General features: G+C 39.9%; 51 protein-coding genes and 1 pseudogene (1 of these 52 running past the window's edge). 23 read left to right on the top strand and 29 right to left on the bottom strand.

Annotated features, from left to right (window positions below; all coding sequences use genetic code 11):
* Nucleotides 1–180 carry the start of a translation initiation factor IF-3 gene (infC, locus tag H6G41_RS25245; RefSeq protein ID WP_190749765.1) on the bottom strand. 354 nt of this gene lie to the left of the window's left edge, so the window shows 180 of its 534 coding nt (coding positions 1–180); its start codon is at nt 178–180; its stop codon lies beyond the left edge, outside the window.
* A gap of 677 nt (nt 181–857) precedes the next feature.
* Here infC and H6G41_RS25240 point away from each other — a divergent pair.
* Entirely contained in the window at nt 858–1,808 is a 951-nt protein-coding gene (locus H6G41_RS25240) for an alpha/beta fold hydrolase (RefSeq protein ID WP_190749763.1), read from the top strand.
* Nucleotides 1,809–1,847: 39 nt separating this feature from the next.
* Here the strand turns inward: H6G41_RS25240 and H6G41_RS25235 are convergent, their stop codons facing one another.
* Nucleotides 1,848–2,234, bottom strand: coding sequence for a BON domain-containing protein (locus H6G41_RS25235; RefSeq protein WP_190749761.1), 387 nt, complete (start codon nt 2,232–2,234; stop codon nt 1,848–1,850).
* A 276-nt stretch (nt 2,235–2,510) separates the two neighbouring features.
* Here H6G41_RS25235 and ilvN point away from each other — a divergent pair, with 276 nt between their 5' ends.
* On the top strand, nt 2,511–3,032 hold the full coding sequence (gene ilvN / locus H6G41_RS25230; RefSeq protein ID WP_096645640.1) for an acetolactate synthase small subunit: 522 nt from the start codon (nt 2,511–2,513) through the stop codon (nt 3,030–3,032).
* A gap of 355 nt (nt 3,033–3,387) precedes the next feature.
* Here the strand turns inward: ilvN and H6G41_RS25225 are convergent, their stop codons facing one another.
* From H6G41_RS25225 to H6G41_RS25215, 3 genes are all read right to left on the bottom strand, one after another.
* Nucleotides 3,388–5,637 (bottom strand): pentapeptide repeat-containing protein, encoded by a 2,250-nt coding sequence (locus tag H6G41_RS25225; protein ID WP_190749759.1) that lies wholly within the window; start codon nt 5,635–5,637, stop codon nt 3,388–3,390.
* Nucleotides 5,638–5,648: 11 nt separating this feature from the next.
* Entirely contained in the window at nt 5,649–6,656 is a 1,008-nt protein-coding gene (locus tag H6G41_RS25220) for a zinc-dependent alcohol dehydrogenase family protein (RefSeq protein ID WP_190749757.1), read from the bottom strand.
* A 146-nt stretch (nt 6,657–6,802) separates the two neighbouring features.
* Nucleotides 6,803–7,384, bottom strand: a complete 582-nt coding sequence (locus H6G41_RS25215; protein ID WP_190749755.1) for a hypothetical protein — start codon at nt 7,382–7,384, stop codon at nt 6,803–6,805.
* 838 nt (nt 7,385–8,222) lie between these two features.
* Here H6G41_RS25215 and H6G41_RS36050 point away from each other — a divergent pair.
* Nucleotides 8,223–9,086 (top strand): WGxxGxxG-CTERM domain-containing protein, encoded by an 864-nt coding sequence (locus H6G41_RS36050; RefSeq protein WP_190749753.1) that lies wholly within the window; start codon nt 8,223–8,225, stop codon nt 9,084–9,086.
* A 164-nt stretch (nt 9,087–9,250) separates the two neighbouring features.
* Here the strand turns inward: H6G41_RS36050 and H6G41_RS25205 are convergent, their stop codons facing one another.
* The 4 genes from H6G41_RS25205 to H6G41_RS25190 form a co-directional block, all read right to left on the bottom strand.
* On the bottom strand, nt 9,251–10,597 hold the full coding sequence (locus tag H6G41_RS25205; RefSeq protein WP_190749750.1) for a pentapeptide repeat-containing protein: 1,347 nt from the start codon (nt 10,595–10,597) through the stop codon (nt 9,251–9,253).
* A 464-nt stretch (nt 10,598–11,061) separates the two neighbouring features.
* Nucleotides 11,062–12,531, bottom strand: a complete 1,470-nt coding sequence (locus H6G41_RS25200) for a pentapeptide repeat-containing protein (RefSeq protein ID WP_190749749.1) — start codon at nt 12,529–12,531, stop codon at nt 11,062–11,064.
* Nucleotides 12,532–12,561: 30 nt separating this feature from the next.
* Entirely contained in the window at nt 12,562–12,702 is a 141-nt protein-coding gene (locus tag H6G41_RS25195; RefSeq protein ID WP_190749748.1) for a hypothetical protein, read from the bottom strand.
* Between the two features lie 151 nt (nt 12,703–12,853).
* A complete protein-coding gene (locus H6G41_RS25190) occupies nt 12,854–13,600 on the bottom strand; it encodes a pentapeptide repeat-containing protein (protein WP_242038041.1) in 747 nt (248 codons plus the stop codon).
* Nucleotides 13,601–13,853: 253 nt separating this feature from the next.
* Here H6G41_RS25190 and H6G41_RS25185 point away from each other — a divergent pair, with 253 nt between their 5' ends.
* The 9 genes from H6G41_RS25185 to H6G41_RS25145 all read left to right on the top strand — a co-directional run bounded on the left by H6G41_RS25185 (nt 13,854) and on the right by H6G41_RS25145 (nt 22,567).
* Nucleotides 13,854–15,041: an FAD-dependent oxidoreductase gene (locus tag H6G41_RS25185; protein ID WP_190749746.1), complete on the top strand. Its 1,188-nt coding sequence runs from the start codon at nt 13,854–13,856 to the stop codon at nt 15,039–15,041.
* A 62-nt stretch (nt 15,042–15,103) separates the two neighbouring features.
* Nucleotides 15,104–15,766 carry a TVP38/TMEM64 family protein gene (locus H6G41_RS25180; protein ID WP_190749745.1) on the top strand — a complete coding sequence of 221 codons (663 nt, stop codon included), beginning with the start codon at nt 15,104–15,106 and terminating at the stop codon, nt 15,764–15,766.
* Between the two features lie 7 nt (nt 15,767–15,773).
* The gene (locus H6G41_RS25175) at nt 15,774–16,757 is read left to right on the top strand and encodes a glycosyltransferase family 2 protein (protein WP_190749743.1); all 984 of its coding nucleotides are present in this window, start codon (nt 15,774–15,776) and stop codon (nt 16,755–16,757) included.
* A gap of 147 nt (nt 16,758–16,904) precedes the next feature.
* Nucleotides 16,905–18,149, top strand: coding sequence for an ABC transporter substrate-binding protein (locus H6G41_RS25170; RefSeq protein WP_190749742.1), 1,245 nt, complete (start codon nt 16,905–16,907; stop codon nt 18,147–18,149).
* 108 nt (nt 18,150–18,257) lie between these two features.
* Nucleotides 18,258–19,208 carry a branched-chain amino acid ABC transporter permease gene (locus tag H6G41_RS25165; RefSeq protein WP_096645652.1) on the top strand — a complete coding sequence of 317 codons (951 nt, stop codon included), beginning with the start codon at nt 18,258–18,260 and terminating at the stop codon, nt 19,206–19,208.
* A 7-nt stretch (nt 19,209–19,215) separates the two neighbouring features.
* Nucleotides 19,216–19,818 (top strand): Uma2 family endonuclease, encoded by a 603-nt coding sequence (locus H6G41_RS25160; RefSeq protein ID WP_190749740.1) that lies wholly within the window; start codon nt 19,216–19,218, stop codon nt 19,816–19,818.
* 119 nt (nt 19,819–19,937) lie between these two features.
* Complete coding sequence (locus H6G41_RS25155; RefSeq protein WP_190749738.1) at nt 19,938–20,864, top strand: branched-chain amino acid ABC transporter permease; 927 nt, start codon at nt 19,938–19,940, stop codon at nt 20,862–20,864.
* Between the two features lie 155 nt (nt 20,865–21,019).
* Nucleotides 21,020–21,802: an ABC transporter ATP-binding protein gene (locus H6G41_RS25150; protein WP_190749736.1), complete on the top strand. Its 783-nt coding sequence runs from the start codon at nt 21,020–21,022 to the stop codon at nt 21,800–21,802.
* Between the two features lie 15 nt (nt 21,803–21,817).
* Nucleotides 21,818–22,567, top strand: coding sequence for an ABC transporter ATP-binding protein (locus tag H6G41_RS25145; RefSeq protein ID WP_190749733.1), 750 nt, complete (start codon nt 21,818–21,820; stop codon nt 22,565–22,567).
* An 849-nt stretch (nt 22,568–23,416) separates the two neighbouring features.
* Here H6G41_RS25145 and H6G41_RS25140 read toward each other — a convergent pair.
* A complete protein-coding gene (locus H6G41_RS25140) occupies nt 23,417–23,866 on the bottom strand; it encodes an orange carotenoid protein N-terminal domain-containing protein (RefSeq protein ID WP_190749731.1) in 450 nt (149 codons plus the stop codon).
* A 348-nt stretch (nt 23,867–24,214) separates the two neighbouring features.
* On the opposite strand from H6G41_RS25140, the gene H6G41_RS25135 reads away from it, so the two are divergent.
* Complete coding sequence (locus H6G41_RS25135; protein WP_199316297.1) at nt 24,215–24,925, top strand: ABC transporter ATP-binding protein; 711 nt, start codon at nt 24,215–24,217, stop codon at nt 24,923–24,925.
* Between the two features lie 15 nt (nt 24,926–24,940).
* Here H6G41_RS25135 and H6G41_RS25130 read toward each other — a convergent pair whose 3' ends face one another.
* Nucleotides 24,941–25,471, bottom strand: a complete 531-nt coding sequence (locus H6G41_RS25130; RefSeq protein ID WP_190749729.1) for an orange carotenoid protein N-terminal domain-containing protein — start codon at nt 25,469–25,471, stop codon at nt 24,941–24,943.
* Nucleotides 25,472–25,687: 216 nt separating this feature from the next.
* Between H6G41_RS25130 and H6G41_RS25125 the strand changes: the two genes are divergently transcribed.
* Nucleotides 25,688–26,062, top strand: a complete 375-nt coding sequence (locus H6G41_RS25125) for a hypothetical protein (RefSeq protein WP_190749727.1) — start codon at nt 25,688–25,690, stop codon at nt 26,060–26,062.
* Nucleotides 26,063–26,226: 164 nt separating this feature from the next.
* Here H6G41_RS25125 and H6G41_RS25120 read toward each other — a convergent pair whose 3' ends face one another.
* Nucleotides 26,227–26,862, bottom strand: coding sequence for an HAD-IA family hydrolase (locus H6G41_RS25120; protein ID WP_190749725.1), 636 nt, complete (start codon nt 26,860–26,862; stop codon nt 26,227–26,229).
* The gene (gene queG, locus H6G41_RS25115) at nt 26,837–27,811 is read right to left on the bottom strand and encodes a tRNA epoxyqueuosine(34) reductase QueG (RefSeq protein ID WP_190749723.1); all 975 of its coding nucleotides are present in this window, start codon (nt 27,809–27,811) and stop codon (nt 26,837–26,839) included. The genes H6G41_RS25120 and queG overlap by 26 nt, the downstream gene beginning before the upstream one ends.
* Before the next feature lie 217 nt (nt 27,812–28,028).
* Here queG and H6G41_RS25110 point away from each other — a divergent pair, with 217 nt between their 5' ends.
* Nucleotides 28,029–28,550 (top strand): orange carotenoid protein N-terminal domain-containing protein, encoded by a 522-nt coding sequence (locus H6G41_RS25110; protein WP_190749721.1) that lies wholly within the window; start codon nt 28,029–28,031, stop codon nt 28,548–28,550.
* Nucleotides 28,551–29,038: 488 nt separating this feature from the next.
* Nucleotides 29,039–29,464 (top strand): nuclear transport factor 2 family protein, encoded by a 426-nt coding sequence (locus H6G41_RS25105; protein WP_190749719.1) that lies wholly within the window; start codon nt 29,039–29,041, stop codon nt 29,462–29,464.
* Between the two features lie 43 nt (nt 29,465–29,507).
* Here H6G41_RS25105 and H6G41_RS25100 read toward each other — a convergent pair whose 3' ends face one another.
* The 4 genes from H6G41_RS25100 to H6G41_RS25085 form a co-directional block, all read right to left on the bottom strand.
* On the bottom strand, nt 29,508–29,948 hold the full coding sequence (locus tag H6G41_RS25100) for a hypothetical protein (RefSeq protein ID WP_190749773.1): 441 nt from the start codon (nt 29,946–29,948) through the stop codon (nt 29,508–29,510).
* Nucleotides 29,949–30,246: 298 nt separating this feature from the next.
* Entirely contained in the window at nt 30,247–30,672 is a 426-nt protein-coding gene (locus H6G41_RS25095; protein WP_096645078.1) for an anti-sigma regulatory factor, read from the bottom strand.
* A gap of 3 nt (nt 30,673–30,675) precedes the next feature.
* Entirely contained in the window at nt 30,676–32,349 is a 1,674-nt protein-coding gene (locus H6G41_RS25090) for a SpoIIE family protein phosphatase (protein ID WP_190749718.1), read from the bottom strand.
* 276 nt (nt 32,350–32,625) lie between these two features.
* Complete coding sequence (locus H6G41_RS25085; protein WP_190749716.1) at nt 32,626–33,345, bottom strand: response regulator transcription factor; 720 nt, start codon at nt 33,343–33,345, stop codon at nt 32,626–32,628.
* A 1,039-nt stretch (nt 33,346–34,384) separates the two neighbouring features.
* Between H6G41_RS25085 and H6G41_RS25080 the strand changes: the two genes are divergently transcribed.
* Together H6G41_RS25080 and ftsE are read left to right on the top strand one after the other, a co-directional pair.
* Nucleotides 34,385–35,140, top strand: a complete 756-nt coding sequence (locus H6G41_RS25080; RefSeq protein WP_190749714.1) for a WecB/TagA/CpsF family glycosyltransferase — start codon at nt 34,385–34,387, stop codon at nt 35,138–35,140.
* A 314-nt stretch (nt 35,141–35,454) separates the two neighbouring features.
* Nucleotides 35,455–36,195: a cell division ATP-binding protein FtsE gene (gene ftsE, locus H6G41_RS25075; protein WP_190749712.1), complete on the top strand. Its 741-nt coding sequence runs from the start codon at nt 35,455–35,457 to the stop codon at nt 36,193–36,195.
* A gap of 159 nt (nt 36,196–36,354) precedes the next feature.
* Here the strand turns inward: ftsE and H6G41_RS25070 are convergent, their stop codons facing one another.
* From H6G41_RS25070 to H6G41_RS25060, 3 genes are all read right to left on the bottom strand, one after another.
* Complete coding sequence (locus H6G41_RS25070; protein ID WP_190749710.1) at nt 36,355–37,821, bottom strand: response regulator; 1,467 nt, start codon at nt 37,819–37,821, stop codon at nt 36,355–36,357.
* 51 nt (nt 37,822–37,872) lie between these two features.
* Entirely contained in the window at nt 37,873–40,536 is a 2,664-nt protein-coding gene (locus H6G41_RS25065) for a hybrid sensor histidine kinase/response regulator (protein ID WP_190749708.1), read from the bottom strand.
* Between the two features lie 132 nt (nt 40,537–40,668).
* On the bottom strand, nt 40,669–45,006 hold the full coding sequence (locus H6G41_RS25060; protein ID WP_190749706.1) for an amino acid adenylation domain-containing protein: 4,338 nt from the start codon (nt 45,004–45,006) through the stop codon (nt 40,669–40,671).
* A 648-nt stretch (nt 45,007–45,654) separates the two neighbouring features.
* Between H6G41_RS25060 and psbA the strand changes: the two genes are divergently transcribed.
* Together psbA and H6G41_RS25050 are read left to right on the top strand one after the other, a co-directional pair.
* Entirely contained in the window at nt 45,655–46,737 is a 1,083-nt protein-coding gene (gene psbA, locus H6G41_RS25055) for a photosystem II q(b) protein (RefSeq protein ID WP_190749704.1), read from the top strand.
* 277 nt (nt 46,738–47,014) lie between these two features.
* The gene (locus tag H6G41_RS25050; RefSeq protein ID WP_190749702.1) at nt 47,015–48,406 is read left to right on the top strand and encodes a malic enzyme-like NAD(P)-binding protein; all 1,392 of its coding nucleotides are present in this window, start codon (nt 47,015–47,017) and stop codon (nt 48,404–48,406) included.
* A 39-nt stretch (nt 48,407–48,445) separates the two neighbouring features.
* On the opposite strand, the gene H6G41_RS25045 is transcribed toward H6G41_RS25050, so the two are convergent.
* A complete protein-coding gene (locus tag H6G41_RS25045) occupies nt 48,446–49,192 on the bottom strand; it encodes a creatininase family protein (protein ID WP_190749700.1) in 747 nt (248 codons plus the stop codon).
* Nucleotides 49,193–49,313: 121 nt separating this feature from the next.
* On the opposite strand from H6G41_RS25045, the gene H6G41_RS25040 reads away from it, so the two are divergent.
* Nucleotides 49,314–49,868: a hypothetical protein gene (locus H6G41_RS25040; RefSeq protein ID WP_242038040.1), complete on the top strand. Its 555-nt coding sequence runs from the start codon at nt 49,314–49,316 to the stop codon at nt 49,866–49,868.
* A gap of 18 nt (nt 49,869–49,886) precedes the next feature.
* On the opposite strand, the gene H6G41_RS25035 is transcribed toward H6G41_RS25040, so the two are convergent.
* The 6 genes from H6G41_RS25035 to H6G41_RS25010 form a co-directional block, all read right to left on the bottom strand.
* Complete coding sequence (locus H6G41_RS25035; RefSeq protein ID WP_190749698.1) at nt 49,887–50,078, bottom strand: hypothetical protein; 192 nt, start codon at nt 50,076–50,078, stop codon at nt 49,887–49,889.
* A gap of 96 nt (nt 50,079–50,174) precedes the next feature.
* A complete protein-coding gene (locus H6G41_RS25030; RefSeq protein ID WP_190749696.1) occupies nt 50,175–50,447 on the bottom strand; it encodes a cupin domain-containing protein in 273 nt (90 codons plus the stop codon).
* A gap of 18 nt (nt 50,448–50,465) precedes the next feature.
* On the bottom strand, nt 50,466–50,798 hold the full coding sequence (locus H6G41_RS25025; protein WP_190749694.1) for a Mo-dependent nitrogenase C-terminal domain-containing protein: 333 nt from the start codon (nt 50,796–50,798) through the stop codon (nt 50,466–50,468).
* A gap of 713 nt (nt 50,799–51,511) precedes the next feature.
* A complete protein-coding gene (locus H6G41_RS25020) occupies nt 51,512–51,943 on the bottom strand; it encodes an NUDIX hydrolase (protein ID WP_190749692.1) in 432 nt (143 codons plus the stop codon).
* 17 nt (nt 51,944–51,960) lie between these two features.
* Complete coding sequence (locus H6G41_RS25015; protein ID WP_190749690.1) at nt 51,961–52,413, bottom strand: DUF3531 family protein; 453 nt, start codon at nt 52,411–52,413, stop codon at nt 51,961–51,963.
* Nucleotides 52,414–52,659: 246 nt separating this feature from the next.
* Nucleotides 52,660–53,592, bottom strand: a complete 933-nt coding sequence (locus tag H6G41_RS25010; RefSeq protein WP_190749688.1) for a Sll0314/Alr1548 family TPR repeat-containing protein — start codon at nt 53,590–53,592, stop codon at nt 52,660–52,662.
* 461 nt (nt 53,593–54,053) lie between these two features.
* On the opposite strand from H6G41_RS25010, the gene H6G41_RS25005 reads away from it, so the two are divergent.
* A complete protein-coding gene (locus H6G41_RS25005) occupies nt 54,054–54,728 on the top strand; it encodes an ABC transporter ATP-binding protein (protein WP_190749686.1) in 675 nt (224 codons plus the stop codon).
* Nucleotides 54,729–54,802: 74 nt separating this feature from the next.
* A complete protein-coding gene (rsmG, locus tag H6G41_RS25000) occupies nt 54,803–55,534 on the top strand; it encodes a 16S rRNA (guanine(527)-N(7))-methyltransferase RsmG (RefSeq protein WP_190749684.1) in 732 nt (243 codons plus the stop codon).
* A gap of 155 nt (nt 55,535–55,689) precedes the next feature.
* Here rsmG and H6G41_RS24995 read toward each other — a convergent pair whose 3' ends face one another.
* Both H6G41_RS24995 and H6G41_RS24990 read right to left on the bottom strand, forming a co-directional pair.
* Nucleotides 55,690–56,928, bottom strand: coding sequence for a hypothetical protein (locus H6G41_RS24995; protein ID WP_190749682.1), 1,239 nt, complete (start codon nt 56,926–56,928; stop codon nt 55,690–55,692).
* 112 nt (nt 56,929–57,040) lie between these two features.
* A pseudogene (locus H6G41_RS24990) lies at nt 57,041–57,571 on the bottom strand (hypothetical protein); the annotation flags it as partial.
* Between the last annotated feature and the right edge of the window lie 100 nt (nt 57,572–57,671).

Here is a 57,671-nt window from a genome sequence, read left to right as displayed (position 1 = left end):
AGCTTTATCACTTAGCAGCACTAAATCCAACTCTTTTTCTTCCGCTAGCTGTAGTGCTTCGTGAGGGGGCATAATTCCCAATTGAGCACCATCAGTGTCAATGACGCGAATTTTCGGGAAGCGAATACGTTCGTTAATTTGGGGCAGATCGCGAGTTCTTTTTTTCTCAATCACAGGCATTATGATTCGTGGGAGCTCTTTGTTAAGAATTTGGCTTGGTCTTGATTGGCTGAGTTTTTGATCGGTTCGCCTCAGGATAAAGTACTAAAATAGCTGAGGACTTAAAAATTAACCTTACAGTTATAGCTTAGCTAATCCATAAGGTGGTTGAGACTTAGTCTGTATTTGTCATTCTACTCAGTCTGAGAGAATTTCTCTGAAATTGTTAATCTAAATTACACAACTTAGAGAAGCATTAAGTATTGTATCAATGGTTTAACAACTAATTGACATTTAGTTTTACAACTATATTTCCAGAATAGCAAGATTACATATAAAATACCTTGTTACCAATAAATTGTAATATTTTATACAAAAATTTACAATGATCATTGCTAATTGGTCATTGCTCATTAATTTATCTCCCTATGCCCCAATTCCCAGCTATCGTGTACACACAAGTCGAATTTTTTCTTAAATCCCAAAGAATACCCACTTAATCGCAGTGATGGTTAGAGTGGGGTAAAACTAAAGCTAAAACCTTAGTTAATCAGGTTTAAAGTGAGGTTTTGAGAATTCATGCAATTAGTATATTGATTCGGGGTAGTCGTTAGGCTGGGGTAGAACCGAGATTCTTGATGTCAAGCTTTTAATATGGAAATTAAGAGCATTTGCAAAATCAGGAACGGGAGGTAAGTGTGACAACTGGGCTAAACTGGCAACAGCGGGTTGGTAATCAAAGGGACTGGATTTGGCGAGGTTGGCAAACCCGCTATACTTATATCCGCTCTGACCAAAATCAGCAAAAGACAGTACCCTTAATTTTGTTGCATGGTTTTGGTGCTTCCATCGGGCATTGGCGACACAATTTAGAAGTATTGGCAGAACATCACACAGTATACGCTCTAGATATGTTGGGTTTTGGCGCTTCGGAAAAAGCCTCGGTGAACTACAGCGTAGAACTTTGGGTAGAACAAGTTTATGACTTTTGGAAAGCTTTTATTCGTCAACCAGTCATATTAATTGGTAATTCCAATGGTTCACTTATATCTTTAGCCGCTGCTGCTGCCCATCCTGAGATGGTGCAAGGGATAGTAATGATGAGTTTGCCCGATCCTACATTAGAGCAAGAAGCAATCCCCGCAGCACTGCGACCAATTCTAATGCCGATTATTACAACGATTAAAAAGATAGTCGCTTCTCCGATAGTACTTAAACCTGTATTTAATTTTGTGCGCCAACCTCATGTATTACGCCGTTGGGCTAGTCTTGCCTATGCTAACCCAGAGGCAATTACCGATGAACTGATAGATATTTTAGCCGGGCCGCCGCAAGATAGAGGTTCTGCTCGTGCTTTTAGTGCCTTGTTTAAAGCGGCTATGGGTGTGAACTTTAGCCCTAGTGTCAAGACTATGTTGCCCAGTTTGACAATTCCCATGCTGTTGATTTGGGGACAAAAAGACCGATTTGTGCCGCCAATACTTGCGAATCAATTTGCTCAATATAATGAGAAATTGCAAGTACTGAACTTAGAAGATGTGGGTCATTGTCCCCATGATGAAAGTCCAGAACAAGTAAACCAGGCAATTTTAAATTGGATTAATCAGTGCCTTGATGATACTCAACATCTGGCGAATTTCCCAAAATAAATGTGTCATAGTCAGGACTTAAATCCTAGTTTGCTGCGACTAGCCTATCGTCACTTGGTTAGTATCAATGCCTGTAGCCCCATTAACTGAACGAGCTACAGAGACCATTCTATTAAGAATGTCTTGGCTGGGAACTTTACCTTTAAGCACCACAGTTCCTCCTGTCTGAGCAACCCAGAGGGTATTAATATCATCCAGTTGCGAATCTTGGTCAAAAGCTAGCGCTACCCGCTTGGCTAAACCACTTTGATCGTATTCTCCATTTAAACCTAAACGTTCTGGGGGAATAGATTGAGTAGCAGTAGAAGGTGCAGTAGTCTCAGGTGCAAAGTTTGCATTAGAAGTTTGCGGTACTGCTTGGGGAGTAGGGTTTACTTCTGCGTTTTGTGGCTTTTCTAATCCAAATAGTCTTTTGAGCCAACCCATAAAATCTTTTCTCCTATAACAGGTTTATACAATCTGAGGATAAAATTCCTAGGGATTTTTCACATCTGTCAGTAAAAAGATATATATTCTCAAGGGTTTATGCTTACAGGATGATTTATGTGCAATTTTCACTCGCTCTAAAAGTTTAATCAGTGCAGTCTTGAGTTTAAAATTAGAGATCAGATTTATTTAGAAATTTAGTAGGCAGTACGTGTAGGGCGAACATTAGCTAATGTTTTGATTAGTAAAATGAAGCCTGAGCCTGTGTTGGCAAATATGAAACATACCCTTTCAGTTTTGGTAGAAGATGAGGCGGGTGTTCTGTCCCGCATTTCGAGTTTATTTGCCCGTCGCGGTTTTAATATAGAAAGCCTTGCTGTTGGCCCCGCTGAACAGGGAGGAGTTTCGCGGATCACGATGGTGGTACCTGGCGACGATCGCGTGATTGAACAGCTGACTAAGCAATTATACAAGCTGGTGAATGTTCTGAAGGTGCAGGACATTACCGAAACTCCTTGTGTTGAAAGAGAGTTAATGCTTGTCAAGGTGAATGCTACTAGCAGCAACCGCTCAGAAGTGATCGAACTATCACAAATTTTTCGGGCGCGAGTGGTAGATGTGGCGGAAGATTCTCTGACGCTGGAGGTAGTAGGCGATCCCGGTAAATTAGTGGCTATTGTGCAGGTACTACAGAAGTTTGGTCTGAGGGAAATCGCCCGCACTGGTAAAATTTCTTTGACCCGTGAGTCGGGTGTCAATACTGAATTACTCAAATCTTTGGAAGCAAAGGTGAGTTAGCAAAATTGAACATATTTGCTATGGCCGCACTGTTGTCATGATTTTGTAATACCAACGTCAAAACCATGTGTGATATTGAATTTGGTATTTGGTTACAAAATGCTTTGATTTCGGTTAGAGGTAGGGTGTCCTACCTTTAACTGATTTTTTCTTTTTTTATTTTATGGGTGGGGAAGGTTATATAGCTGTTGATTGTTGACTGTTGACTGGTTACAGGCTGGAAAGGCTTTTATTGTCAGGATTTTATCTTAGCTTGATGTCCTAATCTATCTAGCTAAGGCTATACCAATTCAAATAATTACACCCCACGGATGGGTTGGTGGAATAGGAATATGAAAGCATTTTCCGTTTCCCTTTACTTGAGGTAAATCAGCAAGTTCAATCCGGGGATGGTGCGGGAAAGAGTCCACAATACTAAGGTGATATACAATAAACCCAAGCTCCACTGATACCAGCCCAGTGTGGCGATGATGCTAGGTAGATGCTCATCTCGCATCCGAATATCGTTAAATCCCAACCGTACTAAGTTATTCAAGCTAAAATCGTAATAATTCAGCCAGTTCCAGTGGCGATCCCACAAAAGATGCATATAGCGATCACGGAATGTGGGGTTTCGGGGAATCACTGGTAAGCGTCCAATCAGCAATCGCAGCTGGCGGAAGGTTCCATCTTCTGTGAAGTAAGAAACGTCCAATAAATCGTGATAGCGGCCTTGCTGATAGAGTCGCATTAATAAGATTATTGGTATGGGGACAATAATCATTAACAGACATCCTAGTGTCAGCCAAGGTTGTTCTGCACTGCGAAAGATGGCTAATAAGCTGAAAAATTCTAAGCAAGTAAAACTAACTAATATAGATATAGTTTCGTAATATGTAGGAATAATCGCCACGGGACGCAGACGACGATAGCGATCGACTAGCCAAAATAGCAAGCCAAAAAAAGCGATCGCTACACCACCAACACCAAAGACGAGCCAAATATTTGTACCATAGCCACTCAGTAGCAGCAGTAGACTCAAAGCTAAGCAACTCCAAGCTAAAAGTAACCAGCTACCTAAGGATAAAGGTTCGCTGACAATCAGGCGATCGCGCAATTGGTTATAGGTGTCTAAATCAATGTCTGCTAAAGTCAGTAATTCACTGCTGTTACGAAATAATTTAACTTGACGCCGTTGGGCGATCGCTTCTGCTTGGTTGGCAGTAAAACCTAATCTCTTTAAACTAGCTAAAGGAGCCTTATTAATATTTGTAGACAGCAATCGGTGACTTAACTCCTTCAATCGCAATCGCTGTTTTGTATACTCCAGTTGGTTAGCATCCGCAATTTGCTGTTGCTGACGAAAATTTTGTCCTAAATTACGCAAAACGTTTTGATTCCCTTGCAAAGTCGGGACGCAAAATCTCTTACCAATATCGCCAGAATTACCTAAAATTTTCGCTTGATTCGAGTTAAAACTTAAACCAGCCACAGTTAAAAAAGCATCCTGAGCAAAATTTGCATCGCTAAAATCTGCCAGGTTGATAATGCTAGCGCCTCGTAAACTCACCGATTGATCAAACTGGGCTTCGCGAAAAATCACTGCTTGGTCAAAAGTCGCATCTGTTAATAAAAAAAATTGCTCGAAATCCGCTTTAGTAAACTGTGCTTGTCCGAAAAAATGTACCTCTGAAAAATCAGTATTTCCTAGCCATTGCACGCTATTAAATTTTGTCAACTGCTTAAAATTGACTTGGTTGAAGTTAGCATTACCTGCAAATATGCTGTGTTGAAAGTCAGCAGTTTCTTGAAATTGAGACTGCTTAAAACTACCTTTATTAAAAAAAATACTTTCTTGAAAATTGCTCAAATGTCGAAAAGTCGCACCAGTAAAGCTGACATCACGACTGAATCTAGTTTCATTCCAGTGAGTTGGCTGAACAAAAATTGCTCCTTGAGCATCTACAGATTGCAGAAAGAAGATATTAGAAAACCAAACTTCACCATTAAAACGAGTTTGTACTAATGTTAACGAACCGCGAAATACAGTAATTTCACTTGCTGCTGATTGCGTACCTAAAAGCGAGCGACAATCTTTAGAGTTAGAGAAACCCACAGCGAGCGATCGCAAACAAACCAGGCGCAAACTTTCTAGTTGTTCTTGTTCACTTGGGGTAAAAATTGGCGCTATTTCTTGGGCGTAGAGAGGAGTTCTTAAGCCTAAATCGTTACCCATAAAATCCCCTTGAATTAGAGAATAGCTGAGGTCTAAACCCAAAGGTTTTGCGCGTGGTTTTTGTAATTCTTTACGCATCAATTGATAAAAAGTATCACGGAAATTGGCGTTTTCGGGGCGTAAATCAATCACCATCTGTCGCAAATCTATTGTTAAATTCCCTTCGCGGAGTATTGGTGTCCGTAATCTTTCTTGTAATAATTCCAGGGTTAAAGGTGTGCGTTGAAGTGAAGTTTGAACTGCGGTGGCTGGTAAGGGAAATAAAAGTAGAAGAATTAATAAAACGCAAAGGAACACAGAGTACACCGCAGAGGAGCGCAGAGAAACTACTTTGCGTACCTCTGCGTATAACCTTTGCGATCCTTTGGGTTTTAAAGATAATTTACTCAAATTGTTTTTTACTATTCATTGCTAATCAGCAGAACAATTTTACCTGTGATAGACCCACTTTCAAGTAATTGATGAGCTTTTGCTGCTTCTGCTAAAGGAAATTTGTGGCTGACATGGATTTTTAGCTTACCTTCATCAATCCAAGTTGCACAATGTTGGAGAATTTCGGCGTGGTGCTGAAGTCCTTCCACCATTCCTTGCAGCATGGGTGTTAACATCAGTTCCAAACCGATGCGGAGGTTACGAATTCTCGCTGCTTTCCATACAGTATTGGCATCTGGTTCTAGGATTGTCACAATGTCGCCATATACCCGCACGGCTGGGAAGGTTTTGTGAAAGGTTTCGCCGCCAACAGTATCAAAAGCTAAGTCTACCCCATCGCCACCAGTCCAATCTAAGGCGGCTTGTACAAAGTCGGTTTGTTTGTAAAAAATTACTTTGTCAGCACCTAATTGTTTGACAAAGTTCGCCTTATCTTCAGAACTGACGGTGGTGGCGACATTAGCACCTTTGAGTTTAGCTAGTTGAATGGCTACATGGCCAACGCCACCAGCACCAGCATGAATTAAAACTTTTTCTTTCGGTTCTAATCTTCCCCGTTCATATAAAGCTTCCCAGGCGGTAATTAGTACTAAGGGTGCAGCTGCGGCTGTGGCAAAGGATACGGAAGCTGGTTTATGTGCCACAAAGCGCTCATCAACGATGGTATATTCAGCATAATTACCTTGGTAAGCGCCTAAACCGCCATAGCAAAAATACACCGCGTCTCCTGGACGAAAGCGCTGTACCCCAGCACCAACGGCTTCTACAACACCTGCACCATCACATCCGAGAATGGCAGGCATTTGTTCGGGGTAGAATGTACCGCGTTGACGTAATTTTGTATCAATAGGATTTATACCAGCTGCTACCAAGCGTACTAAAAGTTCAGTATCTCCTACAGGAACAGCAGGGTTTGTCACTTCTTGGATTTGCAGCACGTTAGGACTTCCAGCTGCTGTCATTAACACTGCTTTCATAACTTTTTCCTCATGGCTGAAGCTAGATGCACAATTATTTGCATATTTGCAACTTTAGCTCATTAAACACCATGAAGATGCTCAGGATAACAGAGAAAAAGCGATCGCCCTAATTTAACTAATTTAAAGATCTCAACCTCTAGAAACTAAGGATGCGTCTGCAATTGAATTTGCTGTGTACTTTGTAAGGGTGCTTCTGGGTTGCGGGTGAGTGTAGTAACTGTGACACCTAAAGCAGATAGCGCAACTATACAAACCCCAGCTAGCCATCTAACTTGCTGACGCAAATAGTTAAGCTCTCGGTTCATATTATCTATTTCTAACTGAGAATATGGTTTGATTTGTGAAGTTTCCACAGCAATTTCTTGAGGTAAATCTGTTGGATCTTCAAAAGCAACCTTTATTTCTAACCAGTTAGTAATTAACTGCGGACAATTTTTTTCAAACCAATGCCAGGCAATAACTCTAAACACAGGTTTAGACATTTTGGCAATTAGTTTTATTGTCCGGTTTAAAGGACGGAACTGCAATCGGCGGTTAATTAAGTTTACTGAGCCAATATCATAAAGACAATCAATAATCAGCTTAATAGTAGCTTCTTCACTATTAGCTAAATTTTTTAATAAAAGGTGAACATCTTGCATTCGTTCAGCTGCAAGACGTTGATGTGCTAAGTTCTCTGGAGATATTACAGTTTGAGGACGATTATTTCTTGGAACTATGGTCATACTGTTATCTTAAAATTCTCAAATGTTAAATGTGAGGATTTTGATCAAAAATCTTTTTTTATTAAAATGGAAATAAATTATATGGTTATTTTTTGGTAATTTTCTATCTATCATTAGATGTATTCAAGATTTTTTAGAGATTTTATCAAAAATGAATATAACTTCCTATGTCCATAAAACCCAGTATTAAAGTGTTTATTTTAGTCTGACTGATACTAAAGGAAATCCGACTTAATAACCACAGATTTTAGTAACTAAAACTGATTACTTTATAGATTATCCCCAAGTAATGTAGACAGTAATATGAACAACTGTACTGCTATCACTCCTAAATATTCAAGATGCCGAATAAAAGATATGTCCAAGGACAAAAAAATCTGGTATTGATGACAGGCTAATACTTTGGATAGAAGTGGTTTTAATCCTATGGTAGACGTTTAGATAAAAAGCAGAAGTTATTCTTAGTCAAAGTTACCTCGACGCATAGCAAACCGTCGTGGGGGTTTTTACGAGGGTAGAGAATTACTATCTCGATCAAGCCAAGCTGATGCAATCAGTTAATCGCCAAGTTCATACTCAAAACACAACTTGTTTCAGAAGATGAAGATAGTTATGAATCTAGTGATAATCTTCATGTGGTTTAAATCCCGTTGAAAACTGTTGAGGCTTTTTCTTAATCCTATATATTTCAATGTTTTCAGTCCTGTTGTCATTATTTGGCAGGGTTATTAATGTGTCGTGCCTACAAATACAGAGTTTAGTAGCAGTTTGAGTCGTTAACGGCGTGGTTGACAATCTATTAACTACAAGAATCTAGACAATATAAGGAAAAATAATCATGAGACCTTTGAATTTATCCAAATTTGTTTTGGCTGGTATCTTTGCTGTGAGTTTTGTTGCTGTACCGTTATCTATATCAGTTTCTGCTCAATCAGGCTCTTCCGGTGGTAGTGGTTCCTCTGGTGGTAGTGGTTCCTCTGGTGGCAGTACAGGAACTACGGGTACAGGTACTACAGGTACCACTGGTACTACAGGTACAGGCACTACGGGTACAGGTACTACAGGAACCACCGGCACAGGTACTACAGGTACAGGCACTACGGGTACAGGTGCAACGGGAACCACCGGCACAGGTACTACAAGTACAGGCACTACGGGTACAGGTGCAACGGGAACCACCGGCACAGGTACTACAAGTACAGGCACTACGGGTACAGGTGCAACGGGAACCACCGACACAGGTACTACAAGTACAGGCACTACGGGTACAGGTGCAACGGGAACCACCGGCACAGGTACTACAGGTACAGGCACTACGGGTACAGGTGCAACGGGAACCACCGGCACAGGTACTACAGGTACAGGCACTACCGACACAGGTACTACAGGCACAGGAACCACAGGTACAGGCACTACCGACACAGGTACTACGGGTACAGGTGCTACTGATACTACAGGCACAGGTACTACGGATACAACAGATCCTACAGGCACAGGTACCACGGGTACTACTGGCACTGATACGACTACAACTAACCCTTCGTTACGCGAAACCACTAATGTAAGAAGCGATCGCGGTATTGATTGGGGTTGGCTAGGATTGCTTGGTTTAGCGGGTTTAGCGGGTTTAGCTCGTAATCGCAAAACTCCTCGCGCTTATAAAGATCCTAATCAAGTCACAGGTTCAGGCTCAAGATATTAAGCTGTCATTAGTCATTAGTCATTTGTAAGGGTTTCAAGCCTATTTCTATCAAGTACATAGTTTGGTGCAATTACCGATTTACCCATCAAAATTAATCCCACGTCTCACCTTTAGGGTAAGCGTGGGATTAATTGGTGAATCAGCTAGGAAATTAGGCTTGCTGGTTAAGTTTCCGCTTCAAAAACCGAAACATCGGCTATATTGGGACACCAATTTTCCGGTATTGTCAGGTTTTCTGGTAAAACAGTTGTGCGATCGCCAAAAGCTAACTCTAGTTGCTGTGATTCTAAATTTTCGCATCTAGTCATGTCTGCTCCAAAAACTCTCGCTTTCTGGAGAATAGCTTGATTTAAGTTCGTACCAGTCAGAATTGTCTGTTGTAAATTAGCTTCGTAGAAATTAGCTTGTTCTAAATTAGCCTCATAGAGGTTAGCTTGTTGTAGGTTAGCTGTACTGAATAATACACCCTCTAAATTGGCACCAATCATTTTTGCACCTTGCAAGTTACTACCAATTAGGTTTGCGCCAAAAAGGTTGCTTCCTTCTAAATTTGCCCCTTCTAAGTTAGTGTCGCAAAGAATAGCTGCTTCTAAATTAGCGTTCTCAAGTATTGCGTCTTGTAAGTTGGCATCATACAAAATTGCGCCTTGCAAATCAGCTTCATACATTACAGCTTTGGATAAATTCACTTTTCGCAAAACTGCTTCTTGTAGATTCGCTTCTGTTAGTGTTGCTTTTCTCAAGTTGGCTTCGTAAAGAACTGCGCCGCAGAGATTAGCGTCTGCTAAGTTGGCGCTTGATAGATTGGCTCCGATCAAATTTACCCATTGTAAATTGGCTCCAATTAAGATGGCTCCAGCCAAATTGGCTGCCATCAAATCAGCGCCACTGATATCGATATCGCGTAAATCTAGTTTATTATTTGCCAAATCGTTAACTGTATTACGTCTGCCAATGACAGTCAAGGCTGTTTGAATATCTGTAGGGACTTTTTTCGGAAAATTATCTTCAGCTTGATCGTTAGCAGCATTCTGGCGGAGAAAAGCAGCAAGGATTTCCATAATTGTCCAATGATATTTTGGACAGTCTCTAGCAATTCTTTCTAAAACATATATAGCAGCAAAACGTGTTTCTATCTTATCGTTGCCTAGATGTTCTATAGCTTCTGAAAACCGTTTGGCAATTAATTCTTCTGGATTTGCTTGGGGAGAATTTACTTGGATATCAATGCTTTGCTTGCGCTCCATAATTCCTAAAAATATTTGTGATAATACAGTTTGGCCGATTGCTAAAGAAAGTTTTTCACTATAGTATGCATGAACGCTAAGTACTATACCCCATACCAAAAGGGAGATTACGGTGATTATTTTAATAATGATGGCGATTTTTTGAATGAGGGAAACTGCCGAAAAAATAAAAAAGGCGCTAATAATTAAAGAGACTGCAAGAAAAAATATAGCAGGAGTATATATATACCAAGCATTGAGTCTATTTATATTGAATAAAGACATATTATGAGTCTTCATTGCTGACTTCTTATGTAATTTGGCTTATCCATACTATTATTTGTTGATCCCTTTTAGTACAGTAAATACACTGACTTAATTAATCAATAAATTTATAGTTCCAGAAATCTCTATAAATTTACTTAGCAATAATAGAAATTACTGTAATTATGGGCAATCAAATCTTATAAAAACTCAGATGAGTTAGTATTTACGGTTTATTGATAAAATTACTCATAACTATCAACAATGCAATAGGCTAGGTGTGCGATCGCCTTCACGTTCAGCAGTAAATAAATTCGTAGTCAAGACCTAAATAATGCATTTTGATGCACTTAAGAGTATTAAATTGCTGACTCATTAAGTCACGCTAAATTAACGACGATCGCTAGTTGTGCGCTCGCGGTGATAATTATGAAAATTGGCGATTTTGAGCAAAAATTCCGGCGCTACAGGCGTAAATGTTGATATTAACTAGATTGACGCCAGTGGGTAGGCGCTTCCACATCATCAGGTAGGCGAGTTGTGCGATCGCCTAGAGCTGTTGTAATTTGTTGTAATTCTAAATTTTTCACCCCTGTCAAAATTGCCCCTTCTAATTTGACATCACAAAAGTTTGTCCCGAAGAGGTTAGCACCCATCAGATTTGCCCCGTGTAGATTGGCTTCATAGAGAATCGCTTGCGAAAGGTTAGCCCCTATGAGGTTAGCTTGATGCAAGTCAGCTTCAGCCAAGCTAGCTTCAGACAGGTTGGCAAAAAAGATTTCTGTTTGCTGAAGTTTCGCCGCATTTAAATTAGCACCTTGGAGATTTGCTCCATTCAAGTTAGCGCCTTGGAGATTTGCTCCAATTAATCCTGTCATCTGCAAGTTAGCTTTACCCAACTTTGCACCTTGCAAGTTAGCCAAAAATAACTTGGCGGCGGAGAGATTGGCAACTTTTAAGGTGGCTTGTTGTAAATTAGCTTTATACAAGTTAGCGCCATGCAAGTTAGCTGCACGCAGACTTGCGCTTGTCAGGTTAGCGCCCCGCATGTTGGCACCAGACAAATTAGCGCGATTTAGGTTAGCCCAAGCAAGATTAGCTCCCCTGAGGTTAGCTTTGATCAAGTTAGCTTCATAAAGAATCGAGCCAAAAAGTTTCGCTCCACTGAGATCTGCACCTGCTAAAGCAGCGCCGCGTAAATCCGCACCAGATAAGTCACAACCCCGCAAATCAAAACGTTCTAAGTTAGCGCCTTGCAAGTCGGCTTGTCTAATATCTGTATTGCGTAAATCTATTTTCTGATTTTCTTTATCTTCTAAATAGTTACGCCTACCTATAACTGTGAGAGCTACTTGGATATCTGTGCGAATCTTGGGGAACTCGTAGGGAATATTAACCTCTAATTGTGATGGGCGATAACGATCTTTTTTATGCTTATCAAAATCTATAGGTGCAACGTTTTCCTCGCGCGTTTGTTCGTACTGAGAAATAGGTGCATTTTCGCGGACAAAAGCTGTGAGAATTTCGATAATTGTCCAGTGTTCTGTTGGGAATTCCTGGGCGACTCTTTCTAGAGCATAAATAGCCCCCGTGCGGGTTTCGCTTTTGTCATGTCCAAGCTGGGCAATAGCTGTCATAAAGCGTTCGGCTATCAACTGCTCTTGAGAGAGTTTGGCATTTTGGATGGCAAGTTCAATGTTTTTTTCAGCAGCGATCGCACTTTTATGTAAAGCTTGGGCACGCTTGGCTCCATAGTAAGCATTCACCAGCAATGCTAATCCTAAAAAAATAATTGCTAATGTAGCTAATGCTTGAATTCCATATTGTATTTGTTGTTGAATTGATAATTGCCGAATATTTGACAATGCAAAGACAATTACAGTCAATAACAGCGCAAATATAACTGTTATGACTATTAACCAATTTAACAGTACGCCTGTCTTGTTAGCAGACATTGCACAAATATTCCTCACTACTCAGGATTATTACTTATATTCTGAGGTTGAATAGTATAGCATTTTGCTCACTATTTGCATATGTATCATAAGGCTGATTTTAGGAATGGGGCATTGGGCATTGGGCATTGGGCATTGGGCATTGGGCATTGGGCATTGGGCATTGGGCATTGGGCATTGGGCACTTGTACTGAGCGAAGTCGTACTCCTGCGGAGAAGCAAGCTACGCGCAGCGTCTCCCCTTGGGAGAAGAGAAGTATTGGGCATTACTCATTACTCTTTCTCATCCTCCTTGCCTTCATCTCAATTCCTCATTGCAGTATCAACCGTCACCTATCGGCTTAATGAGTATATCTACATCAGAAAATTGTGCCTCCCTCAGGTTGGCTCCATTGAGTGTGGCATCCTTGAGAATAGCTCCATCAAGTTTTGCTAAATATAAATTAGCTCGATTTAAGTTGGCTCCTGAAAGGTTTGCTCCTCTAAGATTAGCTGCACTTAAAATTGCTTCTTTGAGGTTAGCACCAGAAAGGTTTGCTCCGGAAAGATTTGCCGCAGTGAGGATTGCTCCATGCAGATTAGCACTACACAAGTCTGCTCCTGAAAGATTAGTTTGATACAGGTTTGTCATCTCTAAATTTGCCCCACAGAGGTTAGCGCCTCTAATATCTATGTGGCTTAAATCTAGTGGTTCGCTTTCTTTATCTTGTTGCGCATTTCTGTGAGCTAGTACTGATAAAGCTGCTTGGATATCAGCACGAATTGTTGATAATTGGTTATCCTGGACTTGTATTTGAGTTTCTTCCACAGCATTATTGCGGATAAAATTTGTCAGCGCTGTCATAATTTTTCGCTGTAATTTTGGATCTGCTTGCGCTATTGTGGCTAGATCTTCAAAAACAGTTAGATTAATTTCTCTGTTTTGACGTTCCAACTGTTCGATTGCTTGATGCAAACTTTGCGTATAAGAATATTGGGGAATAAGTTCTACTTGGTTCTGGTTAGGAAATAGGGCTTGATAGATTTTTTCTAAAATTAATATATTCCTAGGATTCCAAGTTTTTGCCATATTGTAAGCACTTATAATTACTTTGAACATACCCCAAGCTACTTTTAATAATTTAGATATTCTCTACTAAAAAATTAATTTACCCGCTATGTAAGTATATCACTAGGAAATGTAAGTAATCTTGATAACTCTAATTTAGCAATAATCAGTAATATATATTAGCCAGAGAAATAAATCCGATCAACAAAAATTTTTAGTAAGTGACTTATCTGCTGACAATAGATAATGTAACAGCTTAGCCTAAACTAGCCATATGCAGCCAGAGAAAAAACCAATCTGTAAAAATTTAGTACTAATTGGTGGGGGTCACAGCCATGCAATTGTGCTGAGAATGTTAGGGATGAATCCTTTACCTAGGGTGTGTGTAACTTTGATTAGCACAAATTCAGATACTCCTTATTCGGGGATGCTTCCAGGACATATTGCTGGTTTTTACAGTCATAATGAATGTCATATTGATTTACGATTATTAAGCCAATTTGCCCATGCACAGTTCTATGTTGATCGAGTGATTAATCTAGATTTGCAAAATAAAAAAGTAATTTGTGCTAATCGTCCTGCTGTAGATTTTGATGTACTGTCTGTTGATATTGGCAGTACTCCCGCAAAAATATCTGTATCAGATGCAGCAGAATATGTGGTTCCAGCTAAACCAGTGTCCGGACTGCTAAAACACTGGTATCAATTACTGAGAAATGTGGAGAAAAATCCGCAAAAACCGCTAAGCATTGCGATCGCAGGCGGTGGTGCAGGTGGTGTAGAATTGGCGCTGTCGATGGAAGCACAGTTACAGCGAATTTTATCACCGTCAGCGATGCTAGAGGTTCATTTATTCCAGCGTGATCGCCAATTAATGTCCAAGCATCATCATTCAGTACAGCGTCTAGTTGAGCAAATTCTCACCCAAAGGGGTATAAAACTCCATTTAGGCGAAAATGTTACTCAAGTCATACCCCTTGCTGAGACAGGAAATCAACAGGGATTGCAAGTTAAATGTGAATCGGGATTAACTGTAGATTGTGACAAAATTTTTTGGGTGACTCAAGCTGCTGCACCGGATTGGTTAAAATCTACAGGACTAAGAACTGATGAGCGAGGCTTTATTTTAGTAGCAGATACCTTACAATCCCTCTCTCACCCTGATGTCTTCGCTGCTGGTGATATTGCCACAATGATCAATCATCCCCGTCCTAAAGCTGGGGTATTTGCTGTTAGACAAGGTAAGCCTTTGTATCAGAATTTACGACGATATTTATTAGGTCAACCTCTCAAAGCCTATGTACCGCAGAAAAAATATCTAAGTTTAATTGGTACAGGAGATGGAAGCGCGATCGCTACAAGAGGGGCATTTACTTTACCACCAAATAAATTATTGTGGTATTGGAAAGATTGGCTAGATCGCCGTTTTATGGAACGCTTTAGTAAGGAATTGGGGAACTAAAAGCCCCAAGACTAAAACATAGCTGAACTATGTAGGATAAATTATTAGGATTAATTTGATTAATGTTCAATTTTAAAACTAGTTTTATTTTATTATTTATTATTTGTGTGGTAGCAACTGCCCTAACAGCCTATTGTTTAGGGGGAATTAGTCCTGATGTAATTAAATCCTGGTTGAAAAACTCTGGTATTTGGGCACCTGTAACTTATGTAGTCATCTATGTTATCGCCACCATTTTAGTATTACCTTCCACCGCCCTGAATTTAACGGGGGGTGCGATTTTCGGCCCTTGGCTGGGGACATGTTGGACAAGTGTAGGGGCAATTGTCGCCGCGATCGCGGCTTTTATCTTTGCCCGGACAATTGGACATGATGCAGTAGCTAAAAGGCTAGCAGGGCGTTGGCAAGCGATTGACGCTGAAATTAAGCAAGGTGGAGTCTATTATATGTTTGCCATTCGTTTATTACCGATAATGCCCTACGGTTTGGTTAATTTCGCGGCTGGGCTATCATCAGTCAGCTTTAAAGATTACCTCATCGGCACAGTTTTAGGGACTGTACCGTCAGTATTACCATTTGTTTTATTGGGTAGTTCTGGCTTAAAAGCAATCCGTACCGGCGAAGTTATGCCACTTGTGGGCGCTTTGGCCTTATTAGGAATGCTAGTGGCTGGATCTACTTGGTATCGTCGTCGTCGCCGTTTTCCCTTTCATCGCAAACGTTAAGTTAATCATGCTACCCAAGTATTCTTTTATCGTCCCGATTTATAACGAAGAAGAAACCATCCAAGAAATGTATCGCCGCATTTCCCAAGTGATGAATCGAATGGATGGTGAGGTAGAGTTATGTTTAGTGAATGATGGTAGCCGCGATCGCTCTTTACAAATGATGCGGGAATTACATCAACAAGATTCGCGCGTGGTTTACTTAAGTTTGGCGCGAAATTTTGGACATCAAATTGCTGTGACGGCTGGGCTAAATTTTGTTCGCGGCAAAGTAGTTGTGATTTTAGATGCCGATTTACAAGATCCGCCCGAATTAATTCCCGATATGGTAGAAAAATGGCGACAAGGATATAAAATTGTCTACGCCCAACGCATCCAACGCCGTCAAGAAGGGTGGTTTAAACGTTTCACCGCCTATGCTTTTTACCGCATTCTCAAGAATCTGGCAGATGTTGATATCCCCACAGATACAGGGGATTTTTGTTTATTAGATCGTCAAGTTGTAGACGTACTCAATGCTATGCCAGAACGCAATCGTTACATTCGCGGATTGCGTGCTTGGGTTGGGTTTAATCAAATAGCGATTAAATTTGAACGCGATCCACGGTTTGCCGGTGAAGTTAAATATACATTTCGGAAATCTTTAGCATTGGCAATTAATGGATTAGTTTCCTTTTCTAAAGTTCCTCTACAACTTTCCACTTATATGGGATTTTTCGCCGCCGTACTTTCTCTATTCATGTGTGTAATGGTGTTATACTGGCGACTTGTTCAGCCCCATTCTTCCTTAACTGGAATGGCTATTATTCTGATGGCTATTTTCTTTATTGGCGGCGTACAACTATTTAGTATTGGAATTTTGGGTGAATATATTGGGCGGATTTATGAAGAAGTAAAACAAAGGCCGCTTTATACCCTAGCAGAAGTAGCAGGTTTTTATGAGGATTATGCAGAACGGCAAAAACCCATGAGTATGGTAGACGAAAAATAGTTTTAACCAGCACAGCAAATTCCCCCAGTGATTATGAGGAAATATCCCCATTTTATTAATTAAAATTTAAGAGCATATAACTACTTGGAATCTTGATCCTTATGTGGTCAAATAAAGAGGATTCCCAAAATAGCTTATTGCCGATCCATGAAAAACTCTGGTGCGCTGACAACTACATTTTGCCTTACCTTAAGTCTACTGTTTACAGCTTGTAATGGGGCTAATAGTGGTAACAATGGAGAAACTTCTACATCAAGTCAAACTACAACTAACAATCAATCAACTACAAATACATCAGGTGTAATTCCCATTGGTATTGCTTTTGCACAAACTAGTAACGTAGCATTACTAGGACAAGAACAAGTAGCTGGAGCGAAAATTGCCGAGAAGTATTTCAATGATAAAGGCGGTATTAATGGTACGCCAATTAAACTAGTGTTTCAAGACACTAGCGGTGATGAAAATGGTGCAATTAACGCCTTTCAAACCTTAATAAATAAAGATAAAGTTGTCGGTATTGTGGGGCCGACTCTGTCACAACAAGCTTTTAGTGCTGACCCTGTAGCTGATCGTGCTAAAGTACCCGTGTTAGCAGCATCTAACACTGCCGATAAAATTCCCGAAATTGGTGATTATATAGCGCGAATTTCTGCACCTAGTTCTGTAGTTGCGCCTAATTCTGTCAAAGCCGCACTCAAGCTCAATCCTAACATTAAAAGAGTTGCGGTTTTCTTTGCCCAAAATGATTCTTATAGTAAATCAGAAACGGATATTTTCCAGAAAACTGTGAAGGATCAGGGTTTGGAATTAGTCACAGTTCAAAAGTTCCAAACTAGCGATACAGATTTTCAAACCCAAGCCACCAATGCAATTAACCTGAAAGCAGATTTAGTGATTATTTCTGGTTTAGCTGCTGATGGTGGTAACTTAGTGAGACAGTTGCGAGAACTAGGTTATAAAGGCTTAATTGTTGGCGGTAATGGGCTGAATACTTCCAATATTTTCCCAGTATGTAAAGCATTATGTGATGGCGTATTAATTGCCCAAGCTTACAGCCCAGAACATCCTGGTGAGATTAATTCGACATTTCGTAAAACCTATAGCGAACAATTCAAAAAAGAACCACCACAATTTACAGCCCAAGCTTTTACAGCAGTTCAAGTTTATGTCGAAGCACTCCAAGCTTTAGATAAAAAAACTAAAGTTAATACCTTAGCTCTACCACAATTGCGTAATGAATTAAATAAACAGATACTAGCAGGAAAATATAATACACCCTTAGGCGAAATTGCTTTTACCCCCGTTGGTGAAGTTATCCAAAAAGATTTTTACGTAGCGCAAATCAAAATGGAACAAGATGGTAGCCAAGGTAAATTTACATTTTTAAAATGACGTAGTGTAGGGAAAAAGCAGAGGAAGCAGGCGGTAATTAAATAAATACTCAATGCCCAATGCCCAATGCCCAATGCCCCATGCCCAATGCCCAATACCCAATGACAAATGACATTTACTTTATTTTTGCAACAATTTTTAAACGGGCTATCTATTGGTAGCGTTTATGCAATTTTTGCCTTGGGATACACTCTGGTTTATTCCATTTTAGGCATTATTAATTTAGCGCATGGGGCAGTATTTACCCTAGGTGCATATTTTACTTATGCACTTATGGGTGGTAGTTTTGGCTTCAATGGTTTGCTAGCTAATGCCACTCTACCGATCAAATTACCATTTGCGATCGCCTTATTTTTAGGTAGTTGCTTGGCGGGATTGGTAGGGATAGCAATGGAACGCATCGCTTTTCAACCCCTACGTCGTAAAGGATCTGATCCTTTATTAACAGTAGTTTCTAGCTTGGGTGTAGCGGTAGTTATCGTTAACCTCATCCAATATCTAGTCGGTGCAGAAAGTTATACCTTTCCTTCCAATGCTTACGGGAATTTACCACCCTCAATAAACTTTGGCAGCGCTGAAAGCCCAATTCCTATACGCAGCGTGCAAATCGTGATTTTTGCGGTTTCTGTGGTATTTGTGGCAATTCTTACCTATTTTATTAACGGTACTAAATATGGTAAAGCCATGCAAGCGATCGCAGAAGACGCAACCACCGCCAGTTTATTAGGAATTAACACCGATGGCTTTATCGTCCTGACATTTTTCATCAGCAGTTTCTTAGCCGGATTAGCCGGTACTTTAGTCGCTTCCAGCGTCAGTATAGCCGGGCCTTATTTTGGTATCGCCTTTGGTTTAAGAGGGTTAGCAGTCATCGTCTTAGGCGGTTTAGGGAGTATTCCCGGTGCGGTATTAGGCGGTTTACTCATTGGCTTAGTCGAAGCCTTCGTCCCCGGCGAATATTCCGGTTACAAAGACGCCGTAGCATTTGCAATTTTATTTGTCATGCTATTAGTTAGACCCCAAGGTTTACTAGGACGCAGGTTTATTCAGAAGGTTTAAAGACTGTATGACAACATTTACTAAACAGAAATTAACTTTTGATCAGTTTCTTGAACAGTGTCCAGAGGAAGGTTTTTATGAATTGGTAAATGGAGAAATTGTTGAAGTGCGTTCTACGAGAAATCATGATGATGTCGCTGATTTTATGGCTGACTCTTTCAAGGATGAAATTAAACGTCTTAATCTGAATTATGTTGTCAAAAATACAGCAGTAATTAAAACAATCACTGCTGAAGGCGTAGAACAGGGACGCAAACCTGATATCAGTGTCATAGATAAGGATATATGGCGCTCAAATCGTACTGCTTACTCTGCACTGGAAGAATCGATTCAATTAGCTGTAGAAGTGACATCAACTAATTGGGAAGATGACTACATTGATAAATTAGATGAATATCAACGTTTAGGGATTAAAGAATATTGGATCGTCGATTATTTAGCAATAGGGTTAAGAGAATATTTAGGTAATCCCAAAGTTCCGACTGTATTTGTTTTTGTATTAGATAGTAATGGAAGATATCAACGCCATCAATTTCGAGGGGCTGAACGAATCATATCGCCAACTTTTCCAGAATTAACATTAACAGCAGAGCAAATATTAACCGCTTAAGCCAGAGATTTATTAGGAATTATGATAATAATGCATTCGCAATGATGATTAGACAAGGGAAGTCAGGGGAGACAAGGAAGACAAATGACCAATGCCCAATACCCAATGACAAATGACAAATGACTGAATTTATTTCTACTTACGGTTCGCTAATAGTCTCTATGGTATTAGGGGCTTTATTGGGGCTATCCCTTTACTTACCATTAATGACAGGACAACTATCTTTAGCTAGCCCCGGATTTTATGCTTTAGGTGGTTATATTGCCGCAATTTTATCAACAACAGTATTTAAATCTGATAGTAATTCATTTTCGATTTGGCTGTTGTTAATTGAGATGATAATTGCTGGTGTAGTTTCTGGATTATTGGGAATCGCCGTCGGAATTCCCGCCTTAAGATTGCGGGGAATTTATTTAGCGATCGCAACTATTGCTTTTGTCGAAGTTTTGCGGGTTATTTCCCTTAATTTAGAAATTACTGGCGGTGCTGTCGGGATTTTTGGGATTCCTCAACCCTTCCAAAACCAAATCGATTATTTATGGATTGCTTTACCATTACTCATCATTTCAATGGTATTATTTTACCGTCTCGAAAGGATTCGCGTAGGTAGAGCATTTACCGCAATTCGAGAAGATGAATTAGCCGCCGGTGCAATGGGAATTAATCCTACATACTACAAAGTTTTAGCATTTACATTAGGGGCTATTCTCGCAGGGGTAGTTGGTGCAATTAGCGCCCATTTTCTCAATACTTGGAATGCCCGTCAAGGTACATTTGATGCGAGTATTATCTACTTAACTTTTGTTTTAATTGGCGGTTCGAGAACATTTTTAGGTTCAGTTGTGGGCGGAATGGTATTTACAGCTTTACCCGAAATCTTGCGCAGTCTAGCTGATACAGGCGGATTACCTGTGTGGTTAGCACAATTTTTACGAGATGGGAGATTAATTATTTTTGGGGTGTTAATTGTGATAGGAACCATCTTTTTTCCTCAAGGATTAGTCACACCAGATATTTTTAAGAAACGTCAAATTAAAAGTAGATAACACAATTAATATTGTTGTTTCTCTGCGCTCTCTGCGTCCTCTGCGGTTCAGAAATAATTTATTTAACCACAGAGGCGCAGAGGACACAGAGGTAAGAAATTAAAATATTAAAATTTATAAGCATCATGTAATAGCTACACCTAACCCCTAACAATATGCAAACAAGCGAGAAAAATTCTATTGTCTTAGAAGCCAAATCATTGACACGCCGCTTTGGTGGTTTAGTGGCTGTAAATAATGTATCTTTCGCAGTCCAAAAACATGAAATTTTTGGATTAATCGGCCCTAATGGTGCAGGAAAAACCACATTATTTAATTTAATTACCGCTTTGATTCCCCCTTCTGAGGGACAATTAATTTATCAAGGTCAAGATATATCCCAATTACGTCCCCATAAAATTGCAGCTTTAGGAATTGCCCGCACGTTTCAAAACATTCGCCTATTCGGTGAATTATCAGCTTTAGAAAATGTGATTATTGGCGGTCATCTACATACTAAAAGTGGTATGATTACAGGAGTTCTAGGATTGCCACCAGCGCCTAGTGAAGAATCTAAAAGTCGCAAAAAAGCTTTAGATTTATTAGAGATGGTGGGATTGAGCGATCGCACTCAAGAAAAAGCCAAGAACTTTGCTTACGGCGATCAGCGTCGCTTAGAAATCGCCCGCGCTTTAGCCTTAGAACCGCAAATTTTGCTCCTCGATGAACCCGCAGCAGGGATGAACCCCAGCGAAAAGCAGCAACTTAGCGATTTTATCCGCAGTCTTAAGGAACGCTTTAACTTAACAATTATCTTGATTGAGCATCATGTACCCTTAGTTATGGGATTATGCGATCGCATTGCTGTTTTGGATTTTGGACAATTAATTGCTTTGGGTAAACCCGCTGTTGTCAGAGACGATCCAGCCGTAATTGTAGCTTATTTGGGAAGTGGATGAGGAATTAAACAGCCGATGAACGCCGATGAACGCCAAGATTTAATTGCTAAAGAAGATTTTACGATTTTAGATATTCAAAACCTAGATGTAAATTATGGCGGTATTCAAGCCCTAAAAAAGATTAATTTAACCATTAAAAAAGGTGAAGTAGTCACTTTAATTGGTGCTAACGGTGCTGGTAAAACTACCACACTCCGCGCTATCTCAAAAATAGTTAATCCCAAAAGCGGGGCGATTTTTTATAGTGGAAAAAATATCACGCGCCGTCCTGCTTACGAAGTAGTAAAACTAGGTATCGCCCATTCTCCTGAAGGAAGGAGGGTATTAGCGAGACAAACAGTTTTAGATAATTTGTTATTAGGCGCTTATATTCGCAACGATCAAAAAGAAATTAAAGCAGATTTAGAACATCAATATCAGCTATTTCCCCGTTTAGCCCAAAGACGCCATCAGCTAGCAGGAACCCTTAGCGGTGGTGAACAACAAATGTTAGCGATCGCTCGTGCTTTAATGAGTAAACCCCAACTCCTGCTTTTAGACGAACCTAGCTTAGGTTTAGCACCCGCGATCGTCCGAGAAATATTTACAATTATTGAAAATCTCCGCGCTATCGGCGTGACGATTTTATTAGTTGAACAAAACGCGAATCTAGCTCTCCAAATTGCCGATAGAGGATATGTTTTAGAAGCTGGTTCTATTACTTTAACAGGCGCAGCATCCGCATTAATTACCGATGAGCGAGTGAAAAAAGCTTATTTGGGATAAAGGAAGTATTATTTTGCCGTAAAACTATCGCCTGAATAATTCCATAATGCGATCGCTTAAGTATATTTACTGTTTAACGAGGAAAATAACCTCATTAATGAACTTCTGAGCCTCATTCACGAAGAAAATAACCTCATTAATGAACTTCTGAGCCTCATTCACGAGGAAAATAACCTCATTAATGAACTTCTGAACCTCATTCACGAGCTTCTGAGCCTCATTCACGAGCTTCTGAGCCTCATTCACGAGGAAAATAACCTCGCCAACCACAACCGCAGGTAGTTAAAACAAATACAACATCATACCTGCTTCAGGGATATCTAAGGGACTTCCAAGTAAAAAAATATTCCATTGCTATTGTTGATTGTTGACGGTTGACTGTTAACTGTGAACCGTCAACTGTCAACAGTCAACGTTTAACGGAATAATTTATTTTTTGGAGTTCCCTAATTAAAACAATACATCTTCAAAGCTGTGCAATTTCTAGTGGTAAATCTCTTTACCTACTCAATTACTTACAGCTTACTTTTTGGTTTAGGAGTAGGTTTATTAATTTGGTTATGCGATAAATAATAATCAAATATTCTCAAAAAATATCAAATGCTATTAATAAAGGTTGATGCTTTAGCCTTAAGCTTTATCAAGCATCAACCTTCCAAATAGTAATGAAAAAGATGATTGCAGCCAATGGATTTACAGAAACTGAAAACAGAAGTTATACCAATTTGAAAAAATAATGTGACAGACGGTAGGGGCATAGCACTGCCTTGACCTCTAAAATAGATTGATGTGTCGCCACATTATTTGAATTGGTATTAAATTCTGATTCAAAATCCAAAATGGTGTAACTTAACCCAATGCTTGCACAGCAGTCAGCATGAAATTCAGCCGTTGATCGAACTCTAGTTTTTTGATCTGGGCTACAAATTCATCTGTTCCATTAGGAAGTTTATACTCAGAAGGAACGGGGATAATAGTTCCATTCTCAATTCCTTGAGCCAGCAAAAACCAAACCTCTAATTTAGCATTAGGACTTAGGGCTTTGTAAGCATGGTTAATATCACTATTACCACCCCGTAGTAAGTCACGTTGTGCTTGCAATTGTTCTTGCTGAGATAAATCTTGGATTTTATTAAACACAGCTGTACCAGGAATTTCTACACTATTAGGAGGCGCTGGGTTTAGCTGATCCTTAATATCCAGATAACCGTACCAAAGTAAAGCTAGTTGAGTATCTACATCAAAGCGTTTGAAAGTTTCTAAAGCTGGTCTTGTGCTTTCGTCAACTGTATATGTCATAAACACTCCAAATTAAGCGAGTTTTCCTTAGTTTTGCAATCACTAAGAAAAATTTCTTTTAGTTACTCCACATAAGTTAACGAATGATTCCAGAGGCATAATCCCACAAAAGATAGAAACAATACTTACGCTGTCAGACAGATGAAGGAAGGCAAAGGGCAGAGGACAGGATGCAGAAGGAATAAAATAGATGAGGGGGATAAAGAAGGAATACAACTGACAACACTTCTTGTAGCTCTCAGTGCATCGCTGACAACTAACAACTGTACGGGCGGGTTCACAGATATCCTCACTGATTCATGAAGATCTCGCATAAACCCGCCCCTACTAACAACTAACAACTAAAAAATGAAAATTATTCAATTAGAAAATATCTTTAAAATTTACGGTAGCGGCGAAACAGAAGTCAAAGCACTTAATAATGTGAATTTGATTATCAATGAAGGTGAATATTGTTCAATTATGGGGCCTTCTGGTTCTGGTAAATCTACAGCCATGAATATCATCGGCTGTCTAGATCGCCCCACTTTTGGAAGTTACTATTTAGATAACGTCGATGTCGCGCAAATGAATGATAAAGCCTTGGCGCATATTCGCAACAAAAAACTAGGGTTTGTTTTTCAACAATTCCATCTCTTATCTCAACTGACAGCCCTAGAAAACGTCATGTTACCAATGGCTTATGCTGGAATTAATGCTCAAGAAAGACGCGATCGCGCTACTGAAGCTTTAATCAAAGTCGGCTTAGAAAAGCGTCTCAACAATAAACCAACTCAACTATCAGGCGGACAACAACAAAGAGTAGCGATCGCTCGTGCCATTGTCAACCGTCCCGTTGTTCTCCTTGCTGATGAACCCACTGGCGCACTCGATTCCCGCACTACCCAAGAAGTCATGGATATTTTTAGTGAATTAAACGCCAGTGGAATTACAGTCGTCATGGTTACCCACGAACCAGATGTAGCCCGTCAAACCCAGCGCATAGTCTGGTTCCGCGACGGTGAAGTCGTTCACTCCCACCTCACCCCAGCGGACTTAAGTCACATGGCTGTATCTTAGTTAGAAGCTAGCAGCTTACAAGCTAGGTGTTTTACCAGTCTGTGTTTGGGTTTCCACCGGCTGGACATCACTGTAGCCCATCTGGGATGCGATCGTCCGCAGCACCGACATTTGCGCTTCAAAATCTAATCCTTCAAGTTGAGAAAGCAGATTGTCGATTTTATCTGTAGTCTCGTAATCCTCAGATAAATCAACTACCTGATCGCCCATTGCTTCAGCCCAAACATACCAAACCAAAAGCTGATTATTTTCTTTTAAAGCACCATAAGCACGAGAATAATCGCTAGCTTCACCATTCACAATTTGCCGCATAATTGCTAGTTGTTCATCATCAGATAAATCCAAATAATCATTGAGCAAAATTGGTGCTAAATTTGGTTCCGCAGCTGCAGGTGCAGCCGGAGTAATTGAATCTCCCATTTTTTCATAAACCAAATAAAACCAAGCTAATTTAGCATCAGTATCTAAGCTATTAAAATCTGCAACAACTTTTTGAGTTTCATTAGTTAAAGCTTGAGAAACGTTTCTATCTTGGCTAGCAGTCATTATTTATCTCCAAGGCGATTTAACATATCAAACTTAGGGTTAACAGAGTTTAATAATCAGAATCCACTGTCAAGAGAAAGAGATTAATTTATAGCAATTTGCAGTTTTTATCTACCTTTTAATAGAGGTAAGAATATCTCTAAGGGAGCCAATGATTTATGCGATCGCTTTGATACGATGACCTCAGCAATTGAAAAAATACCTAGGAGTAAATTTATGCCTGATGAAGTAAAGCCTAATGTTAACGAAGCTCCTACCCATGATGCACAGTTAGCAGCAGAAAACATAGCTGCTGGTGAAGAAAAAGCGCCAACAGTAGATTTTGAAGCCGATTACGCCGCAGCACAGCAATTTAGTGTCAGTGACATCGATCGTACAGGTGAAGGTGCAAAAGCCGCAGAAGCCGCAACAGCACCTAAATTTGAAATTCCCAAGCCAGAAGAAACTAGACTAGAAACCCAAGCAACTGGTAATCCTGATGATTATGCAGATATGGCTAAGGATGTCGCAGGTTCGAGAAATGAGGGTGTAGCCAGCATTGATGATGATTTAGTGCAAAAAGCTTTAGAAAAAGGTCAAGCGAAAAATTAATAATTCGTAATTCGTAATTCGTAATTAAAAATTGCCATTACGCAATTACGAATCTACCAATTCATTTGAAAATTTGAAATCATCTCACTCTTTGTAGGGTGGGCATTGCCCACCTATCTGATTATTTTAATAGGACTACATAGCCAAGACACAATAGCTAAAAATTACGAATTACTAACTACATTCAAAAGCTCGCTAGGATGGTGAATCAAGAAATGGGGTTTTTGTTTGGCTAGCACTTCTGGCGAATTAAACCCCCAAGCTACGGCAATTACCTTGATATTAGCTTTCTTCGATGCTTCTATATCTCTGGTTTCATCTCCTACATAAATAACTTGTTGGGGTTTAAGTTGCTTTTGCCTTAAGACATTATTGATAATTGTGGTTTTGCCGAAAATTGTCACTCCTGAATAGATAAAATCAAATAAACTCTCTAGATCGTTAATTTTGAGAAATTCCGTGACATTATCTTTAGAATTAGAAGTAATAATCCCTAGCCTGTAACCATGCTGCTTAAGTTGAATCAAAGCTTCTTGAATTCCAGGGATAGGTTTAAATTCGTGAATCTTATTTTTTAATTCTGACTTAACCTTTTTCACTAAAAAAGGTATCTTCAAAACTGAAATCCCAGAATATTTAATAATCTCCCGCGAAGTTAAGTTTCTCAACAAAGCTAATTCTTGCGGAGAAATTTGGACATAACCAAACTCTAAAGCTAAACGATTAGCAATACTTACAAGCGCATCTAATGTATCTGCGATCGTGCCATCAAAATCAAAGATAATTACTTTCTGAGTCATTCTGTTGCCTGGATGCGTCTAGATTAGCACGGGCATTCCGTCGTAACATTTCTGGTTTAATCCGCCGCAAGGCTGATGCCGGAAATTTTCGTTCCCACTCCTCATCTGTGATTTCTGCTAATTCTACCAGCTTAGGAGCCACATTCCCAGGATAAGGATTAAATTCTGTCACATCAGTAACTTGAGCAAAACGTAGATTCCACGGACAAACATCTTGGCAGATATCACAACCTGCAACCCAGCCATGTAACTGGGATTGAATGCTTTGAGGTAATTGTTCTGCTCGATTTTCAATCGTATGATAGGCAATGCAGCGGTTAGCATCGACTACATAAGGACTAGTAATTGCACCAGTAGGACAAGCCTCTAAACAACGAGTACAGGTTCCACAATGTTGCGTGGCGGGGCGATCGCTTTCTAATGACAAATTAGTGATAATCTCCCCTAAAAAGACCCAAGAACCATATTCCCGTGTAATCACATTACCATTTTTGGCAATCCAACCTATACCAGCCTTTTGCGCCCAGACTTTATCCTGTACCGGGCCTGTATCTGCATAATATATCGCTCGCACATCTTCACTGAGCGATCGCAACCAGATAGTCAAAGCCTTGAGTTTTTTATGCATCACCTTGTGATAATCCCTTCCCCAGCCATAACGGGAAATCTTGGCGTATTCCTCGCCTTCGGGACGTTGATGTGGGGTGTAGTAATTTAACGCCACACAAATTAGCGATCGCCCTTCTGGCATCACTAAGTGAATATCCTGACGCTTTGGGTTCGCCATCCAACCCATATCAGCGTTGTAACCCAAGGCTATCCATGCTTGCAAACGCTGTGCCGCCGTCTCATCTACCCCATCTACAGCCGCAATCCCTACCTTGTGAAATCCCAACTCCTGAGCTTTTTTCCTTACCACATCACTTGTGGTTATGCCAGAGTTATTCATTAATCTTATCTAAATTTTGCCCATAGGCAACCCTTCAATACTACTCTACACAGTCAATACCTTGGTATTTAATTTACTATCCATACTATTTGTAACTTTTATTTGCGTTTTATTAAGAAATACTGCAAAATGTAAATCGAGAGGTCAAGCAACCCAGAGTGATGCACGCCTCCTATCTATTTTGCAGAAAACTTATTAAATTGACTGCGGTGCAATCATGACATTCACTTCTGATTCAGCCTCAACCAACTTTTCTTCAGCTTTAAATTACAGCACCCAACCGGGTGATGTCGTTACCTCCAGCATTGCTGTATTTAAAAGCCTCAACGTCGATGACCAACTAGCAGTGCTATGGTACGCATACACCGAAATGGGACGTTCCATCACCCCAGCCGCTACCGGTGCTGCTCGTTTACAATTCGCAGAAGGTCTACTGCAACAAATTCAACAAATGTCTCATGCACAGCAGTTAGAGGTCATGCGCGACCTAGCTGCTAAGAGAAATACTCAATTTTCTCGCTCTTATGGCGTTCTCGGTACCAATACTAAGTTAGCTTTCTGGTATGAATTATCAGAATTAATGGTTAAAGGAATAGTTGTACCCGTACCAGCTGGCTATCAAATCTCTCGTGATGGCGCACAAGTACTAAAAACACTTATAGGATTAGATTTTGGTCAACAAATCACCGTCTTCCGCAAGGTAGTCTCTGATATGGGTATTGACCCTTTCGCTGATTAAATTTTTCGCAATTTGCGACTAAGAAAGGCAATGCTCGCCAAACTAAAATTTGGCGAATATTGCCCAACCTACGGGTATATTAAAAATCACAAAGCAGTCTAGCATCAGTGAATTATTATTTTTCAGATTGTGAGCGAGAAACATAGATAACTTATTAAAAGTACATTAAACGTCACGCCAATACCTATATATCTCTAAGGTTTGAGCATTATTCAATTACTGATTACAAACTTATACTTAGTAAAATTTAAATATTACTGATTATTAATTATACCAATTTTAAAAAAGAATGTGACAGATGGTAGGGGGATGACGCCATGCCTTCTAGAATATATTGATGTGCCGCAAACACTATTTAAATTGGTATTTTTTCCCTCCATCCGCAGAAAGACTCACCAAAAACCAAGCAATATATACCAAAAGCAGCTTTTTTTTGCCTGGCTTTGTGATGAAGATGGATGTTTAGCTAGTCTAACAAAGGTAATTTTATGACAGCTGCTGAATTGAAAGCGACAACACAAACAGAAAAATTATCCATAGAAGGAATTACAGAAACCACAATTGTGCGGTACTTTGAAACTTTGAACGCTGGAGAATTTTCCGCCACAGCCGCCTTGTTTGCTGAGGATGGTATCATGTATCCACCATTTGAATCTGGTTTTGTCGGCCCAGATGAGATCTCCGCCTATCTCCAAGAAGAGGCTCAAGGTATCAAAGCTGAACCCCAGCAAGGAATTATCGAGAATTTGCCAAACGAGCAAATTCAAGTCCAGGTAGCCGGCAAAGCTTTAACGTCCTGGTGTGGTGTTAACGTCTCATGGCTGTTTCTTCTCAACCAACAACGACAAATTGTCGAAACTAGAATTAAACTTCTAGCTTCTCCACAAGAGTTACTCGCCATCCGTCGTGATTAAGCAGTTAACGACCAGCAAAATCTACTTATCAATTCAATTATTTTTAGCTTTTGGAAGCAGCAGTTTCCTGGAAAGCTCTAAATAACAATTTTCTACCTAACTCAACATCTGATGGCGCACATTGCCAATCGGGGTGTGCTGTCATCAGCAAACTATCTAAAGTTTCACAATCGAATAAATGCCATACTGGCGCGCCATTAATCTCATCTGCTACTGCATAGCAATTGGAACTCACACAGTGAATCTGACAATTACTAGCAATTCTTCTCAAAGTCATCTGTTCTCCAGGCTTTAGCGAGCGGAATTGCTCAATAGCTTGCTTTAGTTCGCTTTTGCTAGACACCGTTAATCCAGGAATAGCTACTGTGAGATTACTGTTGCCATTGACTGCAACCCAATAGTGACGACTGGGGTCAATTCCTTCTAGCCAAGGTAATTCATCATCAAGGCGATAGCGTGGTGACAAACAAAATAAAGCTTCCATAGGAAGAACCATGACTTGAGACTTCAATTTGCAGTAGGTTTGCATAGACAGCAGGGATGGTATCGATAGCTAGATGCGATCGCAAACCCTACCTAAGTCTTCATAGTCTGATAAATAACACTAATAAATCAAATAAATTTAGCAAAAGTTATCAATATTATTTACATTTCTCAATAATTTATGGAGCAGACCAATTCCAAATTGAGCATTCAGAATTGGCACTATCGAACATTCCGAGCAAAGAGCAAGCTGTATTTTGTGTAGTATTAATAATACCTTGAGTTTCAATCAAGGAATTTCAACTAACTAATTCGGGTAAAGTAGCTTCTAACTTCAGGCAGTTAGCGCCATCTACCTGTAACTGATACTCAACCTTATCCATCAATCGGTTCATAATTAGCCAACCATAACCCCCTTCTTGTTTTTCTAAAGGGTTTGGCGGAAAGTAAGTAGACATATCAAAGCCTTCACCGTAGTCCCAAACCTCTAAAGCCAGATCCCGGTTTTTTAACTCCAAACGTAGTAAAACAGGTAAATTAGCCTGTTCCTTATGAGCATGGCGGACTACATTCGAGTAAGCTTCTACCAAAGCCAGCCGCAAACGACTTGATTGTCGCGACCAATCAACCGATTCTCCTAGCTGGATTTTCAAGCATCCTAACAACCAGTTTTCGACAATATTTAAAAAATTTAAGTCACTGGGTACATGTAGCTCACTTTTCATTACTTACAAAACCTCCAATGAGAGTATAGTTTGGTCGTCTTCTTGAACTGGGCTGTTTGCCTGAATACGAGTTAATAAATCGCTAAGATAAAGTGGTTTTGGTTGTTGTTGCAAAAGTTGCCAAAGACCGTCTTGATTCAGCATAGATCTACTAAATGCTTGACTATTATCTTCAGTATTTTTACATTTAAACACACTATTTGATACCATTGCTTCTGTAATTCCATCACTGGCTAACAGCAAGATATCATTGGGATTCAGCACTAAGTGACCAGACTGTGCCTGCCATTTAGGCAATATACCTAAGGGAATGCTGCGAACCTTAAGATATTGGGGTTGTTCTGATGCAGTCGTATCTGAAGACCAAAGTAACGGATAGATGTGCCCGGCATTAGCATAGACAAATTGCCTAGTGCTAGGCGTATAACATGCTAAGACGAGAGTGATAAAACAATTGTTGCTAATCAAGTCATCAGACATAGCATGATTCAGATTTTGCATGACTATATTTGGCTCAGCCGGCGTTTCTTGAGATAATTCTCGCCGTAACACTGAAATAGCACTAGCCATAAACAAAGCTGCTGGTACGCCCTTACCGGAAACATCACCTACTGCCAACCACAAGTCCCCTTTCGGATGAACAAATACTTCAAAAAAATCACCTCCTACTTCCCGCGCCGCATAGCAGCAAGCTTGTACTTTTGCGCCCTTAATATCAGGTAAACTTTGCCTTAGTAAGTTATTTTGAATTTGGCGGGCAACTTCTAACTCAGCTCGAATTTGGTGTTGTTTTTCTTGGAGGCGCTGATATAGTTTTGCTTGTGACAGTGCTAAAGCAGCTTGTTCCGCAACACCTGCAATCAGTTGAATGTCTTCATCTTGCCAAGAATGATCCTGACCTCTTTGGTAAAGGGCAAGCACAGCCAGCAGTTGTTGCTGATAAGACAATGGCACAACTAACTGGTGACAAGGGTTACCATCATCTATCCCTTGAGTCAGTTGATACTGACGAGTTGCAAGTACTTTTTCAATTAAAGAGCTAGGGTCAAAGGCAGAAAGTGATGTATCAAAATTAGGATCTTGATAAGAGAAGACATCTGATGTTAGACAATCGCCCTCTACTGGCCTCAGGAAGCAACAAGTTGTTTCAAATGTTTCACCAATAGTTGCCACAATCTTTTGCAGCATACTGTCGTAGTCTAAAGACTCACGAATTGCTGTTGTTACGGCATTAAATAAAGATTCTCGCCGTAATGCTCTACGTAGCTCTTGAGTCCGCTTTTTAACTAAACGATAGGTATCAGTAGCTTGCTCAACCAGTGCCTTTAACCTTTGAGGATTCCAGGGTTTGGTGATGTACTTAAATACTTGACCTGAGTTAATTGCATCTACCAAGTCTTCCACATCAGTAAAACCAGTCAGCAAAATCCTGATGGTATCGGGAAAACGCTCTACCGTGCGGCTCAAGAATTCAGTGCCGTTCATTTCTGGCATTCTTTGGTCAGAAATAATCACAGCCATTTCGCCCTCTTTATCTAAAATTTCTAGGGCGCTAAGGGCATGATTGGCTTGATATACGTCAAAATCTCGTCTAAAAGTGCGGTAGAGTAAATCTAAGTTATCTGGCTCATCATCTACCACCATGAGCTTGAGTTTGTTTCCCTCGATTTCAGTCATATGTGACTTTAACTTTTTAGATACTGGTATTGAGCAAAAGTGTAATTTTTATGACACCTAATAAATAATGACATAACCAAAAATCAACACCATATAGTGTAGGCAAGCAATAGCCACCAGGAAAAGAGCTACTTCCAAGTGTATAGAGCTAGCAGGCGCACAAATCAGACAGTAGTCCTATAAAGAAGATACCCACTTTGCAATCAAATATTTTGCTTAAAGTTGGAGATTTTTCTTTATCTTTCGTCGTTGGGAGCGACATTGCTCAACTTCAACTTATCCCACCAATCCAGAACGCAACGCACGAACTGCCGCTTGAGTGCGATCGTCAGCACATAGCTTATTTAAAATATTCCGGACGTGAGTTTTCACTGTCCCGACTGTGATGTAAAGCCTTTCTGCGATGACTGCATTGCTACAACCTTCGACAATCAACTGTAACACTTCTAATTCTCTTTCTGTCAGGGTGTAAGGATCTATATGTTCCTGAATCTCCCCAGAAGCAGAGGTATTCAGGAGATTTTTTGTATCTAATGATACTAGATCTTGTTTAGCAGGATTTTGTTGTGCTTGTTGTAATACAATTCTAGCGATCGCCGGATCTATCCAAGCATTGCCATTGTGGGTTACTCGCACTGCTTCTAGCAAATTATCAAATTTAATATCCTTCATACAGTAGGAATCAGCTCCAGCCGCGAAAGCTGCGAGTACTGCCTCTTTGTTATCTCTGAGTGTTAGAATTAACACCTTAATTTTTAACTCTGCTCCATTACTAGTAGTCTTTAACTCCCGCGTCAACTCAATACCATCTTTATCTGGTAAGCCAATATCTACAATCGCAATATCCGGTTGTAGCGTTTTTAACATTTTCAGACCTTCCGCAGCATTGGCAGCTTCTCCTACAATTTCAATTTCCTCTTTTTGCAGTAGTGCTGTCCGAATACCCACACGGGTGAGGTCATGATCTTCAATCAGAGCAATACGAATTTTACTCATAGCCAACTTCCGCCCGTTACACTACCTTAACTGTAAAATCGAGTTTACTCAAAACTTGTAGGAAATGCAGTCACTAAATATCTATACAAAAATTTAAAAGTGCTTTGTGAGTAAAGCTAACACGTAAAGGTGTTACCAATGCCATAGGCATTCATTCCCTCAGGAACATCACACTCTCATCATAGAATTAAGCAGGCTAAACCCCAAGCAAATACATCTGTTATCAATTAATTAATTTGGCTGCCTATTGCTAGGGATTGCCAACAATTAAAGCAACAAGACAAGCACCAGCATCCTTAAGAGATGGGATGGGTAGTTTGTTCATATTGCCAAACTCTTGTACTACAACTCACAAAAGCTCATAAACTATGAAAGCGAACTATAACCAATATATTTGAATTCCCAGCCAAATATGTCCTCTCCATCTGCTAGAGATATAGCATCTGCCACAAAACAGGATGCTTTGAGACAAACACCCGATCGTTAAAATATCTTCATTGACATGAAGCTTAAGTTGTTTTTGAAGGCTAGCATTATTGGCAAGCGAATGTAAAATCCCTATTTTACCCTGCTTCAACTCAGAGTATGGGAAAGTATATCCAGAAGGCTCCGCCTAGGCTGTTGAATGTAAGCGGTGATTCTAGAACTACCCTATAGTTAATTACTTAACTATAAGATACTTCTCGAAATGCATGAATCATTTCAGACATTTCTAAAAATTCCCACCAAGATGACTACTTATGTTCAGATAAGATATTTTTATAGCAATAAAAATGTAATATTTATAGCAATCCTCAAATATTTCTCAGTAACATTTACAGCAACCTGCATGAAAGTCTAAATTCACACATTAAACATTACATAGGATTACGGTAGCTAGCATAGAATTTTTTAAATTATTTCTAGCAGAAAATTTACTTAGTTTTATAGACCTAAGCACAAATTGCTGATAGCTAAAATGACCACAGACAATATATTAAAAAATTTGATAAACTAACCTTCGAGAGACTGTGGTGTGAGGCTAAAGTAAAAATCGTCTATGTCTAAACGCAATCAAGCATTTTCAGTGTTGGGAATACCAGTCCATGTGATGGCTAACTATCCAGGCTGGTTGCTAGAATGCCTGCAACAAGGCAGAGGAACTCATGTAGTAACGCTCAATGCAGAAATGACTATGCAGGCAGAACGTAATAGTGCCTTAGCTAAAGTCATTCAAGATGCGGAGTTAGTAATTCCAGATGGAGCAGGAGTAGTTCTGTATTTGCGGTGGCTATTATGGCAAAAAGTAGAACGTTGTCCTGGAATTGAACTAGCAGAAACACTATTACAAGAATTGGGAAAACAGCATATTCCTGCCAAGGTATTTTTCTATGGTGGAGCACCAGGAGTCGCTGCAAAAGCCGCAGAATTTTGTCAACAGCAAATTCCTAGTTTAAATGTAGTCGGTACTAACTCCGGTTACCATTCCCAAGAAGAAGAAGAGGAATTGCGAGAAGCTCTCAGTCAATTACAGCCACAAGTAATTTTTGTAGGTTTAGGAGTACCACGTCAAGAATTATGGATTGCTAAACACCGTTATTTATGTCCTCAAGCAATTTGGATTGGTGTTGGTGGCAGTTTTGATATTTGGTCTGGTACGAAAAATCGCGCTCCGGCTTGGTTAGGAAATAACAATTTAGAATGGCTATATCGGCTTTATCAAGAACCTTGGCGCTGGCGGAGGATGTTAGCTTTACCAGAGTTTGCCTTCAAAGCTTTTATTTATCATTTAACTGCCAGAAGAGCAATTTCTTGAAGATTAGCTGTAAGTAACTGTCTTTCGGGTTTTCTTATACCTCTATCTCCCGTTGTTGCTCAGTGACTGCGGTTAGGGTAACCCTAGAGAGAGACAACCGTCACCCCTAAGGGGTGATTATTTTTTTTGGGGCTGAAAATTCAGCCTTCTAACTTCTTCAGCAGACAATTTCTGAGTGGTAATTACTGAGTATTGCGGGCAGAAAACTTAAGATTTTTAATTTGAGATTTGAAATTCTCAGATTTAATCTGGGAATCATTATTTTGTATGGAATTTCCACTGTCAAAGATTTATCTTTTCCTAACAATTCAGCAATGCCACTATTAACAACTCAGGAAACGAACAAAGAAATTATACCTAGAGAAGGCAGCACAACTGACCAGCAAAGCAGCAGTGCTATATTGCAATTGCGATCTGTGACAAAAACCTATACTAATGGTTGTCATGCATTGGTAGATGTAAACCTAGAAGTCAAACAAAAAGAATTTTTATTTATCACAGGCCCAAGTGGTTCTGGTAAATCAACTCTGTTGAAACTATTTTATGGTGAAGAGTTGGCAACACAGGGAGAAGTAATTGTTGATGATTGTAACATTGCTGCATTGCGGGGCGATCGCTTGTCATTATTGCGGCGACGTATTGGCATTGTGTTTCAAGACTATAAACTGATTCCCCAACGAACAGTTGCAGAAAATGTGACTTTTGTCTTGCAGGCTCAAGGTTATACCAAAAAAGAAATTCAACGCCGTTTAGAACCAACATTAAAGCTGGTGGGTTTGCTTTCTAAAGCAAACTCCTTTCCAGATCAACTTTCTGGTGGAGAGCAACAAAGGGTGAGTATTGCCAGAGCAATAGTCGGAACACCACCACTACTTTTGGCCGATGAACCAACAGGAAACCTCGATCCAGATAATTCTTGGCAAGTGATGCAAATTCTCCAAAAGTTAAATACTTTTGGCGCAACAGTAATTGTCACTACCCATGATGAACAATTAGTACGCAGGTGCAATCATCCAGTAGTGCAAGTCCGAAATGGAAAGCTATATTACAAATAGGCAGCAGCTATCTATTAGATGACTTTGAAAAACTAATGTCTTGTAAATGGGAGTGATAAATCAGATAAAACAGCATTAATACTAGTTCCAAAAATGACAGATATTAAATTTTTTTGGTTTTCCTACTGCCCTGATTTCCTGATGTTGCTACCTCATACCCTATATTTGTGCTATGAGAGGTGATGCTTGATCCTCCATAGATTTTTCAGATAAGTCTGGAGATTCCCACCAGCTAGGATCGGGTAAATTTTCCTGCTTAATTGGAATCTCAATAACAAACTCTGCACCATTCCCTGGACAGGAGACACAGTATAAAGAGCCACCATGTTTTTCAACCACAATTTGATGGCTGATTGACATCCCCAAACCTGTTCCTTTACCAGCAGGTTTAGTTGTGAAGAAAGGGTCAAACACCCGCTTTTGCACTATCTCTGTGATTCCTGGCCCGTTGTCCGCAATCCGAATCATAATGCGATCGCTTGCTACTACTTCTGTATGAATGCGAATTATAGGTGATATGCTATTTTCAAAACTCTGTTCATTCCCCATTAACTCTTCCAAGGCATCAATTGCATTACTGAGGACATTCATAAACACTTGGTTCATTTTGCCTGCAAAGCACTCAACAGCAGGCAAATTCCCATAATCTTTAATAAGTTGAATCGCCGGATAACCAGGTTTTGCCTTTAAGCGATGGTCAATAAGCATCAGTGTACTATTTAAACCATCATGGATATTTACTTTTTTGACTTCGGCTTCATCATGACGGGAAAAATTGCGAAAAGATTGCACGATTTCCTGAATTCTTTGAGTTCCAATTGCCATTGAAGAGATAATTTTAGGTAAATCCAACCTGAGAAACTCCAAGTCTATTTCTTTGGATTTTTTGGCAATCTCTGGATTAGAGTTAGGAAACTGAGTTTGGTAGAGGTTAATGAGTTCTAGTAAGTCTTCAATATAACAGCTAGCGTGCTGAAGATTGCCATGTATAAAGTTGACTGGATTATTAATTTCGTGTGCAACACCTGCTACTAACTGACCTAGAGTAGCTAATTTTTCTGATTGGATCAGTTTCACTTGAGCCTTTTGCAGATCTTGCAGTGCTTGGGAAAGCTCTTTAGTCCTGTCAGCTACCCGTTGCTCTAACTCTTGAGTTAACTTCTGTAATGCTAATTCTGCGGATACTCGTTCTTGAATTTCTTGTTGAAGACGTACATTCTGTTTCTCTAGAGCTAAGGTGACATTTTGCAGCTTCAAATGAATTTGTATACGAGCTAAGGCCTCCGCTTGCTGAAACGGCTTAGTAATATAATCTACAGCACCTAGAGAAAGACCTTTGACTTTATCTACTGTGTCAGCAAGGGCAGTCATAAAAATGATGGGAATATGTTGTGTTTTAGGATTTGTTTTTAATCGATAGCAAGTTTCAAATCCATCAATTCCTGGCATCATTACATCTAATAAAATTAGCTCTGGTGGCTCATATTCAACTTGCTTAATTGCACTTTCACCACTAGTTGCAACCGCCACATCAAAGCCTGCATCTGTTAAAGCTTCTGAAAGTACTTCTAAGTTTGTCGGAGTATCATCAACAATTAAAATTAAATTTGTTTCTGGGTTCTGCATTATTCTTATTAAACCTTTATTGAAATAATTAGATTTTAACAAGCAGGAAAATTAATTATTTATATTGATATATTTCTCCATAATTTTTTGAATTTTTTCTATTTGAAAATTTTGTGCTAATTGCTGTATTTCTTGGACAAATGGACTAAATATAATATTATTTTTTTCTAATTCATCTAGTTGTTTTTGTATTGCTTTAATGCGACCTTTTAACGCTAATTCATACAACTGTTTTAGTTCTGCCATCGGAGGTAGTACTACTTCTTGCGTTATTGCCAAATCTGTGTAATTTTCATCATAAATCCATTCCAATTCTAAATATATATGTAATTTTCCAAATAGCTCTGATGCTTGCACAGGTTTGGGAAGAAAGTCATCACCGCCTGCGTCTAAACTCTTCTGCTTATCAGAGTCAAATACGCTTGCTGATGAGACAATTATTTTCAGATGACTCAAATCAGGAGAATTGCGCAATTTTTGTATCATCTCTAATCCATTCATTCCTGGCATACTAACATCTGTAATAATCAGGTCTGGCACAGATTCAGCAATTTTTTCTAATGCTTCTTGTCCATCTACTGCTTCGACAATTTCAAAACCGATAGGTTCGAGTAGATTCACTAATACAGAGCGATTTTCCCAACGATCGTCTACGACGAGAATTTTTCGTTTTTCCCCTTTAAAACTAATAATTGTTCCTTGTTGAGAAACTTTTGATTTATCAGCCCATTCTCTTGATTCAGAAATTTCTACATCAAACCAGAAGATGCTACCCTTTTCGGGTTGGCTTTTTACTTCTATGCTGCCACCCATCATAGAAACAATTTTTTGACTAATTGCTAAACCTAATCCCGTGCCCTCTGATTGTTTTTTAACATTACCTACCTGCTCAAAAGGTAAAAATATTTTTTTTATTTGCTCGCTAGACATACCTACACCTGTATCTTCCACTATGAAGCGCACTTGATAGGTAGAAGGTTCATCTTGATAACCACTTTTTATCTGCTGAATTTTGACTATAAATGTAACACTACCTTTTTCAGTAAACTTGATAGCATTGCCCAATAAATTAATTAAAACTTGGCGTAATCGTTTTTCATCTGCTTGGATACCTATTGGTAGTAGTCCATCAGGTTGATAAACAAAAGTGATTCCTTTTTGTTCAGCTTTAATGCGACAAATTTCAGAAACTGCCTGGAGAAAAGAGGGAAAATGAAAACTTGTAGGATACAATTCCATTTTCCGAGCTTCGATTTTAGAGAGATCGAGAATATCATTAATGAGGGTCAGGAGATGTGAAGCGCATTGATTAATAATATTAATGCCTTTCTGCTGTTTTTCTGACATATTTTTTGAGGTTTGCAGAATTTGTGCATAACCTAAAATCCCATTAAGGGGTGTGCGTAGCTCATGGCTCATGTTGGCCAGGAATTCGCTCTTAGCACGATTGGCACCATCAGCTAATTCTTTCGCTTCTTTAAGTTCAACTGTACGTTCCTCAACACGTAGTTCTAAGTCCTCAAATGACTCTTTTAATTGGGCTGCCATTTGATTAAAAGACTGTGCTAAAACATCTAATTCATCTGCATAATTTAAGTCCAAATGTTGCTTTTGCTTGTCATTAATAATTACTTCGTTATCTTGAACTAAACGTAGTGCTCTCTGTGCATCAACTGCTGCTAGTTTATGGCACTCTTCGAGAATGGGTTGCAAGCGTTTATTAAGTTGGCGAATAAATAGAATGACTACCAAAGCTAACACTGTACCAGCACCTAATGCACCTCCAACGGCGATGGATAATACTGGGACTAATACAACTGACTGAGGTACCGCTGCCAACATTAACCAGTTCGTTCCTTTAACCTTTTGAAATACCCAGTATTTTCCTCTAGCTTGCACAAATCCATCATCATCTTTTTCAATCTGCTGCCAGACATCTCTTAGCTGTGGTATATCCTTATAAGTCGCTAGTGATTTAGCTTTTTGCTGATCGGGCGGATAAGCAAGTAGATTGCCATGTTCGCTGATAATTGCAAAGTAACCTCCTCCCCAAGTTACAGGTGCTTTAACTTGGTCACTCAACGCCGTCACGTTAATGTCTAATGCAGCAATCCCTATCATCTCCTGATGATCGTTAAATATTGGGCCGTTATAAGTTGTTAAAGTTAGCCCGTACCATTGATAGGGTTCTAGCCAGAAGTTTTTTTTGGTTGTTACAGGTAATTTGTAATAATCCTGTTTGGGGTATTGATCGTCTTGGTACAAATCTGCATAGCGCATCTTGTTATATGGAGGTGGTAATTGCCGACCAATTTGACCGGGAGTGTTTTGATCGACAAAAAAGTACGGCCAATACCATTCACGCTCTGGTACAACTTGAAAGGGAGTCTGACCAAAGCCTAATGCCATTGTTAGAGATGAGCGCTGTTGAAACAGATTAAATACTAATTGCTTGTAAGCTTCTGGATCTCTAACTCCTTGATGGTGCATGGATTTAACCGCAGCAGATAAATCCAGCATAGACTGCTGCACCCTAGCCAGTTCTCCTTCAATTAACTTGACTTGTGTACTTAAATTACTTCGCATTTCACTTCTAGCTCGCTGTTCTAAAGCTTGATAGAAGAAGTAGGACATGCTGCCTAAACCGACTAAAGCACCGCCTAGTACATAGAGAAATAATCTTGAGGCTATAGATTTACGTATAGGATTTCTCATATCCTTCCAGCTACTGGTTAATTTGCAACACAGATGTTAAATGGAGAATTTACTTAGTAAAGAATTTCATAGTCTGAGAACATAATCAATTCAAACCATCCCTAATAATAATTTGATTGATACGTTACTTATTTATGAATGCCGCACTAAATACTCATAGTTAATAGTTCCCAATTTTCTTTGATGAATAACATCCAAATTATCAGTTGGGGGTTTAAAAAAACCAACACCTGTAAAGTATGAAAAATAAGCATTCATCAACTGACTATCAATTGCTGGACAAGAAATAGAAGTATCTGCCAGACAATCCAGCGTATTTTGACAATCAAATGCTTGAGATGTTCGTAAAAATATTTCCAAATAAGTCATTTGGTTCTTCTGATTTTTCTCAGTAAACAGCGAGAGTATTGGCGTTAAGGAATTTTCTTGAGAGTTATCCAAATTCAGCAATTTTTCTTGCCATTTTTCATGTGGGAGTATTTGAATTGGGTAGCCCATACTGTCAATTTCATTGACAAAAATGCTCCAGGGCAGTGGATGAGGATTGACAATATGAAAAGTTTTGCCTAAAGACTCTCTCTTTCTTGATAAGTGGACGATCGCGCTACTGGCATAGTCTATGGGAGTTATATTCACCCATAAATCGAGATCTGGGGCAGATCCCATTTGAATCATCCCTTTGATGATTCTGCACATTAAGTCATTTATTTGAGAAGCACCTGTTTGACTATGACCGGAGATCATGCCCAGTCTATATATGGAGGCAGGAATACCTCGAGATTGAGCAGTCATGACTAACTTCTCCGCTATCCATTTAGTTTGAGCATAGCCCCTAGTCAGGTATTCAAAGTATTTTAAATTTTGATCTTCGCGGATAATTTTGCCTTCAAGAAAGATGAGCGGTTTCAGTACATCAATTGTGGAGATAAAGTGAACAGGAGTAACTTTACCCTGACTAGCTAACCTAAGAATTTCCTGAGTTCCCAGCACATTGGTAGCTCGCAATGTATTGTATGGGTAAACTAGATTCACGAAAGCTCCACAATGATAAATCAGGTCGAGCTTGCTTGCCAAATCTCGGAATTTTTCGTGAGTTAATCCGAATAAAGGCTGTGATAAATCTCCCAGGATCGGAATCACCCTAGAACTTAACTCACCACTTGTAAGCATGTAACGTTCTAGATTGGTTTGAATTTTCTGCCGAGCTGCTTCATAGTTAGAAGAACGTACAAGACAATAAATATTTGCCTGAGTCTGTTGTAGTAGCTCATGCAGTATAAAAGCTGCTAAAAAACCAGTTGCTCCAGTCAAGAATATATGCTCTGGCGCAGTTGTCGTTTCTACAAAAGGTACTTCAGGACTAATGGTCGGATCTAAGACAGTTTCGGACTGCCAGTCTACGGGAGTTTCTTCTTCGATGGAAACAGCAGAATCCAAACCTTGGGCGACGTTAATTGCTTTGATTAATCCAGCTATGGTTGGCTCTCTCAAAAGGTAATATAGGGGTAATTTGACTGGAATTACCTCTTCTACTTGATGAAGCAACTGGGCTGTTAGTAGAGAGTGTCCTCCCAGGTCAAAGAAGTTATCGTCAATTCCAACTTGTTCAATTGCGAGAATCTGAGACCAAATTTCCGCAAGTTGCTTTTCTAGGGAAGTTGATGGTGCAACATATGGGTTTGTTAACATGGGTCGGTCTTTCTTCGGTTGAGGTAGCGATCGCCGATCGATTTTCCCATTTGGTGTTAATGGCAACTTATCCATGACGACAAATGCTGACGGAACCATATAATCGGGTAGTTGTTCCTTTAAATATGTACGTAGCTTAGGAACTAAGTTGCTTTTCTCAGTGACTTGCAGTGGATTATTAGCGTAAGCACTTAAAGGCTTCAACTCAATTGGTTGCTCAGGAACTGCCAAGATAATTCCTTGGTCTGTTAGCTGCAATTTGCTTTGCAAGAGTACATCATACTTACCAGGAGTATTAAGTTGTGACCAATTGATATAGACGTTATAGGGTAAATACTTACCAATACTCCAGAAGTCCTCTGGATGCACTGTTGACTGTTCAGTAATTTGCTGGAGGGCTGCTCGTATTTCACCGACAGTGGCTAATTTATCGGAACTTGCTAATAGTTCCACTGCCTTTACATCTAGAAAAACTCGACTATCAGGAACATTAATAATTTTGAGAGTTGTTGGTTGTTCCGCCTTTAGATATTGGCAAATTTTTGATAGCGATAGCTCTTGTTGTTGCCAATCCCAACATAAAGGCTGTTCATCTAGATAGACCTCAGTTTCTATATGGAGGATGATATCTAAGCGAAATCTAACAAGTTCGTTTTGTGAATGACCCCGTTTGATTATGGTTTGAACATGACTGATGCGGGGTATAGACTGCTTGAGGACAGTAAAGAAGTCTGGATGAATTACTAGTTCTGTGTCCTGGACAATCCCTTCCTGGATCTTCTGTTGAAGTTGATATTTAGAATCAGAAGGAATAGCTTGGCTCAGTTGTACTGCGGTATGAAAAGCTTCGAGTAAGGACAAGCTACGAACATCACCAATAAAAATCTGCCCGCCTGGTTTGACTAACTTAACAATCTTCTCTAGAGCTTGGGCAAGATAATTGACGCTAGGAAAGTACTGAATTACTGAGTTAATGATGACTGTATCGAAGCTTCCGGGTTCTAGTCCTTCCATTTCATGAGCAGCTCTTTGGGAGAGCGTTACATGAGACCAATTTTGTGTCTCTTTTCTCAACTGTTGCTCAATATGATGGATAGCTTCTGCGGAGATATCTGTACCTACGTAGTAACTACAATGAGGAGCAATGCGAAATAAGAGTAGGCCATTGCCACATCCAATATCTAAGACTCTCTGAGGACGTAAGGAAAGAATGCGCTCTAAGGTGTGGTTCATCCATTCATGCATCTCATCAGCTGGTATGGGTAGACCGGTGAAACTATCATTCCAGCCAATCCAATCTTCTGGTGAATTACTGTAGTTAGCATTCCACACTTGCTTCCATTCCTGAAGTTGCTCAGTTAAAAAAGGATCGATTGGTGTGGATGACTTAGAGTCATCTCGTGTAGGAACAACATACGCGACCAAGCGTTTGTTTCCTGGCTGATCCTCTCTCGCAATCACAACTGCTTCTTTGACAGATGGATATTGGCTAAGAGTTGTTTCAATGTCTCCTAATTCAACTCGAAAGCCACGGATTTTGACTTGATAATCAATTCGACCAATAAATTCAATACTTCCATCCGGTAAATAACGAGCTAAATCTCCAGTTTTATAGAGACGATCCTCTAATTTATGACTGAATGGATGGGAAATGAACCTTTCACGAGTTAGTTCTGGACGATTGAGGTAACCTCTGGCGACTCCATCACCACCAATGTAGACTTCTCCTGGTACACCAACAGGAGCGAGTTTGAGCGGATCGTTTTTACGGCGTGCTGGTTCTTGGAGTAGATAAATCTGTGTGTTAGCAATGGGGTGGCCTAAGGGTACAAAAGTGCTACCAGGTTCTACTTTATGCACCATTGACCAAATAGTAGTTTCGGTAGGCCCGTACATATTCCACAAAGAGCCACCCTTTTCTAGCAGTTGATTAGCCAGCGCTATAGTCATGGCTTCTCCACCACAGAGCATTTTTAGTTGCTTATTACCTTGCCATCCAGATTCGAGGAGGAGACGCCAAGTTGCTGGGGTAGCTTGGATGACTGTAGCGCCAGATTGAGTCAACAGTTGTGATAACTGTTTGCCGTCAGCTATGGCTTCACGACTAACTAAGATAATGCGAGCACCGACAATTAGAGGTAAAAATATCTCTAAAGCTGCGATATCAAAAGAGATTGTAGTAATTGCTAATAATACATCGCTTTGGGTTAATCCTGGTTCTTGGCGCATAGAATTCAGGAAGTTGATGACGGCATGATGGATAATCTGAACGCCTTTGGGTTTACCAGTAGAACCGGATGTATAGATGGTATAGGCTAAATTTTCCGGATTTACACCACTCTCGACATTTTCTGTGCTGTGTTGAGTAATAAATTGCCAATTTGCATCAATATAAATGACTTGTACCCGTTGATCGATTGTTGGTAATTGCTCCCGCAGGTGCTTTTGTGTGATGAGTATGGGCATCTGGGAGTCTGATATCGTGAATTCTAAGCGATCTTGAGGATAGCTAGGATCGAGAGGGATATAAGCTCCACCAGCTTTAAGTATCCCTAATAAAGCAATTATCATCTCTAGCGATCGCTCAACACAAACTCCAACTAAAGTCTCTGGTTTGACTCCTAGCGTTCTCAGATGATGTGCTAATTGATTAGCTTTTTGATTGAGCTGTTGATATGTCAATTGCCGATCTTGAAAAATGACCGCTACAGCATCAGGGGTTTGTGAAACTTGAAATTCCACCAGTTGATGAATGGAAACATTTTTTACATTACGCAGCATTGATTTTTCCATATAACCAAATGTTGAACTGGAAATACTCAAAGTAGTCAACAGTAACCTTTTAAAGTCTGTGGCAGTGCATCCCTTAATTGTTTTCAGACAGATTACTTAGTATAAAATTTGCATTTATCTTCTGAGTAAATATGGGAAATACATCAATTAAAATTGAGGAAAAATAAATGTATTTATCATATTATTCTTAGTTCTAATTAATAGCTTGAGTAATCTCACTAGATGCCTTAAAAAGTAGTTTATATAAGACTTAATCTCTAGTTTTTGATAATTTTTAAGTGAATTCACGTTGAAATACAATGTGTTTTGCAAAATTACTTGAAGTTATTACTAATATTTTTAAACTCTTGACATTGGTTATCCAAAACATGAAGTGTAATGAAAATTCATGAAAACTTTATTGATAAGTACAAAAAAATTATGTAAAACCTGATATTAGAGCCGGGAATAATTTTCCCTTTTTTTCACACCGTCTCCCTAGAGAAATGGATGAATAAGATTACATGGTGTGAGGCAATATAACAGAGTCTCAGTGCATAGGGAGAAGGTATTTGGCAAAAATGTTTGAAAAAGGTGGAATTCTCAATTTTGAGTGATTGAGAAAGTTTTTTTCAGCAATTTATCAACGATAAAGCCATGACTACTATTCTCAGAAGAGGCGAAAGCGGTAATCAGTGGGATCGTTTCTGTCAATGGATTACTAGCACTGAAAATCGGCTTTATATCGGCTGGTTTGGTGTATTAATGATTCCCACTTTGTTAACTGCGACGATTTGTTTCATTATTGCCTTTATTGCAGCACCACCTGTGGATATTGACGGTATTCGTGAACCTGTCTCTGGTTCTTTGCTCTACGGTAATAACATTATTACTGGTGCTGTTGTCCCCACATCCAATGCGATTGGGTTGCATTTCTACCCACTTTGGGAAGCGGCTTCGATGGATGAGTGGCTATACAATGGCGGACCTTATCAACTGATTGTTTTGCATTTTTTGATTGGCATCTTTTGTTGGTTGGGTCGGCAATGGGAGTTAAGCTACCGTCTGGGTATGCGTCCTTGGATTTGTGTAGCTTACTCGGCACCTGTAGCGGCTGCGACTTCTGTATTCTTAATTTACCCAATTGGTCAAGGTAGTTTTTCTGATGGGATGCCTTTAGGTATCAGTGGTACCTTTAACTTCATGCTTGTCTTCCAAGCGGAACATAACATTCTGTTCCACCCGTTCCACATGCTAGGGGTAGCAGGTGTATTCGGCGGTTCCTTATTCTGCGCCATGCATGGTTCCTTAGTATCTTCCTCTCTCGTTAGGGAAACAACTGAAGTTGAATCGATTAACTATGGCTATAGATTTGGCCAAGAACAAGAAACCTACAGCATTGTCGCGGCTCACGGTTACTTTGGACGCTTGATTTGGCAATATGCTAGCTTTAACAATTCTCGTTCTTTGCACTTTTTCTTGGCGGCTTGGCCTGTAGTTTGTATCTGGTTGACGGCTTTGGGTATCAGTACGATGGCATTTAATTTGAATGGTTTTAACTTTAACCAATCAGTGCTTGATTCTCAAGGTCGTACAGTTGCTACTTGGGCTGATGTGGTGAACCGTGCCAATTTAGGAATTGAAGTGATGCACGAACGCAATGCGCATAACTTCCCCTTAGATTTGGCTAGTGGTGAGGTGAGACCGGTGGCTTTCCTAGATTCTGCGATTCAGGGTTAATATTCGGTTAATATAATTTAACAGCGCTCTCTCACTAGAGGGCGCTTTTTTCGTGGAATCACAGATCCACTGAGAGCAAGGAAAGCTGTTTACACAGTGATTTCTCACACCTTGCTGAGCGATCGCTTGCCTAGTGCAGTAAACATATCTGGTGTTGTTGAGTACATTTAGGAAATTGTCACTAGCTTAAATTAGTAAAATATGACATTTGCTATTTCAAAAAGATTTTTAATCAGCAATTCAATATAAGATGTGAAATTTAAATTCTCAAATCACAATGACCAACCTAACTCCTAATTCTAGTTTTAGTTTGACGCTCCGCTTGCAGATTCCCAATCGTGTGGGGATGCTGGCTTCTGTTACCCAGGCGATCGCTGCTAATGGGGGACTACTAGGACAAATTGATTTAATCGAGCAAAGCCGCAAAGAGTCTACCCGCGATATTACTGTGGATGCAGCTAGCACTGAACACGCGGAAACTATTGTCCAAGCAGTCAAAGCATTACCACACATTCAAGTGCTGAATGTATACGATCGCACTTTTAATTTGCATCGTGGCGGTAAAATCAGCATTGCTAGCCGCATTCCCCTCAGAAGTGTTTCTGATTTAGCTATGGCTTACACTCCAGGGGTGGGGCGGATTTGTACTGCGATCGCGCAAAATCCTGAGGAAGTTTATAACTTAACCATCAAAAAGAATACGGTAGCTATTGTTACTGATGGTAGTGCTGTCTTGGGTTTGGGAAATTTGGGGCCAGATGCGGCTTTACCAGTAATGGAAGGTAAAGCGATGCTGTTTAAAGAATTCGCGGGTATCGATGCTTTCCCCATCTGCTTGGCAACCCAAGATACAGATGAGATTGTCCGTACAGTGAAAAATATTGCGCCGGTATTTGGCGGCGTAAATTTGGAAGATATCGCTGCCCCGCGCTGTTTTGAAATTGAAGCGAGACTGCGGCGCGAGTTAAATATCCCTGTGTTTCATGATGACCAGCATGGTACAGCAATTGTCACCCTCGCAGCGTTATTTAATGCGTTGAAACTGGTTAACAAGTCACTTGCAGAAGTGCGGATTGTGATTAACGGTGCTGGGGCGGCGGGAGTAGCGATCGCGCGATTACTGCGTAAAGCTGGGGCTGAAAAAATTTGGATGTGCGATTCCAAAGGTATTCTCTCTCTGAGTCGGACTGACTTAACAGAGGAAAAGCAGGAATTTGCAGTTAAGGCTCAAGGTACCCTAGCTGGTGCATTGCAAGGCGCAGATGTGTTTATTGGTGTCAGCGTACCCGGAGTTTTGACTCCAGAGATGCTGCAAGCAATGGCAAAAGATGCGATCGTGTTTGCAATGGCAAATCCGATTCCGGAAATTCAGCCGGAGTTAGTGACTAAAAATGTAGCTGTGATGGCGACTGGGCGCAGCGATTACCCGAATCAAATTAATAACGTGCTGGCTTTTCCGGGAGTCTTTCGTGGTGCCTTAGATTGTCAAGCACCGACAATTACCGCCACAATGTATTTAGAAGCGGCGAGTGCGATCGCATCTCTAGTTAAGCCTGCAGATTTGGATCGGGAACATATTATTCCTTCAGTGTTTGACGATCGCGTTGTCACTGCTGTATCTGCAGCGGTGCAACAAGCAGCCCGTTTAGAAGGGATTGCGCAGAGTTGATTAATCAGGGGATGGGATGATTAGCCCATCCCCAAATGTTTATTCTGCGTTTACAAATTCTAAGTAGCTGTTACTGAGTTCTTTGACTGCTGCGTCGTAAAACTGCTTACCATGTTCTGGGGTAGCTAAGGCGGGATTGGAACCCATACGTCCATCTGGGTAATGCAGGCGAAAATCGGCCGCACTGTAAATTCTGTGTCCTTTGGCGACTTCTGGTGAAAGGGATGCTTGCTTGATGGCTTCAGGATATACGTATTGGGTAACGGCTACTTCGCTAGGGGTGGCATGGGAGCCTTCTTGATCGCCGTATAATTCTTTAGCGAGTTTATATACTGAACTGCACATGAACCAGTTAGCAACTTGACATTGTACCTGATGTGCATTGTGAACTTGCAAGTCTTCTAAATAAGCGTAGGTTTCAGAGAAAGCGGCTTTGAGGGTGGCGATGTTACCGCCATGTCCGTTGATAAAGTAGAATTTGCGAAAACCTGCTTTACTCAAACAAGTTATATAATCTTGCACTACTTGAATTAAAGTACTGGGACGCAGACTTATAGTACCAGGGAAAGCGGTGTGATGTAGTGCCATACCTACATTGATTGTCGGGCCGATCATAGCTTGAGTAGCTTCACCCACACCACGAGCGATCGCTTCTGCACAAATAGCATCTGTACCAATTAATCCAGTGGGGCCGTGTTGTTCTGTGGAACCAATCGGCAAAATAATACCTGTAGACTGCTGTAGATAAGCTTCAACTTCAGGCCAGGTACTTAAATGTAGTAACATTTTTAATTAACTTCCTCATCAAAATTGCTGTGGAAAGAAACATTATTCTACTAAGTAGCATCATGAATAATTAGCCTGCCACTAACACGATTATGAACTCCCTAAGTGGGAGGTGGAGGTTATGGCTATGAAATTTTGTGATTTATCTGCCAGTTTTACCGGGTTAACTCTAGGATTTTGGCTTTTTAATAGTTTGCTGACTCTTCCGGCTGTGGCTGGACGTTATGTTTTAAACCAGACGCCGCAAACAATTGCGCGCTATTTTGGGCGTTACAATAGCAAACAAATTAATGGGGAGCAAGTGACTTATACCTATGCGCCTCAAAGCTTCCGCAGGTTATTTCCACAATTCCCTAAAAGTAATTTTTCGATTACTTTTGTGAATAATCAAGCAAAATATATCAACTTAAATTTTAACGGTGATTTTTTCCAATATCCAGGAGATTACAATTACGATAAAGCGCAGGCGTCGAAGTTTTATAATTATATATTTGGCTATCAGCCACCAATTTGGCGGGAACTTTCCAGTAAGTTTGGTGGTAATGAAACAGTTTATTTGTATGAATATTGTTTGGGTGATGGAGTAGCAACGAGTTTTATGAGATATGGATACAAGCAATTTACAGATTCCGCCACGTTATCCTATAACAGCCGTTGCGAACCCTCAGACAATTGAAATGAGAAGTGATTGATTTTAAGTACTGCTTGGTGTAAGTGGGGAATTTTTAAACGCAGAGTCACGCGGAGGTTTGCGCAAAGTTACGCTGAGTGTTTCTCTGGCGTTGCTATAAATTAATGAAATGGTGTATTGAGGATGAGAAGATGTGCGTTCTGAATGTGTGAGGAGATGAAGGCTAGTACCGCTACCGAGTAAGTCAAAAGTCAAAAATCAAAAATCAAAAGACTTATATTCTGGGCTTTTGCGCCATTTAGAATGGTATGTTTATTTACGCCCTATTGCACTAGTAGCGTGATTTTTTGTTTAGTCAAAGTAATAATGCTTTTTGACATCGCTGATGATTTCCCAGGTACAGGACATTCCAGCTGGAAAGGTGACTAAATCTCCTTTACCCATTTGCACTGGCTGTCCGTTATCAGGTGTCACAATGACATCACCTGTCAAGAAGTAGCAAGTTTCTTGAGTATCATAAGTCCAAGGGAATTTGGACACTTCTTTTTCCCATATACCCCAGTTCGCTACGCCCAGCTGTTGAAGGCGTTCTTGACTTGGTTGATGATCAATTTTAATTTCCATGCCGCTATCTATCTAGTTTTAGCAATAAGATTGGATATCTTCTCCACATTTATCTACTAAATAGCATAGAGCGCGAAAACGCAAGCCAACCAATTGATCGTATAGGGGATTGAGCTTGCACATGGGGGGGATGTGGGCAATTTTGCGACCAAATACGACAACATCACGCTCAAAAGGACATTGAGCGGGGATTAGTTTAGCAATTAATTTGGCTAATTTTGGGTTTTGAATTTCTAGATTATCCAACCATTGGCGTAATGGTTGTAATAAATCAAATTTTGGTTGTTCTGTGTTGCTAACAGGGTTAACAAAAGCGGAGAAAATAATAGATTGATTAGTGGTTTTAATCATATTTCTGAGTCAGTTTTATTGTTGTAGATGAACCAATGAATACGAGAAATTGTAGCTAGAAGTTCTAACTAGGGAATTTGATATTGTCCTTAGCAATAGAAATAATGCAAGTACAACTAGTTACTTGGCAAAATAGCTGCTAGCAAATAGTGCAACTAATCATTATTTAAACGCACCATTCACTGGAGAACTGTCCAGTTAAATACAAAATAACAAAGAAATTATAAAGCTGGTATAGTTTAAAGTTATTGATTACTTATATTCCTCATACCAAACTTATATATTAAGTCTAAATCTCTAGTTAAGAAAATGCATAGTATCCTGAGATGGACTTATATCTATAGAAGCGATGTTTTCCTCTTACTATAGCCAGATTTCCTGAGGATTAGACTGTATAACAAATCTGGTTTTAGGTGGGTAATATCTAGTTATTTGTTATTTTTATTACAAAAATTAATATAAAATTTATCTAGTGTACTAAGAATTTGACTTTTGCTGAGTTCGCGCTCATATAAGCTCATATAATACTTGGAATTAGGTAAGCACATTCGGTTCAAAAAGTACATTTTTGTAACCATTAGTTTGTAGCTTTTGGTGTGGTAATTGCTCAGTATATACGGAGGTGGAAATCAAAAGATGCAATGGAGCAGATCCCCAACTTTTTGAAGCAGCCGGGGATCGTGCAGCTAGTTGAGGTGTGAGTGTAAACTAATCTATAAATAATTGAAAAATTCTGCGGGAACTAGTCTTAATTCGCCGGATGTAAAGCGCTCAATGTTAATCCAGAGTGCGCGATGTTGATGGTTTTCTGATTCAGAGAAGATTAAACTATCTAACTGATAAAATTTAGAGTCAACAAAATCGCATTGATAAAGTTGAATGATTTCATGTCCTTGTCTACCGTTGAAGATAAAAATATTTTCTAAACAACCTAAATAGCGAATATTAGTTAATTCTGCTTGAATTTCTTCTTGGAATTCTCGTTGTAAGGCTAAAATGCTAGGCTCGCCAAAGTCCACACCGCCTCCCAACGCGCGATAAAATGTAGATTGCTTGACAGGGTCGTAGCCTTCAGAGACAAAGATACGCTCGCTATCTCGAATCAATCCTAAGGCTAATACCCTGATTTCCCCTGATTTGCCCATTTTAGTCTCTTCATTAACTAATTATCGTAGATAGAGTAAGCCCGGCTATCGCTATCTTCAACGGGCCAATCTTCGTTTTCACCGCCAAGATACAATGCTTCAATAGTCACATATTCTTCACTAAGCTGGGTGAGGGCGTTAATTAAGATATCTATTGCGATCGCATCACTGGTTCCCAAATCAAACCAGCAACGCGCCCATTCACCTTCATACTCAAATTCACCCATGTTATGCATTAGCGCTAGTAAGCTTTTGTCATAACCTTGGACGTCATAATTCATGTAGCTGATTTCTAACCCGGTTTCCTGTACCTGAAGATTTTCGGCGTTAAATGCACCTAATTTACCCAGATAAAACCAGGAATTGAAAACTTCTTCTACATATTGTCTTTCCCGTGCTGAGGGAATAGTTGTAAACCTGAGCCAAATCCAAACATCAAAAGGATTAAATTCGCGAAATTGGATGTGCATTATCGGTATATATCTCCATCATCTGAAAATAAGCATAGCAGGTGAGGGGAGGGGGTAGGGATTAGGGGCTAGGGGCTAGGGGCTAGGGAAGGGGGACAAGGAAGACAAGGGGGACAAGGAGGACAAATGACTATTGACAACTGATACCAATTTGAAAAATGATTGCGACAGATGGAAATCTGAAACGCTTATCTAATAGATGTTTCACAATCCAAAATCTAAAATCTAAAATCCAAAATGGTATGACTAACCCAAACTTTTGAGGGTATCGTTGGCGCGACTGCGTTCGGATTGGATTTGTTTGACTAAATCGGCGGGGAGTTGGGATTTTTTGCTTAAGGCTATGTCAAAATTGGCGATCGCATCTTGGAGTAGTTGACGACTGTTTTGTTGTCTCCCTTGTTCGTGGAGAATTTGCGCTTTTAGATAATATACCTCTGGGTTATCTGCTGTGGCTTTTACCGCCCGGTTAGCATAATCCAAGGCTTGGGAGTAATTTTTTAAGTCACGGTAAGCAATGGCGATACCCCGATCTACTAAATATTGGGGTGCAGCATTTTTTTCTAGGCGCTGAATGGCTTCGTCTGGGTTAGTAAATGGGAGATTTACCGCTAACAGTAAATCCATATAGCCTTTAATTAGGTTCAATTCTGGATCGTTGGCGGAAATTGCTTCGGCTTTATCTAAATATTGATAGACTTGTCGCAGCTTACCTAAAGCTTGAGCTGCACCACCTGCACCTTCACGGGTAATAATTACTGCTCCCTCTAAAAAAGTGCCAACGGCTGTGTATAAATTACCGCGTAATGGATCGGTGGCAATTAATTTTTGTCCAGCTTCCAGGGTTTTGGTACTGTATGTAGCTAATGTAGCCACATCGTTATTGGTATAAGCTAAGGATGCCCGCATAGCATAGGCTAAGGGTTCGTTAGGTTCATTAGCTAGGGCTTGTTTGAGGTAATTTTCCGCTTCAGGATAGTTACCTTTTTGAAAAACTGCTCTAAAAGCTGCTTCTGTTTTGTCACCAATGGCGCGAGGGTTATTATCGCGGAAGGGATCGCCAGCAAAAGCCGGATTTATCGCTAGCTGAAATGCGATCGCGGCGCTGAAAGTTGCTTGAACTAGGCTGGTGATTCTCGCCAGCACAACTGATTGAGGAGCCGAAAACCATTTAGTCATTGTCACCCTCAGAATAATTGCGGTTACTGTTTTCTGTTTCTAGTTGCTTATGTCACTTAGAATGCGAACAAATCTTTTTCTTAACCTTCTGCCTTTCTTAGCCAAAATTGCCTACAGAGATCGACTTTTGTAATTGTTGCAGGTTCCCTATCGGTTGTAACCATTGCTTGGGCGTAAGTCTGGCACAATGAGAAAGTTGGGCATTGGGTATTGGGAATGAATTCTCAAGCCTAAAGTTTAAAGCTCAAAGCTTAAAGCGGTAGGGTGCTGTGCTTTTCCACTCATAAAGGGATTGAGTGTGTCGCCGGTTTCAATCAAGGATTCTAGCTGTTAGATTAAGGTTGGAAAGCAGGTTAGACTTATGAATTTTTGCGGAATTTTTGAGAATTTCCTGAATGCTCTTCTTGTAGTTAAGCCTATTTGATTCAGTATATTCGGCAACTCTTTGGTAATTTTAACAAATGCTCTATCTTAGAAATCTGGTTTATCATCCCACAGCCTGCCCAAAAGCGATTCTGAAAACAATTAACTTAGAATTAGCACCGCAACAGCTAGGTTTGATTATTGGGCCTAGTGGTTCTGGTAAAAGTACATTATTAGAAATTTTATCTGGATTAGCTGAACCTACTTCTGGCGCAGTCTTTTGGCGCGAACAAGAACTGATTTCCGAACAGTTGCAACAATTGGCGGGGTTAGTCTTTCAGTTTCCCGAACGACATTTCTGTGGTGGTTCGATTTTAGAAGAATTACGCTTAGGACATCCGGAATTAGGCTCAGAGCGAGTGAGAGATGCGCTGAGTGAGGTAGGATTAGAGCATTTATCGCTATCTACACAACCCCATGCTTTGAGTGGGGGACAACAGCGACGTTTAGCTTTGGCGGTGCAGTTAATTCGCCAACCAAATTTACTGTTACTCGACGAACCGACAGCCGGCTTGGATTGGTCAATGCGTCGTCAGTTAGTAAACTTATTAGCGAAACTCAAACAAGATTGGACTTTGTTAGTAGTCACCCACGATGCGGGGGATATGTTAGCGATCGCAGATTGTTGTTGGACGCTGAATCATGGCGAGTTAAAATCAGTCGATCCGATGGTGCTGAAGGCGAAAGTGCAAGAACCACAACCTGCGGTGTAATTGGTTGACTGTTGACAGTTGACTGTTGACAGTTGACTGTTAACTAATGACCAATGACAAATGACCAATGACAAATGACAAATGACAATTTCCTAGAAATCTGGCAAGAAACTCTAAATTGGCAACCTAACGCGCAGCAGCAATTAAAATTTCAGCAGCTTTATGAATTAATTCTCGAAGGGAATCGTCAGTTAAATTTAACTCGCATTACTGAAGCGCAAGAATTTTGGGAAAAGCATTTGTGGGATTCGCTGCGGGGAATTGTCTTAGAACAGCAATTTATTGCGTCTGTTGATGAGGGTGCATCTGTAATTGATATTGGCACAGGTGCAGGGTTTCCGGGAATTCCAATAGCGATCGCAGCGCCTAATTGGCAAGTTACACTGTTGGATTCGACGCGGAAAAAGATTAATTTTATTGACAAAGTCTTGACTGAACTGGCTTTAGATAATGCGAAAACTCTGGTGGGGAGAGTCGAAGAAATCGGCCAGGAAATTCAGCACCGCCAAAGTTATGATGTGGCTGTAATTCGTGCTGTCGGATCGCCATCTGCTTGTGCAGAATATACTTTACCATTGCTGAAGCGTGGCGGTTTAGCGGTGATTTATCGTGGTAATTGGATTGAGGAAGAAACCGCAGCTTTAAAAAAAGCAGTGAGTCAGTTGGGTGGTAAGGTAGAAGCGATCGCGCAATTTACTACGCCTTTAAGTCAAAGCATTCGTCATTGTGTGTACTTGCGCAAGATAGCCGCGACTCCTGCTAATTTTCCTCGCGCTGTTGGCGTACCGATACAAAAGCCGCTTTAAAATCATTCAAAATTCAATACACAGGGGTAATATCTCTCGCTTATCCCGAAATTCCGCCGTCACCCTACAAGGGTGCGGCTAATGAAACAAAGCCCACCTTCGTGGGCTTCTAGCCTGCGGGCGTTAATTCGGGTATGGGAGAGAATGAGCTTTATTTACAAATTACTTGCATCTTGTGCGTGACCGCAATGTTTACAGTGGGGTAAATGTTTGTAAGTCAACTCGTGACAATTTGGGCACTCCATATATTGATAATAACCGCAGTGGGGACAATGGCGATCGCCACGGCGAATTTTCTTAGCACAGTTGATACAGCGCGAGTTTTGGACTCGATTGGCTGCTTGTAATTTCGGGTTGAAAACAAATTGCTGAAAGAACTTGATGATGAGAAACCCAACTAAGGGAATCAGCAAGATGTAAATGTAACTGATGAGGAATAATAAGCCGCCAAAAATCGCGTTAATGACATCAAACAGGAATGTAAATAATGCACCTACTTGCAGGAATTCAAAGATTTTGAGAATTAAGGGAATAAAAAAGATAATTAATAAATGCCAGCTAATTAAAGCAATCAATCCATATCTGCGGCGTTGTGCATAGCTGTGAACTAAGAACGCAATCAGAATTAGTGGCAGTAAAAAGAAAGATTGGAAGCTTAGTTGAATGCTAGGATACCAAAATGCTGCTTGTTTGTAGCCTTTTTCAACTTCAGCAAATTTATTTTCATCTTTGAGAAAAGCTAGATAACTAACACTCTCAGCTTTCGCTAATAATTGATTTTTGAGATTAGTAATTTCAGCTTTCAGCGTCGCAATTTGGCGGTTATTTTCATCTAAATTCTGTTTGGCTTTTTCCGCAGATACTTGATTAATTGATTGTGAAGGAGACTGTCCGGCAATTTTATCTAATAGCGTCGAGTCATATTGAGCGCGAATGTTACGATTTTTTTGCTCTAGATTACTGATTTTATTTTGCTGTCCATCGATATTTTTAATAATTTGTTGATTGGCAGCATTTTTAACTTTATCTTTGACATCAGCGTACTGTAAGCAAGTCGGAGATACTTTACCTAAATGTCCGGTTTCAGCTTGTTGATAGGTTTGCTGAAAACTCGGCTGATTTAAATCGTATGGTAATGCTGAACGAATAATTTCATAGTCTTTACTTTGATTAGTTTTCGTGCGGTAATTTTGCCATTCTGAATAACATGGGTAAGTTTGAGCGGGGCTGAGATGCCATCTACTGATATCATCTAAACCTGTAAAAACATTAACTAAGATAAAAATATCAATCAAGATAATGACAATCAAACTGACTGTATTTAGCGGTTGGTTATTGATTGTTCTTGATTTACGAAATATTTGATTGAATAAACGGCGAATTCTGGCGAACATTTTATTATTTCACATAAAGAATAAATAAATTAGTAGTCATTACTTCAGTCCTGACTACTAATTTATGAAAATTCCAGCAATAAACGAATGTTATTTATTTGACAGATGCTTGTCAATGCTCTGTTGGTACAGTTTGCCAACTATACCAATGTCTGACTGCTAGCCAAACGGCTGAAAGTAGCCCAGCTAGGCTGAGGGTAAGGCCGCTGTATGGTACTAATAATCCCAATACTGGTATGACAGATCCAGCAATTGTACATAGGATCGCAGCTAGGGAAGCACGACGGTTTCCGCCCAATCCCCACATTAAGCTGAGTAAGATGAGGGAAATCATTGTCCAAACTAACACAGGACTAATTAAGCGTCCTAAATAGGTGAGAGTCAATATACAAGCAAAGAATATTCCGGCGGCGATCGCTACATTTTTTAAACTCATTGGTAGCGACAAATAAAGTAAGATAATCCACCAAATAAATACGGCTGGTGCTAACAATAATAAACGCGGGATAATCCCTGTATTGCGAATTGGTTCAGTGTTTGTAAAGACGCCAAAGGGATTTTTTACAGATACGTTATCATCAAATATCCAAGTAAATACAGTGCTACCTTTTTCGGTTTTTTTATTAGTAGGGGCAATACCACTAAGCTGTTGTGCATTTAAATTGTGATAACAGCGTCGCCTTTATTTTTGAGTTTTCGCCCCCATTTAATAATTAACTCTCCTTCATTTAAAAGTTGATGTA

Origin of the sequence: Tolypothrix sp. FACHB-123 (assembly GCF_014697075.1) — a bacterium.
Lineage (GTDB): Bacteria > Cyanobacteriota > Cyanobacteriia > Cyanobacteriales > Nostocaceae > Aulosira.
The sequence above is the reverse complement of the archived record's forward strand: the minus strand, read 5'-3'. Positions and strand labels throughout refer to the sequence as shown.

Excerpts from the sequence above, each read along its gene's own strand:
- H6G41_RS25185 (WP_190749746.1), top strand. The coding sequence starts at position 13,854 with ATGCAGCCAGAGAAAAAACCAATCTGTAAAAATTTAGTACTAATTGGT.
- H6G41_RS25030 (WP_190749696.1), bottom strand. The coding sequence starts at position 50,447 with ATGGAAATTAAAATTGATCATCAACCAAGTCAAGAACGCCTTCAACAG.
- H6G41_RS25095 (WP_096645078.1), bottom strand. The coding sequence starts at position 30,672 with ATGAAAAGTGAGCTACATGTACCCAGTGACTTAAATTTTTTAAATATT.
- psbA (WP_190749704.1), top strand. The coding sequence starts at position 45,655 with ATGACTACTATTCTCAGAAGAGGCGAAAGCGGTAATCAGTGGGATCGT.
- H6G41_RS25120 (WP_190749725.1), bottom strand. The coding sequence starts at position 26,862 with ATGACTCAGAAAGTAATTATCTTTGATTTTGATGGCACGATCGCAGAT.
- H6G41_RS25215 (WP_190749755.1), bottom strand. The coding sequence starts at position 7,384 with ATGACCATAGTTCCAAGAAATAATCGTCCTCAAACTGTAATATCTCCA.
- H6G41_RS25065 (WP_190749708.1), bottom strand. The coding sequence starts at position 40,536 with ATGAGAAATCCTATACGTAAATCTATAGCCTCAAGATTATTTCTCTAT.
- H6G41_RS25015 (WP_190749690.1), bottom strand. The coding sequence starts at position 52,413 with ATGCACATCCAATTTCGCGAATTTAATCCTTTTGATGTTTGGATTTGG.
- H6G41_RS25125 (WP_190749727.1), top strand. The coding sequence starts at position 25,688 with ATGCCTGATGAAGTAAAGCCTAATGTTAACGAAGCTCCTACCCATGAT.
- H6G41_RS25235 (WP_190749761.1), bottom strand. The coding sequence starts at position 2,234 with ATGGGTTGGCTCAAAAGACTATTTGGATTAGAAAAGCCACAAAACGCA.
- H6G41_RS36050 (WP_190749753.1), top strand. The coding sequence starts at position 8,223 with ATGAGACCTTTGAATTTATCCAAATTTGTTTTGGCTGGTATCTTTGCT.
- H6G41_RS25080 (WP_190749714.1), top strand. The coding sequence starts at position 34,385 with ATGTCTAAACGCAATCAAGCATTTTCAGTGTTGGGAATACCAGTCCAT.
- H6G41_RS25090 (WP_190749718.1), bottom strand. The coding sequence starts at position 32,349 with ATGACTGAAATCGAGGGAAACAAACTCAAGCTCATGGTGGTAGATGAT.
- H6G41_RS25155 (WP_190749738.1), top strand. The coding sequence starts at position 19,938 with ATGACTGAATTTATTTCTACTTACGGTTCGCTAATAGTCTCTATGGTA.
- H6G41_RS25150 (WP_190749736.1), top strand. The coding sequence starts at position 21,020 with ATGCAAACAAGCGAGAAAAATTCTATTGTCTTAGAAGCCAAATCATTG.
- H6G41_RS25110 (WP_190749721.1), top strand. The coding sequence starts at position 28,029 with ATGACATTCACTTCTGATTCAGCCTCAACCAACTTTTCTTCAGCTTTA.
- ftsE (WP_190749712.1), top strand. The coding sequence starts at position 35,455 with ATGCCACTATTAACAACTCAGGAAACGAACAAAGAAATTATACCTAGA.
- H6G41_RS25135 (WP_199316297.1), top strand. The coding sequence starts at position 24,215 with ATGAAAATTATTCAATTAGAAAATATCTTTAAAATTTACGGTAGCGGC.
- H6G41_RS25130 (WP_190749729.1), bottom strand. The coding sequence starts at position 25,471 with ATGACTGCTAGCCAAGATAGAAACGTTTCTCAAGCTTTAACTAATGAA.
- H6G41_RS25020 (WP_190749692.1), bottom strand. The coding sequence starts at position 51,943 with ATGGGCAAATCAGGGGAAATCAGGGTATTAGCCTTAGGATTGATTCGA.
- H6G41_RS25170 (WP_190749742.1), top strand. The coding sequence starts at position 16,905 with ATGAAAAACTCTGGTGCGCTGACAACTACATTTTGCCTTACCTTAAGT.
- H6G41_RS25010 (WP_190749688.1), bottom strand. The coding sequence starts at position 53,592 with ATGACTAAATGGTTTTCGGCTCCTCAATCAGTTGTGCTGGCGAGAATC.
- H6G41_RS25085 (WP_190749716.1), bottom strand. The coding sequence starts at position 33,345 with ATGAGTAAAATTCGTATTGCTCTGATTGAAGATCATGACCTCACCCGT.
- H6G41_RS25070 (WP_190749710.1), bottom strand. The coding sequence starts at position 37,821 with ATGCAGAACCCAGAAACAAATTTAATTTTAATTGTTGATGATACTCCG.
- H6G41_RS25105 (WP_190749719.1), top strand. The coding sequence starts at position 29,039 with ATGACAGCTGCTGAATTGAAAGCGACAACACAAACAGAAAAATTATCC.
- H6G41_RS25005 (WP_190749686.1), top strand. The coding sequence starts at position 54,054 with ATGCTCTATCTTAGAAATCTGGTTTATCATCCCACAGCCTGCCCAAAA.
- H6G41_RS25165 (WP_096645652.1), top strand. The coding sequence starts at position 18,258 with ATGACATTTACTTTATTTTTGCAACAATTTTTAAACGGGCTATCTATT.
- H6G41_RS25195 (WP_190749748.1), bottom strand. The coding sequence starts at position 12,702 with ATGCCCAATGCCCAATGCCCAATGCCCAATGCCCAATGCCCAATGCCC.
- H6G41_RS25200 (WP_190749749.1), bottom strand. The coding sequence starts at position 12,531 with ATGTCTGCTAACAAGACAGGCGTACTGTTAAATTGGTTAATAGTCATA.
- H6G41_RS25180 (WP_190749745.1), top strand. The coding sequence starts at position 15,104 with ATGTTCAATTTTAAAACTAGTTTTATTTTATTATTTATTATTTGTGTG.
- H6G41_RS25145 (WP_190749733.1), top strand. The coding sequence starts at position 21,818 with ATGAACGCCGATGAACGCCAAGATTTAATTGCTAAAGAAGATTTTACG.
- H6G41_RS25220 (WP_190749757.1), bottom strand. The coding sequence starts at position 6,656 with ATGAAAGCAGTGTTAATGACAGCAGCTGGAAGTCCTAACGTGCTGCAA.
- H6G41_RS25050 (WP_190749702.1), top strand. The coding sequence starts at position 47,015 with ATGACCAACCTAACTCCTAATTCTAGTTTTAGTTTGACGCTCCGCTTG.
- H6G41_RS25160 (WP_190749740.1), top strand. The coding sequence starts at position 19,216 with ATGACAACATTTACTAAACAGAAATTAACTTTTGATCAGTTTCTTGAA.
- H6G41_RS25045 (WP_190749700.1), bottom strand. The coding sequence starts at position 49,192 with ATGTTACTACATTTAAGTACCTGGCCTGAAGTTGAAGCTTATCTACAG.
- H6G41_RS25060 (WP_190749706.1), bottom strand. The coding sequence starts at position 45,006 with ATGCTGCGTAATGTAAAAAATGTTTCCATTCATCAACTGGTGGAATTT.
- H6G41_RS25205 (WP_190749750.1), bottom strand. The coding sequence starts at position 10,597 with ATGTCTTTATTCAATATAAATAGACTCAATGCTTGGTATATATATACT.
- ilvN (WP_096645640.1), top strand. The coding sequence starts at position 2,511 with ATGAAACATACCCTTTCAGTTTTGGTAGAAGATGAGGCGGGTGTTCTG.
- rsmG (WP_190749684.1), top strand. The coding sequence starts at position 54,803 with ATGACAAATGACAATTTCCTAGAAATCTGGCAAGAAACTCTAAATTGG.
- H6G41_RS25140 (WP_190749731.1), bottom strand. The coding sequence starts at position 23,866 with ATGACATATACAGTTGACGAAAGCACAAGACCAGCTTTAGAAACTTTC.
- H6G41_RS25190 (WP_242038041.1), bottom strand. The coding sequence starts at position 13,600 with ATGGCAAAAACTTGGAATCCTAGGAATATATTAATTTTAGAAAAAATC.
- H6G41_RS25025 (WP_190749694.1), bottom strand. The coding sequence starts at position 50,798 with ATGATTAAAACCACTAATCAATCTATTATTTTCTCCGCTTTTGTTAAC.
- queG (WP_190749723.1), bottom strand. The coding sequence starts at position 27,811 with ATGAATAACTCTGGCATAACCACAAGTGATGTGGTAAGGAAAAAAGCT.
- H6G41_RS25040 (WP_242038040.1), top strand. The coding sequence starts at position 49,314 with ATGGCTATGAAATTTTGTGATTTATCTGCCAGTTTTACCGGGTTAACT.
- H6G41_RS25175 (WP_190749743.1), top strand. The coding sequence starts at position 15,774 with ATGCTACCCAAGTATTCTTTTATCGTCCCGATTTATAACGAAGAAGAA.
- H6G41_RS25100 (WP_190749773.1), bottom strand. The coding sequence starts at position 29,948 with ATGGAAGCTTTATTTTGTTTGTCACCACGCTATCGCCTTGATGATGAA.
- H6G41_RS24995 (WP_190749682.1), bottom strand. The coding sequence starts at position 56,928 with ATGTTCGCCAGAATTCGCCGTTTATTCAATCAAATATTTCGTAAATCA.